The 56,880-nt window shown below is 72.1% G+C and carries 51 protein-coding genes, 1 tRNA gene and 1 rRNA gene (1 of these 53 only partly in view); 26 read left to right on the forward strand and 27 right to left on the reverse strand.

Annotation, left to right across the window (positions count from 1 at the left end; genetic code table 11):
* The 3 genes from AC4MBH_RS04025 to tyrS all read right to left on the reverse strand — a co-directional run.
* Positions 1-1,088 (reverse strand): 16S ribosomal RNA (locus AC4MBH_RS04025); the annotation flags it as partial.
* A 414-nt stretch (positions 1,089-1,502) separates the two neighbouring features.
* Positions 1,503-2,576, reverse strand: a complete 1,074-nt coding sequence (locus AC4MBH_RS04030) for an alpha-hydroxy acid oxidase (protein WP_491793060.1) — start codon at positions 2,574-2,576, stop codon at positions 1,503-1,505.
* Between the two features lie 4 nt (positions 2,577-2,580).
* Positions 2,581-3,852, reverse strand: coding sequence for a tyrosine--tRNA ligase (gene tyrS / locus AC4MBH_RS04035; protein ID WP_491793061.1), 1,272 nt, complete (start codon positions 3,850-3,852; stop codon positions 2,581-2,583).
* Positions 3,853-3,978: 126 nt separating this feature from the next.
* On the opposite strand from tyrS, the gene AC4MBH_RS04040 reads away from it, so the two are divergent.
* Genes AC4MBH_RS04040 through AC4MBH_RS04050 form a run of 3 tightly spaced genes read left to right on the forward strand, consistent with a single transcriptional unit; the run spans position 3,979 to position 6,363 of the window.
* Positions 3,979-5,460, forward strand: coding sequence for a serine/threonine-protein kinase (locus tag AC4MBH_RS04040; RefSeq protein WP_491793062.1), 1,482 nt, complete (start codon positions 3,979-3,981; stop codon positions 5,458-5,460).
* Between the two features lies 1 nt (position 5,461).
* Entirely contained in the window at positions 5,462-5,869 is a 408-nt protein-coding gene (locus AC4MBH_RS04045; RefSeq protein WP_491793063.1) for an Hpt domain-containing protein, read from the forward strand.
* Positions 5,866-6,363 (forward strand): ribonuclease H family protein, encoded by a 498-nt coding sequence (locus tag AC4MBH_RS04050; RefSeq protein WP_491793064.1) that lies wholly within the window; start codon positions 5,866-5,868, stop codon positions 6,361-6,363. The genes AC4MBH_RS04045 and AC4MBH_RS04050 overlap by 4 nt, the downstream gene beginning before the upstream one ends.
* Before the next feature lie 47 nt (positions 6,364-6,410).
* On the opposite strand, the gene AC4MBH_RS04055 is transcribed toward AC4MBH_RS04050, so the two are convergent.
* Positions 6,411-6,791: a PaaI family thioesterase gene (locus AC4MBH_RS04055; RefSeq protein ID WP_491793065.1), complete on the reverse strand. Its 381-nt coding sequence runs from the start codon at positions 6,789-6,791 to the stop codon at positions 6,411-6,413.
* Between the two features lie 169 nt (positions 6,792-6,960).
* On the opposite strand from AC4MBH_RS04055, the gene AC4MBH_RS04060 reads away from it, so the two are divergent.
* Positions 6,961-8,415 (forward strand): sugar porter family MFS transporter, encoded by a 1,455-nt coding sequence (locus AC4MBH_RS04060; RefSeq protein ID WP_491793066.1) that lies wholly within the window; start codon positions 6,961-6,963, stop codon positions 8,413-8,415.
* An 18-nt stretch (positions 8,416-8,433) separates the two neighbouring features.
* Here AC4MBH_RS04060 and AC4MBH_RS04065 read toward each other — a convergent pair whose 3' ends face one another.
* Positions 8,434-9,888 carry a mannitol dehydrogenase family protein gene (locus AC4MBH_RS04065; RefSeq protein ID WP_491793067.1) on the reverse strand — a complete coding sequence of 485 codons (1,455 nt, stop codon included), beginning with the start codon at positions 9,886-9,888 and terminating at the stop codon, positions 8,434-8,436.
* Between the two features lie 68 nt (positions 9,889-9,956).
* Positions 9,957-10,529: a TetR family transcriptional regulator gene (locus tag AC4MBH_RS04070; protein WP_491793068.1), complete on the reverse strand. Its 573-nt coding sequence runs from the start codon at positions 10,527-10,529 to the stop codon at positions 9,957-9,959.
* A gap of 61 nt (positions 10,530-10,590) precedes the next feature.
* On the opposite strand from AC4MBH_RS04070, the gene AC4MBH_RS04075 reads away from it, so the two are divergent.
* Entirely contained in the window at positions 10,591-11,562 is a 972-nt protein-coding gene (locus AC4MBH_RS04075) for a hypothetical protein (RefSeq protein WP_491793069.1), read from the forward strand.
* Between the two features lie 11 nt (positions 11,563-11,573).
* Here AC4MBH_RS04075 and AC4MBH_RS04080 read toward each other — a convergent pair whose 3' ends face one another.
* Positions 11,574-12,296, reverse strand: a complete 723-nt coding sequence (locus AC4MBH_RS04080; RefSeq protein WP_491793070.1) for a GAF and ANTAR domain-containing protein — start codon at positions 12,294-12,296, stop codon at positions 11,574-11,576.
* Between the two features lie 179 nt (positions 12,297-12,475).
* On the opposite strand from AC4MBH_RS04080, the gene AC4MBH_RS04085 reads away from it, so the two are divergent.
* The 3 genes from AC4MBH_RS04085 (at position 12,476) to AC4MBH_RS04095 (ending at position 14,666) form a co-directional block, all read left to right on the forward strand.
* Positions 12,476-13,231, forward strand: coding sequence for a GAF and ANTAR domain-containing protein (locus AC4MBH_RS04085; RefSeq protein WP_491793071.1), 756 nt, complete (start codon positions 12,476-12,478; stop codon positions 13,229-13,231).
* The gene (locus AC4MBH_RS04090; RefSeq protein WP_491793072.1) at positions 13,218-13,976 is read left to right on the forward strand and encodes a GAF and ANTAR domain-containing protein; all 759 of its coding nucleotides are present in this window, start codon (positions 13,218-13,220) and stop codon (positions 13,974-13,976) included. The genes AC4MBH_RS04085 and AC4MBH_RS04090 overlap by 14 nt, the downstream gene beginning before the upstream one ends.
* A gap of 96 nt (positions 13,977-14,072) precedes the next feature.
* Complete coding sequence (locus tag AC4MBH_RS04095) at positions 14,073-14,666, forward strand: GNAT family N-acetyltransferase (RefSeq protein WP_491793073.1); 594 nt, start codon at positions 14,073-14,075, stop codon at positions 14,664-14,666.
* Between the two features lie 480 nt (positions 14,667-15,146).
* On the opposite strand, the gene AC4MBH_RS04100 is transcribed toward AC4MBH_RS04095, so the two are convergent.
* Both AC4MBH_RS04100 and AC4MBH_RS04105 read right to left on the reverse strand, forming a co-directional pair.
* The gene (locus AC4MBH_RS04100; protein WP_491793074.1) at positions 15,147-15,275 is read right to left on the reverse strand and encodes a hypothetical protein; all 129 of its coding nucleotides are present in this window, start codon (positions 15,273-15,275) and stop codon (positions 15,147-15,149) included.
* Between the two features lie 10 nt (positions 15,276-15,285).
* Complete coding sequence (locus tag AC4MBH_RS04105; RefSeq protein ID WP_491793075.1) at positions 15,286-16,317, reverse strand: lysylphosphatidylglycerol synthase domain-containing protein; 1,032 nt, start codon at positions 16,315-16,317, stop codon at positions 15,286-15,288.
* Positions 16,318-16,440: 123 nt separating this feature from the next.
* Here AC4MBH_RS04105 and AC4MBH_RS04110 point away from each other — a divergent pair, with 123 nt between their 5' ends.
* From AC4MBH_RS04110 to AC4MBH_RS04125, 4 genes are all read left to right on the forward strand, one after another.
* Entirely contained in the window at positions 16,441-16,932 is a 492-nt protein-coding gene (locus AC4MBH_RS04110; RefSeq protein ID WP_491793076.1) for a DUF1269 domain-containing protein, read from the forward strand.
* Between the two features lie 45 nt (positions 16,933-16,977).
* Complete coding sequence (locus AC4MBH_RS04115; protein WP_491793077.1) at positions 16,978-17,538, forward strand: DUF1269 domain-containing protein; 561 nt, start codon at positions 16,978-16,980, stop codon at positions 17,536-17,538.
* A gap of 226 nt (positions 17,539-17,764) precedes the next feature.
* Positions 17,765-20,434, forward strand: a complete 2,670-nt coding sequence (locus tag AC4MBH_RS04120) for a helix-turn-helix transcriptional regulator (protein ID WP_491793078.1) — start codon at positions 17,765-17,767, stop codon at positions 20,432-20,434.
* 93 nt (positions 20,435-20,527) lie between these two features.
* Positions 20,528-21,136, forward strand: coding sequence for an HdeD family acid-resistance protein (locus AC4MBH_RS04125; protein ID WP_491793079.1), 609 nt, complete (start codon positions 20,528-20,530; stop codon positions 21,134-21,136).
* A gap of 6 nt (positions 21,137-21,142) precedes the next feature.
* On the opposite strand, the gene AC4MBH_RS04130 is transcribed toward AC4MBH_RS04125, so the two are convergent.
* The 3 genes from AC4MBH_RS04130 to AC4MBH_RS04140 are packed head-to-tail and all read right to left on the reverse strand — an operon-like array spanning position 21,143 to position 24,008.
* Entirely contained in the window at positions 21,143-21,808 is a 666-nt protein-coding gene (locus AC4MBH_RS04130; protein WP_491793080.1) for a DUF4203 domain-containing protein, read from the reverse strand.
* 40 nt (positions 21,809-21,848) lie between these two features.
* A complete protein-coding gene (locus tag AC4MBH_RS04135) occupies positions 21,849-23,510 on the reverse strand; it encodes an alpha/beta hydrolase (protein WP_491793081.1) in 1,662 nt (553 codons plus the stop codon).
* Between the two features lie 3 nt (positions 23,511-23,513).
* Positions 23,514-24,008 (reverse strand): DUF1269 domain-containing protein, encoded by a 495-nt coding sequence (locus AC4MBH_RS04140; protein ID WP_491793082.1) that lies wholly within the window; start codon positions 24,006-24,008, stop codon positions 23,514-23,516.
* Between the two features lie 299 nt (positions 24,009-24,307).
* Here AC4MBH_RS04140 and glsA point away from each other — a divergent pair, with 299 nt between their 5' ends.
* Complete coding sequence (glsA, locus tag AC4MBH_RS04145) at positions 24,308-25,297, forward strand: glutaminase A (RefSeq protein WP_491793084.1); 990 nt, start codon at positions 24,308-24,310, stop codon at positions 25,295-25,297.
* Complete coding sequence (locus AC4MBH_RS04150) at positions 25,297-27,096, forward strand: SLC13 family permease (protein ID WP_491793085.1); 1,800 nt, start codon at positions 25,297-25,299, stop codon at positions 27,094-27,096. The genes glsA and AC4MBH_RS04150 overlap by 1 nt, the downstream gene beginning before the upstream one ends.
* Before the next feature lie 31 nt (positions 27,097-27,127).
* Here the strand turns inward: AC4MBH_RS04150 and AC4MBH_RS04155 are convergent, their stop codons facing one another.
* The 4 genes from AC4MBH_RS04155 to AC4MBH_RS04170 all read right to left on the reverse strand — a co-directional run bounded on the left by AC4MBH_RS04155 (position 27,128) and on the right by AC4MBH_RS04170 (position 31,331).
* Positions 27,128-28,753, reverse strand: a complete 1,626-nt coding sequence (locus AC4MBH_RS04155) for an AbgT family transporter (protein ID WP_491793086.1) — start codon at positions 28,751-28,753, stop codon at positions 27,128-27,130.
* Positions 28,750-30,279, reverse strand: a complete 1,530-nt coding sequence (locus tag AC4MBH_RS04160) for a leucyl aminopeptidase family protein (protein WP_491793087.1) — start codon at positions 30,277-30,279, stop codon at positions 28,750-28,752. The genes AC4MBH_RS04155 and AC4MBH_RS04160 overlap by 4 nt, the downstream gene beginning before the upstream one ends.
* 171 nt (positions 30,280-30,450) lie before the next feature.
* Positions 30,451-30,939: a hypothetical protein gene (locus tag AC4MBH_RS04165; protein ID WP_491793088.1), complete on the reverse strand. Its 489-nt coding sequence runs from the start codon at positions 30,937-30,939 to the stop codon at positions 30,451-30,453.
* 11 nt (positions 30,940-30,950) lie between these two features.
* Positions 30,951-31,331, reverse strand: a complete 381-nt coding sequence (locus AC4MBH_RS04170; protein WP_491793089.1) for a hypothetical protein — start codon at positions 31,329-31,331, stop codon at positions 30,951-30,953.
* 307 nt (positions 31,332-31,638) lie between these two features.
* On the opposite strand from AC4MBH_RS04170, the gene AC4MBH_RS04175 reads away from it, so the two are divergent.
* Together AC4MBH_RS04175 and AC4MBH_RS04180 are read left to right on the forward strand one after the other, a co-directional pair.
* The gene (locus AC4MBH_RS04175) at positions 31,639-32,730 is read left to right on the forward strand and encodes an META domain-containing protein (protein WP_491793090.1); all 1,092 of its coding nucleotides are present in this window, start codon (positions 31,639-31,641) and stop codon (positions 32,728-32,730) included.
* A gap of 411 nt (positions 32,731-33,141) precedes the next feature.
* The gene (locus tag AC4MBH_RS04180; RefSeq protein ID WP_491793091.1) at positions 33,142-38,616 is read left to right on the forward strand and encodes a M1 family aminopeptidase; all 5,475 of its coding nucleotides are present in this window, start codon (positions 33,142-33,144) and stop codon (positions 38,614-38,616) included.
* A 631-nt stretch (positions 38,617-39,247) separates the two neighbouring features.
* Here the strand turns inward: AC4MBH_RS04180 and AC4MBH_RS04185 are convergent.
* The 3 genes from AC4MBH_RS04185 to AC4MBH_RS04195 all read right to left on the reverse strand — a co-directional run bounded on the left by AC4MBH_RS04185 (position 39,248) and on the right by AC4MBH_RS04195 (position 41,096).
* Positions 39,248-39,321, reverse strand: a tRNA-Ile gene (locus tag AC4MBH_RS04185).
* Between the two features lie 79 nt (positions 39,322-39,400).
* On the reverse strand, positions 39,401-40,132 hold the full coding sequence (locus AC4MBH_RS04190) for a DinB family protein (RefSeq protein WP_491793092.1): 732 nt from the start codon (positions 40,130-40,132) through the stop codon (positions 39,401-39,403).
* A gap of 10 nt (positions 40,133-40,142) precedes the next feature.
* Positions 40,143-41,096 carry a DMT family transporter gene (locus AC4MBH_RS04195; protein WP_491793093.1) on the reverse strand — a complete coding sequence of 318 codons (954 nt, stop codon included), beginning with the start codon at positions 41,094-41,096 and terminating at the stop codon, positions 40,143-40,145.
* 328 nt (positions 41,097-41,424) lie between these two features.
* Between AC4MBH_RS04195 and AC4MBH_RS04200 the strand changes: the two genes are divergently transcribed.
* From AC4MBH_RS04200 to AC4MBH_RS04215, 4 genes are all read left to right on the forward strand, one after another.
* Positions 41,425-42,015 carry a carboxymuconolactone decarboxylase family protein gene (locus tag AC4MBH_RS04200; protein ID WP_491793094.1) on the forward strand — a complete coding sequence of 197 codons (591 nt, stop codon included), beginning with the start codon at positions 41,425-41,427 and terminating at the stop codon, positions 42,013-42,015.
* The gene (locus AC4MBH_RS04205) at positions 42,012-42,890 is read left to right on the forward strand and encodes an RNA polymerase sigma-70 factor (RefSeq protein ID WP_491793095.1); all 879 of its coding nucleotides are present in this window, start codon (positions 42,012-42,014) and stop codon (positions 42,888-42,890) included. Before AC4MBH_RS04200 ends, AC4MBH_RS04205 begins: the two co-directional genes overlap by 4 nt.
* Before the next feature lie 67 nt (positions 42,891-42,957).
* Entirely contained in the window at positions 42,958-43,131 is a 174-nt protein-coding gene (locus AC4MBH_RS04210) for a hypothetical protein (RefSeq protein ID WP_491793096.1), read from the forward strand.
* Positions 43,132-43,161: 30 nt separating this feature from the next.
* A complete protein-coding gene (locus tag AC4MBH_RS04215) occupies positions 43,162-44,037 on the forward strand; it encodes a DUF72 domain-containing protein (RefSeq protein ID WP_491793097.1) in 876 nt (291 codons plus the stop codon).
* On the opposite strand, the gene AC4MBH_RS04220 is transcribed toward AC4MBH_RS04215, so the two are convergent.
* Entirely contained in the window at positions 43,983-45,545 is a 1,563-nt protein-coding gene (locus AC4MBH_RS04220; protein ID WP_491793098.1) for an LCP family protein, read from the reverse strand. The two genes, AC4MBH_RS04215 and AC4MBH_RS04220, sit on opposite strands and share 55 nt — an antisense overlap.
* A 155-nt stretch (positions 45,546-45,700) precedes the next feature.
* Between AC4MBH_RS04220 and AC4MBH_RS04225 the strand changes: the two genes are divergently transcribed.
* Together AC4MBH_RS04225 and AC4MBH_RS04230 are read left to right on the forward strand one after the other, a co-directional pair.
* Positions 45,701-46,447 (forward strand): PIG-L deacetylase family protein, encoded by a 747-nt coding sequence (locus AC4MBH_RS04225; RefSeq protein ID WP_491793099.1) that lies wholly within the window; start codon positions 45,701-45,703, stop codon positions 46,445-46,447.
* Positions 46,444-46,887 (forward strand): VOC family protein, encoded by a 444-nt coding sequence (locus AC4MBH_RS04230; RefSeq protein WP_491793100.1) that lies wholly within the window; start codon positions 46,444-46,446, stop codon positions 46,885-46,887. The genes AC4MBH_RS04225 and AC4MBH_RS04230 overlap by 4 nt, the downstream gene beginning before the upstream one ends.
* Here AC4MBH_RS04230 and helR read toward each other — a convergent pair.
* The 4 genes from helR to AC4MBH_RS04250 form a co-directional block, all read right to left on the reverse strand.
* Positions 46,874-49,054, reverse strand: a complete 2,181-nt coding sequence (gene helR / locus AC4MBH_RS04235; protein WP_491793101.1) for an RNA polymerase recycling motor ATPase HelR — start codon at positions 49,052-49,054, stop codon at positions 46,874-46,876. The two genes, AC4MBH_RS04230 and helR, sit on opposite strands and share 14 nt — an antisense overlap.
* A 128-nt stretch (positions 49,055-49,182) precedes the next feature.
* A complete protein-coding gene (locus tag AC4MBH_RS04240; protein ID WP_491793102.1) occupies positions 49,183-50,319 on the reverse strand; it encodes a VanZ family protein in 1,137 nt (378 codons plus the stop codon).
* Between the two features lie 10 nt (positions 50,320-50,329).
* Positions 50,330-51,196 carry a YdcF family protein gene (locus AC4MBH_RS04245; RefSeq protein ID WP_491793103.1) on the reverse strand — a complete coding sequence of 289 codons (867 nt, stop codon included), beginning with the start codon at positions 51,194-51,196 and terminating at the stop codon, positions 50,330-50,332.
* Positions 51,139-53,172, reverse strand: a complete 2,034-nt coding sequence (locus tag AC4MBH_RS04250; protein WP_491793105.1) for a lipase family protein — start codon at positions 53,170-53,172, stop codon at positions 51,139-51,141. Before AC4MBH_RS04250 ends, AC4MBH_RS04245 begins: the two co-directional genes overlap by 58 nt.
* Positions 53,173-53,679: 507 nt before the next feature.
* Here AC4MBH_RS04250 and AC4MBH_RS04255 point away from each other — a divergent pair.
* Positions 53,680-54,204, forward strand: coding sequence for a hypothetical protein (locus tag AC4MBH_RS04255; RefSeq protein WP_491793106.1), 525 nt, complete (start codon positions 53,680-53,682; stop codon positions 54,202-54,204).
* A gap of 182 nt (positions 54,205-54,386) precedes the next feature.
* On the opposite strand, the gene AC4MBH_RS04260 is transcribed toward AC4MBH_RS04255, so the two are convergent.
* Entirely contained in the window at positions 54,387-54,584 is a 198-nt protein-coding gene (locus AC4MBH_RS04260) for a hypothetical protein (protein ID WP_491793107.1), read from the reverse strand.
* Positions 54,585-54,610: 26 nt separating this feature from the next.
* Here AC4MBH_RS04260 and AC4MBH_RS04265 point away from each other — a divergent pair, with 26 nt between their 5' ends.
* The 3 genes from AC4MBH_RS04265 to AC4MBH_RS04275 are packed head-to-tail and all read left to right on the forward strand — an operon-like array spanning position 54,611 to position 55,725.
* Positions 54,611-54,958: a hypothetical protein gene (locus AC4MBH_RS04265; RefSeq protein ID WP_491793108.1), complete on the forward strand. Its 348-nt coding sequence runs from the start codon at positions 54,611-54,613 to the stop codon at positions 54,956-54,958.
* Positions 54,959-54,967: 9 nt separating this feature from the next.
* Complete coding sequence (locus AC4MBH_RS04270; RefSeq protein WP_491793109.1) at positions 54,968-55,237, forward strand: hypothetical protein; 270 nt, start codon at positions 54,968-54,970, stop codon at positions 55,235-55,237.
* A 56-nt stretch (positions 55,238-55,293) separates the two neighbouring features.
* Positions 55,294-55,725: a hypothetical protein gene (locus tag AC4MBH_RS04275; RefSeq protein WP_491793110.1), complete on the forward strand. Its 432-nt coding sequence runs from the start codon at positions 55,294-55,296 to the stop codon at positions 55,723-55,725.
* Here the strand turns inward: AC4MBH_RS04275 and AC4MBH_RS04280 are convergent.
* Positions 55,722-56,258: a hypothetical protein gene (locus AC4MBH_RS04280; protein ID WP_491793111.1), complete on the reverse strand. Its 537-nt coding sequence runs from the start codon at positions 56,256-56,258 to the stop codon at positions 55,722-55,724. The two genes, AC4MBH_RS04275 and AC4MBH_RS04280, sit on opposite strands and share 4 nt — an antisense overlap.
* A gap of 45 nt (positions 56,259-56,303) precedes the next feature.
* Positions 56,304-56,880, reverse strand: the final stretch of a protein-coding gene (locus tag AC4MBH_RS04285; RefSeq protein ID WP_491793113.1) for a hypothetical protein. 3,326 nt of this gene lie beyond the right edge of the window; the window shows 577 of its 3,903 coding nt (coding positions 3,327-3,903); its start codon lies beyond the right edge, outside the window; the stop codon is at positions 56,304-56,306.

Consider the following 56,880-nt stretch of genomic DNA (forward strand, 5'->3'; position numbering starts at 1 on the left):
GCTCGTTGCGGGACTTAACCCAACATCTCACGACACGAGCTGACGACAGCCATGCACCACCTGTACACCCCCAAAAGAAGCCCCATCTCTGGAGCGGCAGGGTGTATGTCAAACCCAGGTAAGGTTCTTCGCGTTGCATCGAATTAATCCGCATGCTCCGCCGCTTGTGCGGGCCCCCGTCAATTCCTTTGAGTTTTAGCCTTGCGGCCGTACTCCCCAGGCGGGGCGCTTAATGCGTTAGCTGCGGCACGGAACCCATGGAATAGGCCCCACACCTAGCGCCCAACGTTTACGGTGTGGACTACCAGGGTATCTAATCCTGTTCGCTCCCCACACTTTCGCTCCTCAGCGTCAGAACATTGCCAGAGAACCGCCTTCGCCACCGGTGTTCCTCCTGATATCTGCGCATTTCACCGCTACACCAGGAATTCCGTTCTCCCCTCAATGCCTCAAGTCTGCCCGTATCGGAAGCAAGCACTCGGTTAAGCCCAGTGTTTTCACTCCCGACGCGACAAACCGCCTACGAGCCCTTTACGCCCAATAATTCCGGACAACGCTCGCACCCTACGTATTACCGCGGCTGCTGGCACGTAGTTGGCCGGTGCTTCTTCTGTACCTACCGTCACCACCCACACGGGCGCTTCGTCGATACTGAAAGAGGTTTACAACCCGAAGGCCGTCATCCCTCACGCGGCGTTGCTGGATCAGGCTTCCGCCCATTGTCCAATATTCCCCACTGCTGCCTCCCGTAGGAGTCTGGGCCGTGTCTCAGTCCCAGTGTGGCCGGTCACCCTCTCAGGCCGGCTACCCGTCGAAGCCTTGGTAGGCCATTACCCCACCAACAAGCTGATAGGCCGCGAGCACATCCCCCACCCACAAAAGTTTCCACACAGAACCCATGCAGGTCTGTGTCGTATCCGGTATTAGACACCCTTTCGAGTGCTTATCCCAGAGTGAAGGGCAGATTACTCACGTGTTACTCACCCGTTCGCCGCTCGTGTACCCCCGAAGAGGCCTTACCGCTCGACTTGCATGTGTTAAGCACGCCGCCAGCGTTCGTCCTGAGCCAGGATCAAACTCTCCGTAGAAAATTCACTCCCGACAATAAACGAAACTAGCTATCGCCAGAATCATTGCCGAAAAAACAATACCCATCCAAAGAAACAGACGAGCAAAACAAACTAATTCGTCGACTATGACACACTGTTGAGTTCTCAAACATCAGACGTCAGTGTCCTCGCCCTGGAAAGGGTCTGGCGCACGGACTGATGCACCTGCCGCGCGCATCTTCCCCGGAATCTGGTCGACCCGCGAGGCGGATCGCCTGCCATCCGGTGGGATGTGCTGGAGGTGGTCACCGCGGGGCCGGAAGCCCGACCGAACCGGCCTTGCTTCCCGCCGCTCCCTGGCGACATCGAGAACATTAGGGGACTTCGAGGCGAACGCCAAATCGGATCGACGTGACCCGGGACACAGAAGCGCTGGAGCGACGTTTGCGCAGGTCAGCGGCCTGTGGCCGGTGTGCGGCCGGCGCCGCGGTCGAGGAGGCCGCGCGTGTCGGCGAGGCGCGGCGCCCCGCAGAGCCGCAGCGTCTCGACCACCTGGCCGCGCAGCTCGGACAGCAGCCGGGCGACGCCGGGCTCCCCGTCGGCGAGGGCGTAGAGCGGCGAGCGGCCCAGGAACACGAGGTCGGCGCCCGACGCCAGTGCCCCCACGACGTCGAGGCCGCTGCGCAGACCGCCGTCGACGTACACCTCGGCGCGGTCAGCCACGGCTGCCGCGACCTCGGGCAGGGCAACGGCCGTCGCGACCGAGCGGTCGAGCTGGCGGCCCCCGTGGTTGGACACCCAGACGGCGGCGGCACCGGCGTCGACGGCCCGGACGGCGTCGTCGGCGCGCAGGACGCCCTTGACGACCACCGGCAGCCCGGTGGTCGAGGCGAGCCACGCGATGTCGTGCGGCCCGAGGTCGAGTGCCTTGCCAGACCCGGCGGCGTCCTCGTAGCCGGGGTCGAAGTTGACCCGCACCGACCCCGGGTCGACGTGGTCCCACACCACCGTGGCGTCGTGCGCCCGTGGGTACTTGGTCCCGACCACCGGCGTGTCCACGGTGAGCACCACCGCGTCTGCGCCCGCCTCGACGGCGCGCCCGAGCAGGGGCTCGGCCAGGGTGCGGTCGGCGGGGAGGTAGCACTGGACCCACCAGCGCACCCCCGTGGCCCCGATGTCGACGAACGGCGTACCGGCGTTGCTCGAGACCACCATCAGCCCGTCGGCGGCGGCGACGGCACGCGCCACCGCCAGCTCGCCCTCGGCATGGATGGCCCGCTGCAGCGTCGTGGGGGCGACCCCGAAGGGCACGCCCGTACGCCGGCCCAGGACGACGGCACCGGGATCGACGCTCGACACGTCCCGCAGCACGTGCGGGCGCAACCGCAGGCGCCGCCACGCCTCGACCGCCTCCGCGGCGGTCTCGCCGTCGCGGGCTCCCTGGGCGACGTAGTCGAACACGGCCGGCGTCAGCCGCTCGCGCGCGTGCTCCTCGAGCCCCGCCACCCAGCGGGCGTCACCGGTCATGGCGTCACCGCACCTCGATGCCTGCGAACTTCTTCTTGCCCCTCCGCAGCACCAGCCAGGAGCCGCCGATCAGGTCGGCCTCCGCCACGAGCGCCTCGGCGTCCTCGACCCGCTGGTTGTTGAGGTAGGCGCCGCCCTCGGTCACGGTGCGGCGCGCCTCCCCCCGGCTCTTGGCCAGGCCCGAGGTGACGAGCAGGTCGGTCACGGTCGGCAGCCCATCGGCCCGGGCGAGGGTGGTCACGCCGGCCTCGCGCAACGCGGCACCCAGCGTCGCGGGGGCGAGCGAGGCGAGGTCACCACCGCCGAAGAGCGCGGCGGCCGCGACCTTGGCCTGCTCGGTCTCCTCCGCGCCGTGGACGAACGTCGTGACCGCGTCGGCCAGGGTCTTCTGGGCCTCACGCAGGAACGGCTTCTCGGCGTGCCGGGCCTCGAGGGCCTCGATCTCGGCGCGCGGGAGGAAGGTGAAGACCCGCAGCAGCTCGCCGACCTTCTCGTCCTCGACGTTAAGCCAGAACTGGTGGAAGGCGTACGGCGAGAGCATCTCCGGGTCGAGCCACAGGGCGCCGCCCTCGGTCTTGCCGTACTTGGTGCCGTCGGCCTTGGTCATCAGCGGCGTCGCGAAGGCGTGCACGGTCCCGCCGGAGGTGCGGCGCACGAGCTCGGCCCCGGCGGTGAGGTTGCCCCACTGGTCGGAACCGCCGAACTGCAGCTCGACCCCGTGCTCGCGGTGCAGGGTGAGGAAGTCGAGCGACTGCAGCAGCACGTAGCTGAACTCGGTGTAGCTGATCCCGGACTCCAGCCGCCGCTTGACCGTGTCGCGGGCCAGCATCCGGTTGACCGGGAAGTGCTTGCCCACGTCCCGCAGGAACTCGATGACCGACAGTCCACTGGTCCAGTCGAGGTTGTTGACCATGGTGGCGGCGTTGTCGCCGGCAAAGGCCAGGAACGGCTCGATCTGGCCGCGAACCCGCTCGGTCCACTCCCGCACCGTGTCGGCGGAGTTCAGGGTGCGCTCCCCGGAGTCGCGCGGGTCCCCGATCATGCCGGTGGCGCCCCCCACCAGCAGGTACGGCGTGTGGCCGGCGTCCTGGAGCCGGCGGGCGGTGGCGACCTGGACCAGGTGGCCCATGTGCAGGCTCGGCGCGGTCGGGTCGAACCCGACGTAGAACCGGACGCTGCGGGTGGCCAGCGCCTCGCGCAGCGCGTCGGGGTCCGTCGTGTGCGCGAGCAGCCCGCGCCACTGCAGGTCGTCGATGAGCGTCGGGTCGACGGGCACGGTCGGGCCTCCGGGGTGGGCAACGGGACGGGTCTGGTGCGGGTCAAGCCTGCCTCACCCGGCATCGTGACGGACCCGTGGTCCGGTCACAGTAGGTTTTGCCCTGGTCCCGCGACGAGCGGGGCCGTGTCGGAGGAGAGCGCAGCGGTGATCAGCGAGAGGTACTCGCTCGACCGGGAGATCGGTCGCGGCGGGATGGGCGCGGTGTGGCTCGGGCGCGACGAGGTGCTCGGGCGGGCCGTCGCGCTCAAGCGCGTCGGCGTCGCGCCCGGCGCCTCGAGCCCCGACCTGATGCGCGCCGAGCGCGAGGCGCGGATCGCCGCCAGCCTGAACCACCCCCACATCGTGGGCGTCTTCGACCTCGTCGACGACGGCGACCACCAGTACCTCGTCATGGAGTACGTCGAGGGCGTCACCCTCGCCCAGCTCGTCCGCGACCGAGGCGCGCTCCCCCGGCAGGAGGCCGCCCGGATCCTCGCGCAGGTGGCGTCCGCGCTGACGGCGGCGCACGCCAACCTGGTCGTCCACCGGGACGTGAAGCCGTCGAACATCCTGGTGCGCGACGACGGCCAGGCGAAGCTGTCGGACTTCGGGATCGCGCGCAGCGAGCGCGACACCTCCCTCACGCAGACCGGCCTGGTGACCGGATCTCCCGCCTACCTCTCCCCCGAGGTCGCCTCCGGCAAGCTCGCCACCCCGGCCAGCGACGTCTGGTCGCTGGGGGCCACGCTCTTCCACGCGCTCGCCGGGCGGCCGCCGTACGACGTGGGCGACAACGTGCTCGGAGCGCTCTACCAGATCGTCAACGAGCCCCCGCCGCGGCTCGACGACGCCGGCGAGATGGAACCGGTGCTGCTCGCGACGATGGCCCACGACCCGCGTCGCCGCTGGTCGATGGACGACGTCGCGCGGGTCCTGGAGATGCTGGCGGCACCGGACGACGAGGTGGGTGGCCCGGCTGAGGCCGGGGGGACGCAGCGGCTCACCGTGCTGCCGCCGGTGCCCTCGACCCCGTCGACTCCCCTCGATGCCGTGACGCCGACGGCCGTTGCGCCACGGCCCCTGGAGCCGACGCCCACGCCGACGACGCTGCAACCGCACCCCGAGGAGCCCCGGCGCCGGATCCCGGTGCTGCCGGTGGTGGTCGGGGTGCTGGTGCTCCTCCTCATCGGCGCGATCGTGGTCGGCCTCGTGCTCGACGACCCCCAGGACGAGACGGCCGGCCCGCGCACCGACGCCACGTCGTCCGAGCCCGCGGCGAGCCCCGAGCCGACGCGCACCCCGCCGTCGACCCCCGCCGCACCCACGGCAGCAGAGCTCGAGGCGTTCGTCGGCGACTACCTCACCACGGCCAGCAACGACCCGGCCGCCGGCTTCCAGCAGCTGACGCCTGAGTTCCAGGAGGCGAGCGGCGGCCTCGAGGGCTACTCCGGCTTCTGGGGCGACGTCAGCAACGCCCGGCTGGTCGAGGTCGACAGCAACCCCGAGGCGATGACGGTCAGCTACACCTACACCTACAACCGGAGCGGCGTGGGCAACCAGACCGACACCGTGAACCTGCAGCTCGTCGCCGACGGCGACCGCCTGCTGATCGGCGGGGAGGCCTGAGATGTCCGACCACCCCGACGACGCCCCGGACGGCCTCCCGTCGACACCCCCGATCGACGGTCTCGACGTCGAGCGCCTCGACTCGCTGCGCGACCTCGACCCGGGCGACACCACCTACCTGGACCGCGCGATCGGCAACTTCCAGGTCAACTCCGTCGCGGCCGTCGACGCCGTGCGGACCGCGATCGAGCAGGACGACGTCGCCACGCTCAAGGCGCGCGCCCACAAGATCTGCGGCAGCGCGCTCAACCTGGGCGTGCCGCGGGCCGGTCACGCGGCCCGTGCCGTCGAGGTCGCGGCCGACTCCGGCTCGGTCGACGACGCCGTCGCGCTGCTGCCCGAGCTCGAGGAGTCGATGGCCGAGGGCCGGAGCCTCCTGCTCGCCTACCAGGCGACGTACACCGGATGAGCGGGCCGAGCCGCCGGCCGCGCGCCAAGCGTCCCACCCCGCCGGCCATGGCGGTGCCCCTCGGGGCGCGGCACGTCTACACCGACGGCGCCTGCCGCGGCAATCCCGGCCCGGGGGGCTGGGCCTGGGCGCTGTCGCACTCCGAGCACGACTCGGGCCACGCCCCCGCCAGCACCAACCAGCGGATGGAGGTGCAGGCGGCGCTCGAGGCCGTGACCCGGTTGTCGGGTCCGCTGCTGGTGGTCAGCGACTCGACGTACGTCGTCAACTGCTTCCGCGACGCCTGGTGGCGCGGGTGGCAGTCCCGCGGCTGGACCAACTCCGCCCGCCAGCCCGTGGCCAACCGCGACCTGTGGGAGCCGCTGGTCGAGGCCGTGACCGGGCGCACCGCCGGCGACGAGGTGGCGTTCGCGTGGGTCAAGGGCCACTCGGGCGACCCGATGAACAACCTGGTCGACAAGCTGGCCGTCGAGGCCAGCCACCGCGCGGGCTGACCCCGGCCCGACCCGCGGTGCTGCCCACGGTGCGGCCGACGGTGCGGCTACCGGTGCAGCAACGCAAAGGTCGCGACGGCGTGCACCAGCGCCTCGCCGTCCTGCTCGACGTCGGCCTCGCAGACGCTGAGCTCGCTGCCCTGCTTGCGGAGCGTGGCGGTGACGACGAGGGGGCCGGGCTTGCCCGGACGCAGGTAGGTGACGGTCAGCTGGCTGGTCGCTGGGACGTCGTCCTCGCCGGTGGCGCTGCGGATCGCCTGACCCATGGCCGCGTCGACCAGCGTGGCCAGCAACCCGCCGTGCACCGTGCCGGCGGCGTTGAGGTGCTGGGCGGCGGCCTCGAGGCGCAGCTCGGCCCGGCCGTCGTCGCCCTCGATGCCCTCCACGCCGATCAGGTCGAGGAAGGTCGTGTCGTCGGTGGTCGCCATCCCCCCGGGTACCCGCACTCCCCTCCGGGCACCGCGGCAGGAATTGCTGCGGTTACCCCGGCGCGATGTGGGTAACGGGGGAAGGCTTCACACCTCTTGAAGGTCTCCCGTCGCAGTCCCGCCGGAGCCGTCCGAGGTGCCGTGCACGCGACGACGAGGAGACCGGACCATGGACGGCACGCAGGGCACGCAGGGCACGGACGCCACGACGGGCGGCGGGACCGACACCACCGACGAGCAACCGCCGGGGGTGACCGGCTCGATGCTGGCGGCGGCGCTGGTCTCCGCGGTCGCGGGACTGCTGTACGGCTACGACACCGGCATCATCTCCGGCGCCCTGCTGCAGATCTCCGAGGAGTTCGAGATCGGCAGCGGCATGGAGCAGGTGATCGCCGCCGCGATCCTCCTCGGCGCCGTGATCGGCGCGCTGTCGTGCAGCTTCCTGTCCGAGCGCCTGGGTCGCAAGGGCACGATCCTCGTCGTCTGCGCCGTCTTCGTGATCGGCTCGATCGCGTGCAGCCTCTCCCCCGACCCGTGGACGCTCGCGGCCAGCCGGGTGGTGCTGGGCTTCGCGGTGGGCGGGGCGACCCAGACCGTCCCGATGTACGTCGCCGAGCTGGCGCCCCCGCTGCTGCGCGGCCGCCTCGTGCTGGCCTTCCAGCTGGCCATCGGCGTCGGCATCGTCATCTCCACCGTCGTCGGCGCGACCGAGGCGGTCGACTGGCGCATCTCGATCGCCGCGGCCGCCGTGCCGCCGGTCATCGTGGGCCTGCTGATGCTGCGGCTGCCCGAGAGCCCCCGCTGGCTGGTCAAGCGCGAGCGGGTCGAGGACGCGCGCGGGGTGCTGGAGCGGGTGCGACCCAGCGGCTACGACGTGACCCCGGAGCTCGACGAGATCCAGGAGGTCGAGGACCGCAAGCAGGCCACGCGCTCGGCCGAGCGCGGGTGGTCGGGCCTGCGCCGACCCTGGGTGCGTCCGGCCCTGCTGGTCGGGTGCGGCGTCGCGATCTTCACCCAGCTCAGCGGCATCGAGATGATCATCTACTACTCCCCCACCATCCTGACCGACAACGGGTTCTCCACCTCGACCGCGCTGCGGGTCAGCATCGGTCTCGGGGTCACCTACCTGGTCATGCAGATCATCGGGCTCACCATCGTCGACCGCGTGGGCCGCCGACGTCTGACCCTGATCATGGTGCCGGGCGCCGCGGTGAGCCTGCTGGTGCTGGGCTGGTTCTTCGTCTCCGGCAACGACGGCAAGGACCAGGTCCCCTTCATCATCGCCACGCTGATCGTGTTCATGGCGTTCAACGCCGGCGGGCTCCAGCTGATGGGCTGGCTGACCGGGTCGGAGATCTACCCGCTGGCCGTGCGCAGCGCCGGCACGAGCGTCCAGTCGGCGTCGCTGTGGAGCACCAACCTGCTGATCACCCTGACGTTGCTGACGATGATCGAGACCATCGGCGTGGGCCAGACGTTCTGGGTCTACGCCGGCTTCAACGTCGCTGCGTTCTTCTTCGTGCTGCGCTTCATGCCCGAGCTGACCGGGCACAGCCTCGAGGACATCGAGAAGCACCTGCAGGAGGAGAAGTTCGCGCCCAGCGACTTCGCCAAGGCCGCCTGACCGGGGCCGACCGCACGCTCAGGTCGCGGCGTCCAGGGCGCGCTCGGCCGTGCGGCGCGCGCCGTGGGTGTGCAGGCTCGAGAGCGCGGCGACGTACGCCGTGACGAACCGGTCGTGCTCGACGAGGTCGCCGAAGACCCCGCGCACCCGCAGGAACGCCGTCGGGTCGTCGCGCTGCCCCGCGGCGGCGGCCATCAGCTCGTCGCGGCGCGGGTCGACGACGTCGATCGGGTGGCCCTCCTCGTCGGTGCCCTCGGCGTACCGCGCCCACGCGGCGACCACGAGCGCACCGAGCCGGACGTCGGCGCCGGAGGCGAGCTGGTCGCGCACCACCGGCAGCACGAACTTCGGCAGCCGGTCGGAGGTCTGGGCGCAGATGCGCGCCAGGCTGTCGCGGATGGCCGGGCTGGCGAACCGCTCCCGGACGGTGCGCGCGTAGTCGTCCAGGTCGGTGCCGTCGGGTGGCTCGAAGGACGGCACGGCCTCGCGCTCGAGGTAGGCGGCGAGCAGCGCGCCGAGCACGGGGTCCTGGGCGGCCTCGTGCACCCAGCGGTGACCACCGAGGTAGCCGAGGAAGGCGAGGGCCTGGTGCCCGCCGTTGAGCAGCCGGAGCTTCATCCGCTCGTAGGGGCGGACGTCGGGCACCACCTGCACGCCGACGTCCTCCCAGGGCGGGCGGCCGGTGCCGTCGTGGTCCTCGAGCACCCACTGCCGGAAGGGCTCGCAGACCACGGGCCACTCGTCGCGCAGGCCGGTGTGCCTGGCGACCTCGTCGCGGTCGTCGTCGGTGGTGGCCGGGGTGATCCGGTCGACCATCGAGCTGGGGAAGCGGACGTGCTCGTCGATCCAGTCGGCCAGCCCGGGGTCGACCGTCCGCGCGTGGCCGGTCAGCGACGCCCGCGTGATGGCCCCGTTGTCCTCGACGTTGTCGCACGACATCACCGTGAACGGCGGTGCCCCGGCGTCGCGCCGGTGACGCAGCGCGTCGGTGAGCAGGCTGAACGCCGTGGGCGGGTCGCCCGCGGCCCACCCGGTGTCGCCGTCGGGGGCGTAGCCGCCCTCGGTGACGGTCAGCGACACCACGCGCGTCGCCGCGTCGGCCATCCGGCGCACCACCGCTGCGGGGTCGTCGGGGGCGAAGAGGTAGTCGGTGATCGAGCCGACCACCCGGGCGGTCAACGAGCCGTCGTGGTGCCGGACCGCGACGGTGTAGAGGTGGTCCTGGGCGCGCAGCACGTCACGCATCCGCTCGTCGGGCGGCAGCAGACCCACCCCGCAGACAGCCCAGTCGGTCGCCTGCCCGCGCTCCATCAGCTCGTCCAGGTACACCGCCTGGTGCGCGCGGTGGAAGCCGCCGACCCCGATGTGGACGATGCCGGTGGTGGTGCGGGTCCGGTCGTAGCCGGGAACGGTGACGCCGCGGCGTACCGAACCGACGGAGGCGGCGTCGAGACGCCGTACGGGCTCGGTCACGGGAGCCAGTATCGCGGGCGGTCCGCACTCTGCGTCGTTGCTCGTCGGCGCGCCGGGCTCTCGAGCACTCAGACCGACACCCACAGCTCGAGGGCGGCCAGCGAGGCGTCGGCGTCCGGACCGAGGACGGCGCTGCGCACGACGTGGCCCTGGCAGAAGGTCAGCATCGCCCGGGCGATGCCCGGCGCCGCGGCCGGGTCACGTCCCTCCGCGGTCAGCCAGCGCCCGACCGCGGTGGCGAACGCGTCCTCGATGCTGGTCCACCTCCGCTCGACGAACACCCGGGTGCCGGGGTCGGAGGCAGCACCACCCCAGATCTGCAGGATCGCGCCGAACGGCACCTCGTCGGCGCCCGCACCGGACAGGAACTGGCGGACGCACTCGACGGGAGAGGGGGGCGGACCGTCCGGCGGGGCCAGCAGCCGGTCGCCACGTCCGCCGATCACGCGCTCCGCGACCAGCTCCATCAGCTCGTCCTTGCCGGCGAAGTGCGAGTACACCGACCCGGCTGAGAGCCCCGACTCCGCGATGACGTCGGCCATCGTCAGCTCGTGCAGGGCGCGGCGGTGCAGCACCCGCAGGGTCGCCTCGACGACCAGGTCGCGGCGGGCCTGGCGGTAGGCGTCGCTGACACGCGGCATGCGCATCTCCTCTCCGTCGTCTATGGTCTAAACAGAATACAGATTCTGTTTAGGAGGTCTCATGTCGTCCCCCAGCACCACTCCGCGAGTCTCGCGGCCCGTCATCGCCGCCGCCACCGGTACCGCCGCCGGCCTCGTCGTCGCCCTCGTCGTCCTCGCCCTGCTGTGGCCCGTCGCCACGTCCGAGCCGCGCGACCTGCCGATCGGCGTCGTGGGCGGCGACCTGCCGGCGGCCGACCTGCCGGTCGAGACGACGACCTACGACTCCCGCGCCGACGCCGTCCGGGCGATCGAGGAGCGCGAGGTGCACGGCGCGCTGGTGCTCCAGCCCAGCGGCGTGGAGGTGCTGGTGGCCCGCGCCGGCGGCACCGCGTCCGCGGCGGTCGTCGAGGGGGTGGGCGCGCGGGTCGCGACCGCGCAGGGTGCCGCCCCCACCACCACCGACGTCGTCCCGCTCTCCCCCGACGACCCGACCGGGGCCGGCCTCACCGCGATGGCGTTCCCGCTCGTGCTCGGCGGGATCGTCGGCGGCGTCCTGGTCTCGCTGCTCGTGGCCGGGGTCACCCGGCGCCTGCTCGCGCTGGCGGCGTACGCCGTCGTGGGCGGCGTGCTGGTCGCCCTCGTCGCCGGGCCCCTGCTGGAGATCGCCACCGGTGGCTTCTGGACCGCCGCGCTCGTGCTCGGCCTGGGGATGCTCGGCACCGCGGCGACGGTGGTGGGCCTCCACACCCTGCTGGGCCCGCCCGGCATCGGCGTCGGCGCAGCTCTCACGATGCTCGTCGCCAACCCGATCTCGGGCGCCGCGCAGCCCTACCAGTTCATCGCCGGGCCCTGGGGCGAGATCGGGCAGTTCTTCGTGCCCGGCGCGGCGACGAACCTCCTCCGGGAGGTCACCTACTTCCCGGACGCCGCCACCCTCCACGAGTGGGTCGTCCTGGCCGCCTGGACCGTCGCGGGGATCCTGCTCGCCCTGCTGGGACACCGCCGCATCGCACGCCTCGACCAGCCCGGGACCGAGACACCGACCGACTGACGCCGCTGGGCTCAGTCGGCGCGGGTGCTCCCGTGCAGGTAGCCGGTCCCGACGAGCTCGGCGGCGACGTCGCGGATCTTCAGCTGCTCGCTGGAGGCGACCCGGCTCAGGATCGCGAACGCGACGTCCGGGCTGACGCCGTAGCGCTCGATGAGCATCCCGGTCGCCTGCCCGATCACCGTGCGGCTGCCCAGCGCGGTGTCGAGGTTCGAGAGCTTCTGCGCGGCGACGATCGCGATCGCGATGTGCGCGGCGATGGCCGTGCCGTCGGCGCGGTCCTCCTCGTCGAAGGCGTCGCGCCGCGACGCGTACAGGTTCAGCGCCCCCAGAGTTCCCCGGTGGCTGAACAGCCGGAACGCGAGCACGCTGTGCATGCCGGTCTCCTCGACCACCCGCGGACCCCAGCTCGGCCACCGCCGGTCGTACGCGAGGCTCGGGCTGTAGACCACCGGTCGTTCCCACATGGCGTCCAGGCACGGCCCCTCCCCCAGCTCGTACTGGAGGTGGTCCCCGATGAGCACGACGTCGTCGGTCGCCCCGCGCGTCTCGACGTCGCGCCCGCGCGCCATCGTCAGCCCGGCCGCGTCGCAGCCGTCCACGTTGGCGACCGCCAGCTCGCAGGCCGAGACGTAGGTCGCCTCCGGGTCCAGCTGGCCGCCCAGGTCGCGCGCCGCCGCCGCCATCCGCTCGGACAGGTCGAGCCGCGACGTGGGGTGGTGCTGCGGTGCGCTCACGTCCGGAGTGTGCCAGCACCGCATGCTGCCGTCACCCCCCGTCGGGCGGCGCCGAGCAACCCGGCTTGGTTGATCGGATCCGCTCGGTGGGCGAGGGCCCTAGGGTGGGCGGACCCGGCGCACCCTGCGCCGGAGCAAGTCCCTCCCGAGGACCGGGCCAGGAGGTCAGGATCGCCGTGGTGACGTCACTGGAGGTCATGCGCACCGAGCTGAAGGCCGCGGTCGCGAGCGCCGCACCCGGAGTGGCAGCAGCCGACCAGCTGTGCCAGGCCTGCGTCGGTGTGCTGGAGGTCGACGGAGCCGCCGTCTCGCTGATCCGTGCGGGGTCGACCCAGGGCACCTTCGGGTCGAGCAACGACCTCGGGCGTCGGCTCGACGAGTACCAGTTCACCTACGGCGAGGGGCCGTGCCTCGACGCCGTGGCCCGGCGCTCGGCCGTCCTGGTGCCCGACCTCGACTCGCCGCACGAGCGACGGTGGCCGGCATTCGCAGAGGCGGTGCTGGGTCACGGCATCCGCGGCGTGTTCGCGATGCCGATCATGGTCGAGTCCGAGTGCGTCGGCGCCCTCGACCTCTTCCGCGGGAGCGCGGGGCCACTGGCGGGCGACCAGCTCGCCGGCGCAGCCCTGGCCGCCAACCTGGCCTCCGGCGCGCTGCTCGACATGCTGGAGGACGACGAGGAGGCCCTGGGCGACCAGGACCAGCTGGACGACAGCCGGCTGAGGATGGACCGGGTCGAGGTCTACCAGGCGACCGGCTTCCTCATCTCGCAGCTCGGCATCAGCGCCGACGACGCACTGGTGCGCCTGCGGGCACACGCGATCGCGACCGGCCAGACCGCCAGCGAGGTGGCCTGGGCGATCCTCGACCGCCGCGTCGTGCTCGAGGGCGACCACCACGACGGAACCGGAGGGACCACCGGTGACAGACACTAGGGAACGCGAGATCATCCGCGCCTTCGTCGACCTGTCCAACGAGCTGGTCGACGACTACGACGTCATCGAGATGCTCGACCGGCTGGCGACCAACTGCGTCAACCTGCTCGACGTCTCCTCCGCCGGGCTGCTGCTCGCCGATCGCCACGGCACCCTGCACCTGGCCGCGTCGTCGTCCGAGCGGACCCACGACCTGGAGATGTTCCAGCTGCAGCGGGACGAAGGCCCCTGCCTGGACTGCTACCGGGACGAGAGCCCCGTCGTCGTGCCCGACCTGCAGGCCGAGCAGGCCCGGTGGCCCCAGTTCTCCGAGGCCGCCCTGGCGGCTGGGCTCGTCTCGGTGCACGCGCTGCCGTTGCGGCTGCGCGACGCCACGATCGGGACGTTCGGGCTGTTCGGGGACCGCACCGGTCGGCTCGACGACGACGACCTGGCCCTGGCCCAGTCGCTCGTGCACGTGGCCGGGGTCGCGATCATCAACGAGAAGTCCGCAGCCGACCGCGAGACCGTCAACGCCCAGCTGCAGACGGCCCTGACCAGCCGGGTGGTCCTCGAGCAGGCCAAGGGCGTGATCGCCCACGCCGGCGGCCTCGACATGCAGGAGGCGTTCGACGCCCTGCGCGCCTACGCCCGCCAGCACCGTCAGCGGCTGACGCTGGTGGCCGCCCGGGTCGTCAGCCGCGACCTCTCCGGCGAGGACGTGGTGGCGCAGGCCCGGTCCCAAACGCGTCCGGTCGACCTGTAGGTCGGACCTGTCGCAGGTCAGAGGCCACTCGAGACGGGCGGTGCTGCCGTCCGCCGAGCAGGCGCGTGGGCGTCCGGCTGGTCCTAGGGTCGCGACATGCCCGAATTCACCTGGTTGCCGGCCAACCGAGTAGCGGCGGAGGACGTCGAGGCGGTCTTCGGCACGGGTGGAGCCCGCAAGTGCCGCTGCCAAGCCCTCAAGGTGCCGGGCTGGATCTGGCGTGACACCACCCAGGAGCAGCGGGACGCCGCACAGCTCGAGCAGACCGCCTGCGGCACCGCCGGCCCGACGTCCGGGTTGGTCGGGTACATCGACGGCGAGCCGGCCGGCTGGGTCGCCGTCGAGCAGCGCGACAACTACCCCAGGCTGTGGAGCCGGAAGCAGACGTGGATGCGGATGGACCCCGACCTGGAGGGCGTCTGGTCGGTGACCTGCTTCGTCGTGCGACCTGGTTGGCGCAGGTCGGGACTGAGCTACGAGCTCGCCGCCGCCACCGTCGCGTATGGCCGGCAGGTCGGCGCCCACGTCCTGGAGGGCTACCCGATCGAGCCGCCACCAGGCCGGTCGGTGACCTGGGACGAGGCGTCGGTCGGACTCGTACAGGTCTTCCTCGAGGCCGGCTACGAGGTGGTGGCCTCCCCCACGCTGCGGCGGCGCGTGGTGCGACGACGGCCGGACGCCCCCTCCTGACCCTCGCCGACCACTCCGGCCGAGCGTGCCGGCCAGCGCGGTATCGCAACCCCAGGCCCCCAAAATCGGCTAGCCGACGACCGAACCCGCCATCAGCAGCGCGATCGGGGGTACGTTCCTGGTCGGCCACCGGCCCGGGCGACCGTGGGGGGAGCCCGGGACGGGCCGGCCAGCCCTCCCTCCAGGCAGCCGAGCTGCTGGGAGGGAGGGCACCCTCCCTGGTGGAGCAGTCCCCTCGTCTCCAGGACGCTGGCCGTCATGCATCCGAGTGCCGCCGACCTGCGCTCCTCGCCCGGGTCCGCCGGGGACCGCCGCTGGGCGCGCGTGCGGCTCCTCGCCGTTGCGCCCCGGCTGTGCTGGCGATCCTGGTAGGGCGGGTGGGGCTCGAACCCACGACCCGGGAACTCAGGTAGCGACCGCCATCGCGAAACAGCTGAAGCATCTCCGAGCATGGTGACGCGGAAGTGGGATCGAGCGCGGTCATCGAACGTCACCGACGGTCAGCGCCAGTGGGGAACAGGTCGGGATGTCGAACATCTCCCCGCCATGGAGCGCACCGGCCATCACGAGATGGCCGAGAAGTACCGCGGAGTGGTTCTGCTCGACCACGCCGCACACCTCACTCGTCCCGGGCGCTGCGGCGCCACCAGACGACAGCGGCCAGACCGAAGATCATGGGCACCAGCAGGGTCGAGACGCGGTAGAGCACCAGGCCCGCGACGAGGTCGGCCTCCAACGCGCCTCCTGCGGTGTCCACGAGCGCCGTCAGGACGACGGCGTCGAGGACGCCGAGCCCGGCGAAGGGGAACAACGTCAGCGGATAGGCGATCAAGAACACCCCGAGCACGGCTGGGATCGACAGGTCGGCATGACCTACTCCGACGCAACGCAGGCAGAACGAGAGCAGCAGACCGTCCACCACCACCATCACCAGGAGCAGGGTGAGTGAGAGGGGCAGTCCCCGGGCTGCACGGCTGACGACGTGAGCGCGGAAGTCGACCGCAGAGGCCACCCAGGCGGCGGGGTCGACGGTGCGCCGGAACCGCACGGCAAACCGTCCGCCGGTGGCCCCGACCCACGCGGCGGTGCTCTCGCGGCGCAGCACGAGACACAGCAGTCCCAGCACGACCAGGCAGGCCGCCCCTCCCAGGGCGGCCGTCCACGTGTAGGCGGCGTGGTACGGCGCGGCCGAGGGCAGGAGCACGAGCACCCCGAGGACCGGCGCCCCGAACCGGGTCGCGTAGAAGGTGAAGATGTTCATCAGCGCGCCGGCCAGCCCCGGCGCCGTCGAGATGCCCCACGACCTCAACATCGACAGTCGCAGCACCATGTCCGCGGGCGGCGGGGCGATCATCGACGTCAAGGTCGCGGCCTGGTCGCTCTGGGTGGCGCGCCGGATCCCGAGGCCGGCGATGAACAGGGCCAGCGGCGACGCGTTGAGGACCTGCCGCACGGCCAACAGCGCCAGCAGCAGCGGCGCCTGCCACAGGGACACCCTGCCGATGGCCTCCACGACCGCCGACCAGTCGACCCGCCCGACCAGACCCACGATGCCCCGCGCGCACACGGCCAGCAGCACGAGGAGCGCGACCGGTCGCAACCAACCCGGCGCACGCCCTGCTCGCTCCGCTGCCGGACTCGACTGCTGCATCCGTCCAGCCTGGGACCACCGGGGTGACCCGAGGTTCACCAGGAACGGGTGAGCCGCACGGTGGCGCGACGGGCCAACCTCGGCAGACACGCGCACCAGCGACCAGGAAGGGAGCTGCTCCTCATGGCGCGAGCGACTCTCGCGGTCTGGACGTTCAAGACCCCGGACGGCGCCGACCAGGCCGTGCACACGTTGCAGGCCCTCACCCGGGACGGCCTGGCACGCCACAGCGTCGCCACCGTCGCGTGGCAGGAGGGCGCCACCAAGCCGAGGACCCGGCTGGTCGAGTCCCCGGCCTCGGCCGAAGCACTCGGCAACAGCTTCTGGGGGCTCCTCCTCGGGATGATCTTCCTCGCACCGCTGGTGGGTGCGGCCGTCGGCGGGGCCAGCGGGGCGATCTCGGGTTCCCTCTCCGACGTCGGCATCAAGGACACCTTCATCAACCAGGTCCGGGACGCGGTGACCCCGGGGACCTCGGCACTGTTCCTGATGGCCTCGGCCGACCTGGTCGACCAGGTCGCCGACGCCTTCGCCGAGCACCAGCCGGCGGAGCTCATCTCCGTCGACTTCGACGAGGACGAGGAAGCCGCGGTCCGCGAGGTCTTCGACCAATGACCGGCGCTGCCAGCCTGAGGCGATCGGGACCCGGCGAGGCGCTCGGTGACGGGTGACGCCGAGCCGACCGAGGGCGGCCGCCACAAGTCCACGTTGTCGGTCTGGCGATACGACACGTTGCTGGGCGCGGAGGCCGGTTCGGTGCGGCTCGCGCGGCTCCAGGAGCGCGGGTCACTGACGGTCCACGACGCCATCACGGTCACCTGGGTCCCCGGCGCCCACCAGCCGCGCATCGGGCACCCGCGCCACGCCACGGGTACCAGTGCCGGCAGGACGTCGGTCCTCGGAGGGCTGGTCGGCCTGCTGGTGCTGGCGCCCGCGGCGGCGGCCGCCAGCGCCGTGGACGTCGCCGTCGTCGCCCAGCGCTTGGCGGGCACCGGTATCGACCTGCACTTCCTCGAGGAGATCACCGAGCACCTGGTCCCAGGGACCTCCGCGCTCCTCGTCCTCTCCGGTGACGCCGACCTGGACGCGGTCAGGCCGGTGGTCGAGCGCGGGATCGCCCGTGGCGACGTGATCCTGCTGCACGCCGAGCTGTCCGCGGGTGCTCCGGCCACGATCCGGACCGTGGTGGACGAGCTCCGCTCGGGCATTCCCGGCGCCTGAGGGGCGGGGACGTCAGCCTCCCCCCGCCGACTCGACCGCCCTGGCTGCGCCAGGAGCCTCGTGCCAAGTGGTGACGGGGGCCGGTTTCCGATCTAGGTTGCTAGACGTACGGGAATGGGGACCCGCTGCAACGAGCGTGATCTCGGGCAGCGACGAACGGTGTCGCTGCGCTCAGCGAGGCGCGTCGGGCCTGCTCGGCTGGACGCGCACTCCAGGAAGGCGTCCCATGCACCGAACGACCGAGGACCAGCACGCGATCCGCTCCGCCACGGCCGCCGTCGTGAGCGGCGGACCCCGCCTGCCGCGCACGTACCTCCCCCGGACCCGTCTCTGGGCCCACCTGCAACGGGCGACCGCCCGGCCGGTGACGCTCCTGGTGGCACCGGCCGGCGCCGGGAAGACGCTGGGCGTCGGTGGCTGGGTACGGCGCCCGACAGCTGCCGGCGGCGTTCCGCGTCCGATCTCCTGGCTCAACGCCGACCGGAGCCTGGATCCGGGTCGTCTCGCAGCCCTGCTGGGCGACGACGTGCCGCCACCCCCCGTCGCGGCGGGCACGCCCGACGAGGCGCCCTCCCGCCTGCTCGTGGTCGACGACGCACACGAGCTGCCCGCCGCCTCGCTCAGGATGCTCGACGAGCGGCTCCACCACTCGCCGGAGAGCCTGCACGTCCTCCTCCTCAGCAGGTGGGACCTCCGCCTGTCACGCCTGCTGCCGGAGCTGCTCGGCAACTACACGGTGCTCCACGGCGACCTGCTACGGCTCAGCGGCGCGGAGACGGCCGCGCTCATCTCGGCGCACCTCGGCTCGAGCGACCCGGAGGTGGTGGACACCATCACCGCACACAGCGGGGGGTGGTGCGCCGCTGTCGTCCTGATGTCCGTCGCGGCGGCGTCCGCCCCCGACCCGGTCGCCGCCGTACGGCGGTACGAGCGGGTCGACAACCCCCTGGCCGATCGCGTCGCCAGCGAGGTCTTCGCCGCACTCCGGCCGCACGAGCGCCACCTGGTCCTGTGCACGGCACACGAGCTGCAGGTGAGCGTCGGCACGGCCCAGCACCTGGCCCACGACTCCCGCGCCGGTGACATCCTCGCCGACCTGGAGACCACCGGCCTCCTCGTCACCAGGCTGGAGGCCGGCCCGGTCGAGGCCGCGGCGGACGCCGTGTATCGCATCCACCCGCTCCTGCGGGAGGTGGGACGCCGGCGGCTGGCTGCCGGCGGGGTCGACGTCGCGCGCGCCCGGGCGACCGTGGTGCGAGCCGTGCGCCTCGACCTGGAGCGCGGCGAGACGGCCCACGCCTTCGGGCGACTCGTGACCATGAACGCGCTCGACGAAGCCGGACGGCTGCTGGCCGCCGAGGGCGTCACCATGGTCCTGCGGGGCCAGGGCCACGCAATCGCAGCATTCGTCCGGGACCACCCCGAGACCGTCGTCGAGCGCAGCCGCACGTGGTTCGCCATCGCGGTGGGGTGCTGGATGCGCAGCGACGTCGACGGTGCCCGGCACTGGATCGAGCGGATCCGCGGCGCCGCACCACCGACGACCCACACCGTGCGCGGCGTCGCGGACCGTCGCGACGCGTGCCTGCGCCTGATGCGCGCCCAGGCCGGACTCGAACCGCTCGAGCCCGCCGTCTCGCACGCCCAGCGCGTCGTCGGCACGGGGTCACACCGCGAGGACGACGACGTCGTGGTGCCCCTTCTCCTGACCGAGCTCGGCGCGGCGCAGAACTGGACGGGTGACCTGGCCCTCGCTGAGAACAACCTGGCGACGGCCGTGGGGTTGTGCCGCAACCGCAACCTGGCGGCGTTGGGCGCTGCCGCAGCGAGCCACCTGGCCGTCAACCAGTACCTCGCCGGACAGGAGCGGCCGTGCGCCGAGGTGGCGACCGCGTCGTTGCAGATGCTGGACGGCGAGCCCCACCGTCCCGACTTCGTCGTGGCTCGGGCCGACCTGGCGCGAGCCCTGGCGGGACTCGTCGATCTCCCGTGGAGCCCCGAGCCCATCGACTCGCGCAAGAAGGTTCCCGTGCACGCAGGCGACCTGTGCGTGCGGTTCTGGCTCCGGATGCTCGAGTCGCGCTCGGCGCTGCACGCTGGCTTCGCCTCACGCGCGGCACGGATCCTGGAGACGCCCCTGGACCTCCCCACGGCGACCGACCACCTGCCGACGCACCTGCAGGTCATCGTGCTCGTCGAGCGGGCCTTCATCGCCAGCCTGTGCTCCGACCGCGAACGCCTCCAGACGTGCGAGGCCGACCTGCTGGGCCTGGGCGCCCTCGGCGAAGCCGCGCTCGTCGGGGGACTGCGCGCCGACCTGGCCGGCGATCGACGCCGGGCGAGCGACCTCCTCCACGTCGCTGCGACCGACGTCGCGTACCCGCAGCCGGCGACCCGCGCCCTGGCGCTGACGTGCGACGCGCAGCTGGTCGACGCCCTGGGTGAGCGCGTGGGCGCGCTGGACAGGCTGCAGGAGGCCGCGACCGTGACCGAGGTACGACGCAACGCCACACCCTTCCTCGGATGGAGCAGGCACGGCACCCCCATCGTGGTCCTGCTGCAGGCACTCGCCCAACGGTCCACCTCACCCTGGGTCCACGAGCTCGCCGCAGCGGCGACGAGGCAGCCCGACATCACCGCGATCTACGCCACGATCACCGCGACACCCCAGGAGATCAACGGCTCGCTCCCCGACCGGGTCCGCCCGGTCCTGAGCGCCCGCGAGCGCGACGTCCTCAACGAGCTCGCGCGTGGCTCGACGTACGCCGACATCGCCACCAACCTCTACGTCTCCCAGAACACCGTCAAGACCCACGTCTCCAGCCTGTACTCCAAGCTGGCCGCGACGCGCCGCAGCGAGGCGCTGGCAGCCGCCCGCACCATGCACCTGCTCTGATCGCGACCGTGCGCCTGGGCGCTCACCCGGAGCGGGTGAGGCCGCGTCAGACCCGAGCCTCCACGATGAGGACGGAATCCCCAGGAGGTCTGCATGTCCGTCGCGCCGACGCCCACCCCGCCCGGACTTGCGCCGGGGTTCCTGGGCCCGCAGCACCGGGCGCTGCTGCTGGCCGGCGGGGTCGTGTCGCTGGTCGTCGGCGGCGTGATCGCCGTCTGGCCGGGTGAGACGCTGCAGGTCGTCGCGGTGCTCGTCAGCATCCAGCTCATCGCCATCGGCGCCCTGCGACTGGTCGGCACCGTGCTGGCGTCGGGGCTGGACGGCCCGGTCCGCGTGCTGTCCGGCATCACCGGCGCGATCGCGGTCGTGGTGGGGCTGCTCCTCCTGCGTGACCCGCTCCAGACGGTGAGCACCATCGGCCTGGTCCTCGGGGTCTGGTGGGTCTTCGAGGGTCTGGTCGACATCCTCGCCGCCGCCTGGTCCGCGGCGTCGCCGTCCCGCACCTGGGACGCCGTCCTCGGGTTGATCATGCTCGCGGCCGGCGTGGTGCTGCTCGTGCGTCCCGGGCTGACCCTGCGGCTGCTGGTCGTCGTCGCCTGCGCCTCGCTGCTGCTCTACGGCGTCGTCGCCATCCTGCTGGCGATCCGCCTCGGCGCTCGCCACCCCGCTCCGGCGAGCACGACGGCCGGCACGCGCAACTGACGCTGCTCAGCGAGCAGCGCGTGCGGTCGGGGCATCCGCGGGCCGCGCGTTCCACTGGGCGTGCGCGGGCGCGCGCCACTGGGCGAGGCGGCCCACCTGGACCACGAGACCCGCCACCAGGAGCACGGCGTACAGCACGTACCACCACCAGTCGTCGTCGAGCCGCTGAGTCGTGAACGGGGCCGTCAGGCTCTCCATCTCGATGACGCCGAGCAGGAGCATCGACCCGGTCACCACGGTGCTGGCACCGGCCGCCGCGCTCAGGACGACCAGGTAGATCATCGGCAGGTTGCCCCTGACCGCGACGGCGCCGAGCAGGAGGCCGAGGCACACCCCCGCGAGCACGATCAACCAGGACCAACGCACGCCGAGCGCCACCATCAGGTCGGTGCCCAGGGTGAAGCCGAAGGCCGCCATGGCGACGAGGATGGCCACCGCGTAGAACGTGTAGGCGACGAGACCGAGGACGATCGCGCACACGCAGGCGACGACCACCGCGACCACGCCGGACAGGAACCGGTCGTCGGTCATCGCTGCCACCGTCGCTGCGCCCAGCGCGAAGCCGACGGTGGCAGCCCACACGGTGATCAGCACCCGGAGGACCAGGGAGCCGCGGAAGCAGAGCAGCAGGCCGACGGCGACCAGGGCGATGCCGATGAGGACAGCGGTCATGAGGAACTCCTGGGGTTGGTCGGAGCGAGGAGGGGCGTCATCACGTCGCCCCGTCCCGGATCAGGGACTTCAAGCGGGACAGGTCGTCCTCGTCCCAGCCGTCGGGTTGGAGCACGGCCGCCCACCCGTCCACGTGCTCGCCCGTGAAGTTGTGCCCGTGCCCGGGTGGCATGGAGAAGGACAGGGCGAGGTCGGCCGAGACCTGCCAGAACGTGACGGCCGGGATCCACCGCATGTCCTCCGCCACGTCTCGACCTCGGGGCTCGGAGAGCCAGTCGGGTCGGTTCCAGAACAGGTCGGGACTCCACCAGGTCACCGGGTCCGAGGCGTGCTGGAGGTAGAGGATGCGGGCGCCGTCCCACGGCGTCGCCGGCACGACCCCGACGGAGGGATGGCCCGAGAAGCGGATGGTACGGCCGGCTCGGAAGACGGGCTCGACCTCCGGGGTGCCGGGGTCGCGATCGTCCACGATCGTCCGGTAGAGCGGGTTGAAGTTGGGCGGTCCGGTGAACAGCGCCCCGTCGAGCCGGTTGCGCATGTCGGCCTCGCCGCTGAACGCGGTCTCGGCTCCGAAGGAGCCCAGGCTCTCGCCGAAGGCGTACAGCCGCGGCCTGTCGGTCGGCGGGAGGACCGACCAGCGCGCGTAGACCGCGTCGAACAGCTCCCGCCCCGCCTCCCGGGCCCTGCTCTGGTCGACGAGGAACGACAGCCACGACGGCAGGTAGGAGTACTGCATCGACACGATGGCGGAGTCGCCGTCCGTCAGGTACTCGAAGCTGCTGGTCGAGCTCGGCTCCACCCACCCCGTGCCGGTCGTGGTCACCACGAGCAGGTTGGCCCGCTCGAAACCTCCCGCACGCTCCAGGTCGTCCACGGCGAGCGCCGCCCGCCGTTCGGCGTCCTCGGCTGCGTCGATGCCGGCGTACGCGCGGATGGGCGGGAGGGCCTGCTCCCCGGTGAAGGCGGAGATGTCCTCCGCGCTCGGCCCACCGCCCGTGAACTTGCGGCCCTCCTGACCGAGGTCCTGCCACGCCACCAGGGACTCGTCACCGCCCGACCGCAACGAGGACTCCGGACGCTCCAGGCCTGCCGGCGTGCCGCCGTCGCGGACCGAGTAGACCCCGTCGGCGAAACCCAGGGCGGCGTCGCGCACGACGCCACTGAGGAGCAGCAGGGTCAGGGAGACGACGAGCACGACGCCCAGGGCACGGGCAGGACGATCGCCCATCGCACGACGGAGGACCGCGATCACCCTCCTGGTCAGGAGCCGGAACAGCCGGGCGAGCCCGACGAGCAGCACGAAGGCGACCACCGCGAGGACCGGGATCGCGATCAGTCTCCAGAGGGGGACCTCGTCCAGACCCACGAGCTCACGCAGGCGCCGCTGCCACCGCTCGCCCCAGACGAGTGCGGGCACCAGGGTGACGACGGCCGCGACCTGCAGCAACCGCCAGGACCGCATGCGCGTGGCCCGGCGAGGGCGGTCCGCCAGCTCGCGGACCACCCAGGCGCCGGCCACGCCGAACCCGTAGCCGATGGCTGCGTTCACCCCGACGAGCAGGCCCTGGTACTCCGGTGGCCGCGGCAGCAGCGAGGGCGTGAAGGTGAGCAGTCCGAGGACGAGCGCGACCCAGAGACCGGGTAGTGCGTAGCGCGGCCGCAGCCTCGCGGCCACCCCGCGACGGGTCGGCTCGTCCGGCACGGATCACGCCGCGTCGTCGGCGAAGAGGTCGCGCAGGACCTTCTCCTGCTCGTCGCTCAGGTTGGTGAAGACCAGCTCCGGGTTCAGGCCGACGAAGTGCTCCCGCACCCGGTCGAGCACCGTGTCCGAGCTCATCACGAACAGCGCCGACGTCCCGGGCGTCACCTCCGCGCGGACCTTCCGGATGAAGTCGTCGTCGATGCCCACGTCGGCGAGCTGGCCCGAGAGTGCCCCCGCCATGGCGCCGACAGCGGCCCCCAGCAGCGGGACCAGGAAGATCAGGCCGAACAGCATCCCCCAGAAGGCACCGCCCAGGGCGGCCGCCCCGGCGATGTTGTTCAGCTGGGTGGTCTTCGGGCGCTTCTTGTCCGGCCGCCACGAGACCGTCGCGGCGTCGTGCACGTTCATGAGGTGCTGCTTCTCGAGCTCTCGCAGCACGTCGACGGCCTGGTCCGCTCCTTCTGGTGTCGCGAACTTCCACACGGTGAGGGTGCCCACGGTCGCGCTCCTTCCGGCCCGAGCCGCCGACCGCTGGTGCGTCCGTCTCCCGGCCGGGTCCGATGCCGCCAGCATCCGGCCCACCCGTGCGGCGCCAGATCACCCACTACGGGTGAGCTGACCCGGTGCACGGATCGGTGGAGTGACGGGGTGAACTGCAACGGACCGGGCCCGGCCGCCGACCCCTGCGCCGGCGCCCGTGCGGCACCGCGGCGGACCGGCCTCATCGCCCCGGAGGTCGCTCGCGATGAGACCCCCCAGCCCGGGGGTGCCCGTCGTCAGGCGCGGCACGCCGCGCGATGACCGGTTCGGGTGACTTCGTCTCGACCGGGGTGCTGCCGACCGGCGACCGGGTGCAGCGGCTGGTCGACGACACGTGGACCCGTTACCGCCCCGAGAGCCGGGGCGCGGTGTCCGCGGTGTACCCCGTGCTCGTCGAGCAGTCGACCGACCTGTTCGGCATCTCGGTGGTGTCGACGTCCGCGGACCGCTGGGAGGCGGGTGACGCCGAGCACGAGTTCCCCGTCATGAGCGTCATCAAGCCGTTCCTCTTCGCGCTGGTGTGCTCGGTCCGTGGAGGGGACGAGTGCCTGCGTCGTGTCGGGGTCGACGCCACCGGCGCAGCGTTCGACTCGGTCGCGACGTTCGAGAGGCACGGCACGGCGACGACCAACCCCATGGTCAACGTCGGCGCCCTGCTCACCACCAGCATGGTCCCGGGCCGCACGACCGAGGAGCGGTGGCACTTCGTCCTCGACGGTCTGTCCGGGTTCGCGGGACGCCCGCTCCGCGAGATGCCAGAAGTGCTCCGCTCGGCGCGCGCGAACAACTACCGCAACCAGGCGATCGCCCGCCTGCTCGACGGGCTGGGCCTCCTCGACGACAGCCCGGACGCGGCGGTCGACCTGTACACGCGGATGTGCTGCCTCGGGGTCACCGCCCGGGACCTGGCGATGATGGGGGCGACGTTGGCGGACGCCGGGGTGCAACCCGTCACCGGCACCCGCGTCGTGTCGCAGCTCGCGGCCCGGCAGACCCTCGCCGTGATGGCCACGGCCGGGCTGTACGAGACGTCCGGCACCTGGTTGTTCACCGTCGGGCTCCCGGCCAAGAGCGGCATCGGCGGCGGCATCGTGACCGCAGCGCCCGGCAAGGGGGGACTCGGCACGTTCTCCCCGCCGCTCGACGCGGCCGGCAACAGCGTGCGAGGACAGCTCGCCGCGGCGATGCTGTCCCGCGGGCTCGGCCTCGACCTCTTCGTCTCGAGCGCGATCACCGAGGACGCCTGATGAGCGACGCAGCCGTCGCTCTCCTCGTGCTTCTCCTCACCGTCGGGCTGTTCATGTGGAACCGGCTGCCCGTCGGGGTCGTCGCCCTCGGCACGGCCCTGGCGCTCTGGATCACGGGGCTGCTGACCTTTCCCGAGGCGATGAGCGGCTTCGGGGATCCTGTCGTGATCTTCATCGCGGCGCTCTTCGTGGTCAGCGAGGGCATCGACTCCGCCGGCGTGACCGCCTGGGCAGGCAACGCCCTCGCCGGTCGCGCCGGCAACGGCGGCTGGCGCCTCGGCGCCGCGACGATGCTCATGTGCGCCCTGCTGACGGCCCTGATGAGCCTGAACGGGGCGGTGGCTGCCCTGCTGCCGATGCTGGTCGTGCTCGCCGTCCGCACCGGGCAACCCCCGTCGCGGTTGCTCATGCCGACGGTCTACGCCGGCAGCGCCGGCTCCCTCCTGCTGCTCACCGGCAGCCCGGTGAACGTCGTGGTGTCCGACGCTGCGGCCGACGCCGGTGCCGGGGCGTTCGGCTTCTTCGAGTTCGCCTGGGTCGGGGTCCCGATCCTCCTGGGCACGATGGTGCTCGCCACCGTCCTGGGGCCGCGCGTGCTCCCGGCACGCCGGTCGGCGACGACGCCGCGTGACCTCAGCCGCCACGCCGAGACCCTGGCCGGGCACTACGCACTGCACGACGGGTTCTACCGCCTGCGGGTCCGGCCGGGCTCCGCGTGGATCGGCCGGCCGGTCGCCGACCTCGACCTCTCCGCCTACCCGGGCACGGTCCTGATCGCCGTCCAGCGGGGCCGGTCGGGCGCGGTCGACCACGGCGCGTCGCTCGAGGTCGACGACCACCTGGTGCTCAGCGGTCCGGCTGAGCACATGAGCGCGCTGGCGGTGGAGAACGTGCTTGCCGTGAGCATGCGGGCGGGCGCCCGCGACGGCCTCATCGACCCGGAGATGGGGGTCGTCGAGGTCGTGGTGCCGCCCCGGTCACCCCTCGTCGGCGAGTCCGTCTTCCCCGGCATGGTGCGTGCCCAGGACCTGGTGATCCTGGCGGTGCAGCGTCGCGGCGAGGACCGGGGCGCGCGGGTCACGGCGCTCGAACCGGGCGACGCCATGGTCCTGTACGGCGGCTGGTCGGTCATCGGCGGCCTCAGCGTCAGTCGGGACGTCCTCGTCGTCGACAGCCCGGACCTCCTCCGGCGTCAGGCCGGCCCCCTGGGCCGTCAGGCCAGGCGCGCTCTGCTCATCCTGACTGCGATGGTGGCGTTGCTCGCCCTCGGCCTGGTGCCGCCCGCGGCGGCGGGACTGCTCGCGGCCGGCGCGATGGTGCTGGGCGGCGTCGTGAGCAGCCCCCAGGCCTACCGTGCCGTCTCGTGGGAGACCGTCGTCCTGGTCGGGGCACTGATCCCGCTCTCGGGTGCGATCAGCTCCAGCGGGGCAGCCGACGTCGTCGCCGAGGTCGTCGTCTCCGCGTTGCGGGGCAGCCCCGGGATCGTCGTGCTGCTCACGCTGTTCGTCCTGACGGCGGTGCTGGGACTCGTCCTCAGCAACACCGCCACCGTGCTCATCATGATCCCGATCGCCCTGGCCATCGCGGCCGACACCGGGTTGGCGCTGGCACCGGTCCTGATGACCGTCGCCGTGGCCGGCTCCGCCGCGCTGCTGACGCCGGTGCAGACACCGGGCAACATGATGATCATGGCGCCGGCCGGCTACCGGTTCGGGGACTACTGGCGTCTCGGCCTGCCCCTGACCCTGTGGTGGCTGCTCGTCACCCTGGTCGTCGTGCCAGTGGTGTGGCCCCTGTAAACCCCGGTGGGCCCCGGCGGCTCGGCAAGGCTCAGAGGTTGGCGGGGTAGCCGGGACCCATCGGGATCCCGAGCAGGAACCAAGCGACGAAGAACAGGGTCCAGGTCACGAGGAGGACCGCCGAGAACGGGATCATCAACGCGATGATCGTCCCGAGGCCGGCGTCCTTCTTGTAGCGCTGGGCCACCACCACGATGAACGGCAGGTAGACCATCAGTGGGGTGATCACGTTCATCGGCGAGTCACCGAGGCGGTAGGCCGCCAGGAGCGTCTGGGGCGCGACGTCGAGTCGCACGAACAGCGGGATGAAGATGGGGGCGAAGATCGCCCACTTGGGCAACAGGCCCGGGATGATGATGTCCAGCAGCGCGATCACCAGGATGAAGCCGATCAGGAGCCACACAGCACCGATGTCCGCCTGCTCCAGGAGGTCCGCCATCGCCACCGAGATGATCGTGGGCATGTTGGAGTAGTTGAAGTAGGCGATGAACTGGGCGATCAGGAACAACATGAAGAGCAGACCGGCGAGTGAGGCCCAGGTCTTGGTGATCGCGCCGATGATCGCCGTGCTCGACGTGATCGTCCTCGCCCCCCGCCCGTAGCCGATGCCGGCCGCCAGGAAGATCAGCGTGATGGTCACGATCAGACTGTCCAGCAGGGGTGCGTCCTCGATGAGCGACCCGGTGTCCTCGTTGCGGAGCGGTGCTCCCGGCGGCAGCGCGAGCAGGAGGGTGATGGCCACGGCACCGAGCACCGCGAAGCCGGCCCAGCGCAGGCCGCGCGACTCCGCCGCGGTGTCGACGACCTCCTCCTCGTCGGCCTTCGCCGCGCCGGGGGACCCTTCGGACGGGTCGTACGCGCCGAGACGCCGTTCGACCAACCGGGACGACACGAGCACGATCACGACGGTCACGAACACGGTGGACGCCAGGTTGAACCAGAGGTTGGCGGTGATGCCGATCGACAGGTCGCTGTCGACCAGCGCGACGGCCTCGTTGGTGACCTCCGTCAGGATCCCGTCGCTGGGTGTGATGAGCACGTTCACCGCGAACCCGGCGCTCACCCCGGCGTACGCCGCGGCGAGGCCCGCCAGCGGGTGTCGGCCGACGCTGAGGAACGCAGCCGCCGCGAGCGGGATCAGGATCAGGTAGCCGGCGTCCGAGGCGACGCTGGAGAGCATGCCGACGAAGACGATGATCCAGGTGATCGCCCACGCGGGCGCCACCTTGACCAGCTTGCGGATCAGCGCCGCCATCAAGCCCGACTCCTCGGCGACGCCGACCCCGAGCATGGCGACGAGGATCACCGAGACGACCCCGAAACCCGCGAAGTTGCTGACGAAGGAGGTGAACAGGAAACGCACGCCGGCCACCGACAACAGGCTCTCGACACTCGTGGTCTCGGTGCGCAGGGAGACCGAGTCCTCGTCCGGCAGGTCGCCGCCATCGGGTTGGGTGCCCCCCTCGACCTCGTCCACGATCCCCTCCGGGCCGTCGGCCACCTCGTAGGTGGCGGAGACGTCGAAGGCGGCCAGAACCGCGGAGAGCACGATGACCAGGATGCAGAGACCCAGGAAGATGATCGCCGGGTGGGGCACCTTGTTGCCGAGGCTCTCCACCCGGTCGAGCCAGGTGCGCCGCACGCGTGCATCGCTCATCGCCGGGCGGGTCCCGGCGTGGTGAAGTGGCACGCGATCTCGATGAGCAGTGGGGTCCCGAAGCCGGTCGCGCCGGCGTTGCGCCAGGTGCGGACGGCGTCCGCCTGGGCGGTGCCCGCGATGTCGAGGTGCAGCCAGGGCAGGTCACCGACGAACTCGGCGAGGAACAGGGCTGCCGTGATCGATCCCGCGTTGGGTCCCCCCATGTTGGAGAAGTCGGCGACGGCCGAGTCGAGCTGCGGCCGGTAGCGCCGGGCGAGGGGCAGCTCCCACAGCGGCTCGTCCGTCGCCGCGGCTGCACGAGCGGCCTGTGCGACCAGGTCCTCGCTGTTGCCCATCATCCCGGCGATCTCGGTGCCGAGCGTCCGGAGGCACTGCCCGGTGAGCGTGGCGATGTCGACGACGGCGTCGACACCTTCCTCGACGGCGAGCACGAGTGCATCAGCCATCACGAGCCGTCCCTCGGCATCGGTGTTCAACACCTCCACGCGGGTCCCCCCGCGCATGGTCAGGACGTCGCCCAACCGCGTGGCGGACCCGGACGGCATGTTGTCGGTGCACATGAGCCAGCCGGTCACGGTGACGGGGCAGTCGAACGCGCGGAGCGCCGTCATGGCGGCGAGGATGCAGCCCGCACCCGTCATGTCGTTCTTCATCTGGGAGTGGCTGACGTCGGCCGGCTTGAGCGCGATGCCGCCGGAGTCGTACATGATCCCCTTGCCCACCAGGCCCAGGTGGCCCGAGGCCGCGCCCTCGGGACGGTAGGTCAGCTTGACCATCATCGGCGGCTCGGTGCTGCCGGCGTTGACCCCCAGCAGCCCACCGCAGCCCAGCGCGCGGAGCTGCGCCTCGTCGAACAGCTCGACCTCGAGACCGGCCGTCGTACCCAGCTCCTCGGCGACCTGGCCGATCCGCTCGGCGGTCAGGTGACCGCCCGGAGCGTTGGCGAGGTCGCGCCCGAGGGAGGTCGCGGCGGCGACCACGCGCCCCAGCTCGGCACCCTGCCGTGCCTCGTCGAGCCGGTCCTCCCCCACGAGCACCGTCACCCGGGACAGCTCGGCCGTGTCGTCGGAACGGCGGATGTGGAAGTGGTACCTCCCCAGCACCAACCCCTCGACGACGGCGCGAGCCGCCGCCACCGTCGCCACCGTCGCGCTGGCCGGGAGGTGGAAGGCGAACGTGACTGCCTCCGGCAGCGCCTGCGCGCCCCGAGCAGCGGCATCTCGCAGCTCGGTGGTGGAGGCGGCGGCGACGTCCCCCACACCGAGGACGATGCCGACGGAGCCGCTCTCCAGCGGCAGCACCGCCACCTGTCCGGACTCGCCCCGGAAGCCCAGGGACGCCAGCGTGGGGCGCTCGACCCCGAGCACCGCAGGCACCGGGCCCGTCGTCCCGACGCAGACGCAGACGGCGTCCGCGACTGCCTCGAGCTCGATGGCGACCTGGACCGCCAGGCCGGCGAGCCGCCCGATCGAGGGGGTGACGTCGACGGCGGGGTCCGCGATGGGCTCGCTGGGGATGCTCACGGCGTCACGCTAGGAACGGCAGAGTGCCCCGCAGTCACCCGCAACGGGTGAGCTGGGCGAGGTGCACCCAGCACGCTGGCAGTCAGCACCTGGTCAGGGGCGTGATCGGGGCACACGGGGAGAGCGCTGACAGGCCGCCGCGTCCCGCCTCGAGGACACCGGGACGAGCCCTCACCGTGCATCGCGGGCGGCTTGTCGTCGACTGCCCTGGGCGCGCGACGAGGCGTCGCGCTTGACGCCGCCAGTGGTCTTGGTCGCGCGACGTCGGGTGCTGGGCGCGCCGGTGCCCAGGTCCTGGGCGTCCGGCGACGTGTCCGGCCCGCTCGACCTACCGGCACGCCCGACCTCGATGCGCTCGGCACGCAGCTGCTCCGACGCGCGCTGGGCCACGGCACCCAGCCGCCGGCTGACGCGTGCCAGGGCGAGCTCGAAGAGCTCGGCCTTGTCCCGGTCACGCTGGTTCTTGGCGTGGACGGATCCACGACCCCCGCCCTGCTGGACCCGTGTCGCGGCATTGCGGCGGTACAGCGTCGTGTACTTGGTGCGCGCACGGCGGATCCGGTTGTGCAGGTCGATCAGCGCGTCCTCGTCCAGCGTCCTCAGCGCGTCCGGATCCGTCTCTCGGACGAGCAACAGCTCCGCCTCGCCGAGTGAGTTCACGAGCGACCTGTTCATGGCCGGCCGACCCCGCCCGCGCCCCCGGCAGCGGTCGTGCCGGGCAACGGGGCGTGCCACGCCTGTCCGCCCGGGTGTCCGACCACCGGTCTCTCCTGCGCGACACGGTCGAGGAAGCCACCGATCCAGTCCAGCAACAAGCTGGCCAGCCACGCGAGGAGGGCGTAGACGAGCATCGCGAAGAGGACAGAGGTGTCGAGCACCGCACCGACCTCCCGGTTGCCGCTGAGTCCGAGATCGATCGGGGTGAAGATGCCGCGGAAGGGCTCCATCGCGCGGTCCATCGACCGGTAGATCCAGGTGACGAACGAGGCATCCGGGTTGGCCCCGAAGAGCAGCAGCACGAAGCCGAGCGCCAGTACCGCCTCGGTGACCACGACGTAGGCGTAGACCATCCACACCACCGCGCGAGCCCCGATTAGCACCATGCGACGTCGGCGACGGACGCGGGGCGGGCTCGCCTGCGGTGGCACGGTGGAGGTGGACACGGGGCCTGCGGACACCTGACCGACCCTGGCGTCAGGACGGAGTGGCCGGGTCACCCGAGACGGGTGACCTTCAGGTACCGCGAGTACGGCGTCCATCCCCAGGAGCCGGTTGAGCTGGGGCCGATGACACGGGGACCAACCGCGCGGACCCTGCAGCGGACCCACCAGGCACGGGTAGCTGGGAGCGAGTCACTCGATGGACACCGTCTCGCGTGCTCGAGACCGAGGCACCGATGATCCCGACGTCTCGATCCGTGTGCAGGTCCGCCGCGCCCGACCGGTCGGTACCTGCCGCGCCAGGAGCACGAACGGTCGCCCGCCCCGTGCCGCTGCCGGCTCTCGTTCGACCGTCTCGCCCCGCGTCTGCCGCGGCACGACGAGCAGGCCCCTCGTCCGTGACCACACCGGCAGCAGCCGCTCACCCAGTTTCGGTGAGCCGCAGCCTCCTTCGCCACCGATAGCGTCCTCACCGGAGAAGCACTTCACGACCTACGGACGATGGGGGCCACCCTTGAACATCCGTACCGCCAGAGGTTGGGCGACCCGGCCAGTCGTGCCCGGTGCCGCGACAGCGGCACTGTTGGGGATGCTCGCTGGGTGCTCCAGCGACGGCGCCGACGACGGCACCGCCGCGACGCAGGGCCGGCCCGCTGGGGTCCAGCTGGAGGGACACTCCTTCACGGCCGACGAGGTGTCCGGTCGGGAGCTCGTCGCTGGAACGACGGTGCGCCTGGCCTTCGATGACGACACGATGTCAGCGTCCGCCGGCTGCAACACCCACGTCGGCGACTACATCAAGAAGGACGACGTCCTGCGCTGGGCGCGTGAGCCCTCGGGCACCCTCATGTCGTGCGAGGAGTCGCTGACGCGGCAGGATTCATGGCTCAGCGAGCTACTCACCGAGGGCGTGACCCTCGAGGAGGGTGACGCGGACCTGACGCTCGTCACCGGGGAGATCCGCATAGAGCTCACCCGGACCGACCCCGAAGACCCCCTGGAGGTCCCTGTCGAGCAGTCTCGACCGGACTTCGCGGCTCGGGTCAACGGGCCGACCACGGCGAAACCCGACGACGTCGTGAAGTTCACCCTCACCAACACCGGTCGCCGCCGAGACACCTACGGCATCACGGTCGTGCCGGCCGAGAATGGCGATGTCGCCCCGCGCCACGTTGCTCTCGGCTCCGGGCGCAGCGCAAAGCTCCGAGTCAGGATCAGCGAGACGCCCCTGATCATCAAGGTGGAGGGTCTCGGCGCCGACGGCTTCGTCGACGCCTTCACGGTCCGGTGAGCCGGGACGGGTGGTTGGCGTCCAGCCGACGCCGGGAGCGGATCCCCGAGCAGCCAGATCCGCACGCGCACACGCCCTGCTCGCGGTCGTGTCGCCGCAGGGCGGCATCGACCCGCTGACCGCGGACGCGTCCAGTCCCGCTGAGGCCGGCCTCTTGCGTGAGTGGCTCACCCGGCTCGGAGGAACCGGTCGTCCCTGATTGCTCGGGTGCGCCGCGGCTGACGAGCTCGGACGACTGGCCCGTTCTGGCCAGGAGAGCTGACCCGAACGGGCCATCTCTGCCCGCATGGCGAGATTGTCCGACAAGTCCCCACGCCCGTGCCTCCGCAGACCTAGCGTCGCAGCATCCCCTGCCCGACCGCGCCTGTGACTCGACGCGCCGAAGGACCGATCCCTGCAGAGAGCTGGCGCATGTCCCACGCACGTCGAACGACCGCACGTCTCGCCTCCCTGGCGCTCGCCGCCGGACTCACGGTGACCCTGCAGGCCACCGCCGCGCCCGCGCAGGCGCGCGTCGACCCGGTTGCCGGCGGTCAGACCGCCAGCCCGGCCGACAGCCTCTTCCCCCACCAGGGCAACAGCGGGTACGACGCCACGCACTACGACATCGACTTCAGGGTCGACGTCACCACGGCGACCGTCAGCGGCGCTGTGGGCACGACCAACCTGCCCGACGCGACGGCGACCATCGACGCGACGACGACCGGCGCCCCGCTGTCGTCGTACTCCTTCGACTTCCAGGGCTCGACGAGCAACCTGGCCGGCGCGACGCTCAACGTCGACTCGGTGACCGTCAACGGCGCCCCGGCGACGTTCACCCGGATCGAGAACACCACGACCACCAACGCCACGACCGACGTGCACAAGCTGATCGTGACCCCCGCGACGCCGGTCGACGGCGCGTTCACCACAGTCGTGAGGTACTCCGGCCGGCCGGTGGCGCACACCGACACCGACGGCTCGTCGGAGGGGTGGAACAACACCAACGACGGCGCGACGTTCCTCAACCAGCCGGTCGGCGCGATGACGCTGTTCCCCAACAACAACACCCCGCGCGACAAGGCGACCTACACCTTCACCATCGACGCGCCGACGATGCTCCGCACGTCGAACTACGCAAACGCCGGCGGCAAGCCCTACCCGGCCGGTGTCGCGAGCAACGGTGAGCTCATCTCGAGGACCCCCAGCGAGGGCGGCACCCGGACCACCTGGGTGTGGGACCAGGCCGAGCAGATGGCCAGCATGCTGTCGATGATCTCGATCGGTCGCTACGACATGTACACCTCGGACATCACCCTCGCGAGCGGCCGCACCGTCCCGGAGTGGACGTTCATCGACCCCGCGATCTCGGTGGCCAACCAGACCACCACCCAGACCTCCCGCGCCCGGCTCAAGCAGGTCATCGACTTCTTCGAGACCAAGTACGGGCCCTACCCGGGCAACAGCGTGGGGTTCGTGACCGACGTCGTCCCGAGTGCGATCAACTACGCCCTGGAGACCCAGGACCGCTCGTTCTTCCCGAACGCAGCCAGCCTGGGCACGACCTACCACGAGGTCATGCACCAGTGGTTCGGCAACGCCGTCGCTCCGTACGACTGGAACGACATCTCGCTCAGCGAGGGCTCGGCGCGGTACTCGGAGTCGCAGATCACCTACGAGGCGCTGGGCTCGTCGCCGACGACGACCGAGACGGCCATCTACAACCTGTGGAACGGCACCCCTGCCAACAACGGCGCCTTCACGGTGGCGCCGGCCGCGATGACGCAGGCCTCCCAGCTGTTCGGCGCCCAGAGCTACAACAAGGGCGCGATGACCCTCGAGGCGCTGCGCACCTCGATCGGTGCCGCCGACTACGAGACCCTGATGCGTCAGTGGCAACGGCTGTACGGCGGCGGCGTCCCCACCACGCGGCGCACGGCGCAGTTCGAGGCACTGGCCGAGAGCATCTCGGGCCGTGACCTGACCGCGTTCTTCCACACCTGGTGGTACACCACCGGCAAGCCGGCCTGGCCGGCGAGGTACAACGTGAACCTCGCCGGGCCCACCGGCCAGGTCAACCCGGACACCATCTACGAGTACACGCTCACCGTGCGCAACACCGGCAAGGTCGCGATGGCGGCCGGCAACGCCGTCGTCACCGTCGACCTGGCCGACGTCATGGACAACGGCGTCATCGGCAACCTGCCGACCGGCGCGACCATGGACGGCACCACCATGACCTGGAACGTCCCGGCGACGGCGCTCGGCGCCACCACCACCGGCACCCTGCCGGTCTACATCTCCTCGGCCACCGCCCCCGGCAGCACGCTGTCGGTGACGGAGAGCATCGTCACGCTGGGTGGCACCTGCCTGACCTGCAGCTCCTCGGTGAGGGTCGGCACCGCCCCCATCTCGCCGGCCCCCGTGCCGACGATCACCGGCGGCACCCCCACTGTCGGAGTCCCGCTGACCGCGGACACCAGCGGCTGGGCGGCCGGCACGTCGTTCGACCACCAGTGGCTCATCGACGGCACCCCCGTGCCCGGCGCCACCGCGCCGACGTACACGCCCACCGGTGACGTCGTCGGGCTGGCCGTGACCGTGCGGGTCACCGGCACCCTCGCCGGCTTCAACGAGACCGCCCAGACCAGCGCCGCCACCGCCGTCGGCGTGCGCGCGACGCCGCCGGTCACCACGCCGACGATCTCCGGCACCCCCAAGATCGGCGTCCCGCTGACGGTCGACCCGGGCACCTGGCCGGCCGGCACGGTCTTCACCTACCAGTGGCGCGCCAACGGCGTCGCCATCACCGGCGCGACCGGCCCGACGTACTCGCCGGCCGTGGCCACGCAGGTGGGTCAGACCCTCACCGTCGACGTCACCGGCACGAAGTTCGGCTACACCACCACCATTCGGACCAGCGCGGCCACGGCCGCCGTGGCAGCGGGTGAGGCGCTCGTCTCGGCGCCCACCCCGGTCGTCTCCGGCACCCCGAAGGTCGGCGTCGCGTACGCGGCCGACTACGGCTCGTGGGACGACGGCGTCACCACGACGTTCCAGTGGCGCGCCAACGGCACCAACATCACCGGCGCCACCGCCGGCTCCTTCGTGCCGACGTCTACCCAGCTCGGCCAGACGCTGGACGTCGTCGTCACCGGCACGAAGCCGGGCATCCCCTCGGTGGCGCGCACGAGCGGCTCGAGCGCGGCAGTCGACCTCGGCACGCAGACCCTGCAGCCGACCCCCACGATCACCGGCACACCGCGCGCCGGCACCGCCAGCACCGGCGTCCCGGGCACCTGGGACACCGGCACCGCACGCACCTACCAGTGGTACGTCGACGGTGTCGAGATCCCGGGAGCCACCGCGCTGACCTACACGCCGACGCCCGACCAGGTCGGCCAGGCGCTGACGTTCGCGGTCACCAGCACCCGCCCCGGCTACGCGACCGTGGTCAGGACGAGTGATGCCAAGACGATCTCCCCGCTCGTGCAGACCCTGACCCCGACGCCGACGATCAGCGGCTCGCCGGCCTACCCGAGCACCCTCACCGGTGAGCCCGGCACGTGGGACGAGGGCACGACGCTGACCTACCAGTGGCTGGCCGACGGCACCGCGATCGACGGGAAGACCGGCCCGACCTACGCCACGACCCTGGCCGACATCGGCAGCGCGATCACGTTCCGGGTCACCAGCACCAAGGCGGCACACGAGACGGCGACCCGCACCAGCGACCCGGTCGTCGTCACGGTCGGCACCCAGACGCTGACGCCCACGCCGACGATCTCCGGCACCGCCAAGGTGGGCGCCGGGCTCACCGGCGACCCGGGCACGTGGGACGACGGCACCTCGCTGACCTACCAGTGGTCGGCCGACGGCACGCCGGTCGACGGCGCCACCGGGCTCGGCTACACGCCGGGCGCCGGCCAGCTCGGGGCGGTCATCACCTTCTCGGTGACGTCGACGAAGCCGGGCTACACGTCGGTCACCACGACCAGCGAGCCGACGTCCACGATCGCCCGCGGCGACCTGACGCAGACCCCGACCCCCACGGTCACCGGAACCCCGCAGGTGGGCGCCGAGCTCACCGGCGTGCCCGGCACCTGGGACGACGGCACGACGCTGACCTACCGGTGGCTCGCCGACGGCACCCCCGTCGAGGGAGCTGTCGGCCCGACCTTCACCCCGGGCCCGGGGCTGGTCGGCGCGGTCCTGCGCTTCGAGGTCACCGGAGCCAAGCCGGGCTACGCGACGGTCGTCCGAGGCAGCACTCCCTCGGACGCCGTCCTGCCGGGCAGGCTCACCCCGACCCCGACGCCGACCATCATCGGCACCCCGCAGGTCGACGTGCAGCTGACCGCCGCGGCCGGCACCTGGGACGACGGCGTCGACCTGACCTACCAGTGGCTCGCCGACGGCACCCCGATCGACGGCGCCACCCAGGCGACGTACACGCCCGGCCCCGGCAAGGTGGGCGCGCTGCTCACCGTCGCTGTCACCGGCACGAAGACCGGCTACACCCCGGCCACGAGGACCAGCGACCCGAGCGAGCCGGTCGCTCTCGGCCACCTCACGCTCACCCCCGCCCCGACGGTCACCGGCACCCCGCAGGTGGGCGTCGCCCTCACCGGCGATCCCGGCACCTGGGACGACGGCGTGGCGCTGAGCCTCCGGTGGCTCGCCGACGGCGTGGCCGTCGAGGGTGCCGACGGGACGTCGTTCACACCCACCCCGAGCGAGCGCGGCAAGACGATCGTCCTCGAGGTCACCGGCATCAAGACCGGCTTCAAGCCGGTGACGACCGCCAGCGGCCCGACCGCAGCCGTCGACCTCGGTACCCAGACGCTGAGCCCGACGCCGACGATCACCGGCACCGCACAGGTCGGCGAGACCCTGACCGTCGAGCCCGGCACCTACGACGCTGGGACGACCCAGACGTTCCAGTGGTTCGTCGACGGTGCGGCCGCGGCGTCCGGGCCGACGTACGTCGTGCCGGCCTCGGCCCTCGGCCAGAGCATCACGGTGCTGGTCACCAGCACCAAGCCGGGCTACAGCACCGTGCTCGGCGCGAGCTCTCCGACCGGCGCCGTCGTCGCGGGCGACCTGGAGCTCACCCCGACGCCGCTCGTCACGGGTCAGCCGACGGTCGGAGCTCCCCTGACCGCGGTCCCCGGCACCTGGGACCCCGGCGTCACCCTCAGCTACGAGTGGTCGGCCGACAGCGCCACCGTCCCGGGCGCCACGGGCTCGACGTACACGCCGGACGGGAACCGGGTGGGAGCGGCCATCACGGTCGCCGTCACCGGCACGAGGACGGGCTACACGGCGGTCACGCGCACCAGCGCCCCGACCGGCCCGGTCGCCCCGGGTGCCCTGTCCAGCACGCCGAGGCCGACGATCAACGGCACCGTGCGCGTCGGCAGGAGGGTCACCGTCGCCCCTGGCGCCTGGGACAGCGGCACGTCGCTGTCGTCCAGGTGGCTGCGCAACGGCTCGCCGATCGCCGGAGCGACGTCCACGTCCTACACCCTCGTGCCGGCCGACGAGGGCAAGACGCTCAGCGTCAGGGTCACCGGCTCCAAGACCGGCTACACGACGGTGACCCAGGACAGCGCCGCCGAGAAGGTCGCCTCGGGTGTGCAGACCAGGACCCCGTCGCCGACCATCACCGGCGTCAAGAGGGTCGGCCGAGTGCTCACCGCGGCGCCCGGCCCGAGAGACGCCGGCTCGACGTTGATCTACAGGTGGTACGTCGGCCGCGCCCTCGACACCTCGACGACGGCCAGGCTGAAGCTGGTCAGGGCCGACCAGGGCAAGCGCGTCCACGTCAAGGTGATCGCCCGCAAGCGCGGCTACGCCGACGCCATCGGCACCAGCAACAAGGTGGGCCCGATCAAGCCGAGGTAGCCGTCCCGACGGGACGGATGAACGCTGGCTCACCCTCGTGCGAGCGCCCCCACAGATGGCTCGCGCGGACAACGATCCATCGTGGGCGCATACCGGACGCCGTGAGTGGAGACGTAAGGAAGCGCTTTACCAAGGAGGGTGGCCCTCCCTCCCCGCAGCCGCGTGCCGCGAGGAGGGAGGGTGTTGGCTCGGCCTCCCGGGCCCCCCACCTCGCCCCGGGCCAGCGGTCGAGCAGATCCGACCGACGTCGGCGCGCGAGCCGCCCCACCTACCAGGGGGGACGGCGGGTGGGGCGGCAGCGCGGGGGGTGACGAAGGACGCCGACGTTACCTCCGAGTAGGCGCGACGTCGAGCCGCCCAGAGGGGTGGCCATCCGACGCCAGGAACCGCCCCAACCGGGCCTCTGGGAGGAGAGCTCGGATGGGGCGGTTCGTGTGGGGGGCCGTGGGGGGCACTGCTCGGGTGCGTACCCCCGGTCGGCCGACGTATGCGGCGCGCATCCAGACCAGCGGACTGTCGACCGCCTACTCTGGCGCCGACGCCTCGCCGTATGCCCATGGGGGGACGCGGCGAGGCGTCACCTCGGGGTTCGCGCTACCTGCCGGTCCGCGGCGAACAGCGGCCTGTCTTGTAGGGCGGGTGGGGCTCGAACCCACGACCCAAGGATTATGAGTCCTCTGCTCTAACCGGCTGAGCTACCGCCCCGAGTTCCCTGGTGACCCTAGCGGTCGCGGGTGGTGACCACGGCGCGACGGACGCCAGGCCGGCAGGCGCGGCGTCTGGCTCACGAGCCCGACGAGGGTCCCCGACGCGACAGCTCGTCCAGGTCGCGTGCGCAGAACCCGTGGTGGGCCCATTCCTCGCCGAGCACGGTGCCGAGGCACTGCCGCACGGTTCGCCCCCTGGCGTACGGGGGCCACCTGTCGTCGTCGGGGACCGGCGCGGTCGTCACGAGCCGACCGGGGGTGACCTCGGCCAGCCACGCCTCGACCTCCGACGCCTGCCGGTGGCGCACCGCGAGCACCTCGTCGAGGCTCGGCCGTGCGGACGGGTCGAGCCCGCTCTCCGCCCGGTCCATGACGACGGCGGGTCCCAGGCCCATCGCCGTGAAGGGCTCGGCGAGCCCCAGCACGCAGCGGCGGAACCACGAGTCGTGGACGAAGACCAGGTGACGCAGGGTCTCGACCATCGACCACTCGCCGTCGACGCGTTCGTGCTCGGCGTTCTCGGGCATCGACCGGACCCGCTCGGTGGTCGTCGTCCAGCCGTGTCGCAGCTGCCGCCAGGCCTCGCGCAGGTCGGCCGGCTCGTCGGAGCGGATCAGCAACCGCACCGGGTGGCGGCGGTCGAGCTCCGCCTCGACGTAGGGCATCACCTCGACCCCGTTGACCACGAGGTTGGTGACCAGGCCGTCGATCACAGCGTCCTGCATGACCACGCCGACCAGCCGCGCCCTGCTCAGGTCGCACTCGCGGAACTCGGCGCCGGTGAGGTCCTCGTCGTCGAAGCGTCGCATGCGAGCCAGGCTAGGTGGCACCGCCCCCACCACGCACGACCCTGCTCCCCCCGGCCCTCTCCTGGCCGAGCCCGGCGACCGCCACGAGGATCAGGACCATCCCCACGACCCCGGCCGGGCCGAGGCGTTCACCCAGGACCAGGGCGGCCGAGACCGCAGCCGTCACCGGCTCCAGGAGGCTCGCGATCACCGCGACGCTGCCGGGGGTCGTGCGGAGTCCGGCGTAGAACAAGCCGTAGGCCAGGGCCATCGTGACGATGCCGAGGTAGAGCAGGCCCGCGAGCGCACCGGGGTCGGTGGTGACGAGCGGACCGTTCGACGGCGCGAGGACCGCCAGCGGCAGCAGGGCGAGAGCACCGATCGCGGTCGTCGCGGTCGTCAGCACCACCGGGTCGGCCTGCTGGGCCAGGGGCCGGCCGAGAGCAGTGGTCGCGGCGTACGTCGCGCCCGACGCGACGGCGAGCAGGGTGCCCAGCCCGGGCCGTGGTCCGGACTCGACCGTGGCGCCACTGACCAGCACCAGGCCGGTGAGAGCGACGACGAGCACGACGAGCCTGGTCGACGGGATGCGCCGTCGTCCGCCGACGGCGTCGCCGACGGTGAGCAGGACGGGGGCGAGCCCGAGGGAGACCACGGTGGCCACCGTGACACCCGCGGCGACGACCGCGCCGAAGTACAGCGCCTGGTAGGCGGCGGTGCCGCAGCCGACGGCGACGACCTGTGCCGGCCGGTCGGCGAGCAGGGTGCGCAGCCGCCGGCCACCGCCGACGGCGAGCACGACGGCGCCCAGGACGACCCCGGCGATCAGCATCCGGTAGGCGCTCAGGGTCAGCGCGGTCATCGGGGTGGTCTCGCGGATGAGCTGGACGGCCAGCCCCCCGGTGCCCCAGAGCGCACCGGCCAGGGAGACCTGGAGGAGACCGGTGCGCGCAGCGAGCGGGTGACGTACATGCGTGTGTGACATGGGATGTGCTCCTGGGGAGTGCCGACGAGGGATCGTCTGGAGCACGGGCGCTCGACCGGCCTGCTGGTCACAGGTCGGCTGCGGGAGTGCTCCGGTCAGTCGACCGGAGGCGGCAGGATGCCGAGGAAGCGCACGTCAGGTGTCACCCCGCCAGTCTGGCAGGGCCGCTCCCCCGGCCGCATCCGCGATTCCGAGTGCAACGACCCGCTCCGCCTCCGCTCGTCCCCAGCGGACCGGGACTCGGTGTCACAGCCGAGGTCCGGCCGGTGTCTCCATGGGCGACGGCCGGACCGCCGTCGTCCAGGGACAGACAGACACAGGAGTGACGATGGACCACACGACCCGCATCGCCCCGGCCGAGATCACCGGCGTCAAGGGGGCCCTGGTGACACGGATGATCCGCAGGAGGCTCGGCAAGGTGCCCACGGCCGTCGGCGTGTACTGGCACCACCCTCAGGTGCTCTTCGCCAGTGCCGGCTTCGGGAGCAAGGTGCAGAAGTGGGACGCCTGCGACGAGGGCCTCAAGTCGTTCGCCCACATGGCCGTGGCCTCCCTGGTCGGGTGCACGTGGTGCCTGGACTTCAACTACTTCGAGGTGTGCAACAAGGGCCTCGACGTGGACAAGGCACGCGAGGTCCCGCGGTGGCGGACCTCGGAGGCGTTCACACCGCTCGAGCGCGACGTCCTCGAGTACGCCGAGGCCATGAGCCAGACGCCGCCGTCGGTGACCGACGACCTGGTCGACCGACTGCTCGCCGAGCTGGGGCCCGCCGCCGTCGTGGAGCTCACCTCGGTGATCGCGTTCGCGAACCTGACCACCCGCGGCAACGTGGCACTCGGCATCGAGTCCGACGGCTTCGCCGCCGCCTGCGGTCTGCAGCCGCTCACCGAGCGGCCCCCCGTAGCCTCCACCTCGTGAGTGAGGACCCCTTCGCCACCCATCGCCGCCTGCTCTTCACCGTCGCCTACGAGATGCTCGGCTCGGCCGCCGACGCCGAGGACGTGGTGCAGGAGACCTGGCTGCGGTGGGCGGCGCTGGTGGCTGCCGAGCGGCGCGACGTCCGCGACCCCCGGGCCTACCTGGTGCGGATCGTGACCCGGCTGAGCCTCAACCGGCTGCGCACCCTCACCCGCCAGCGCGAGCAGTACGTCGGCGAGTGGCTGCCCGAGCCGGTCCTGACCAGCCCGGACGTCGCGGACGACGTCGAGCTGGCCGAGAGCGTCTCGATCGCCGTCCTGGCGGTGCTCGAGACCCTGCTCCCGACCGAGCGCGCGGTCTTCGTGCTCCGCGAGGTCTTCGAGGTGCCGTACGACGAGATCGCCGAGGCGGTGGGCAAGTCGCCGGCCGCCGTGCGCCAGATCGCGACCCGCGCGCGCAAGCACGTGGCCGCCCGCCGGCCGCGGATGTCGGTGAGCCGCGCGGAGCAGCAGGAGGTGGTCGAGCGGTTCCTCGCCGCCCTGACGACCGGCGACATCCCGGGCCTGCTCGAGGTCCTCGCGCCGGACGTGCTCGTGGTCGGGGACGGCGGAGGGCTCGCCCCGACCATCCCGAAGCCGGTCCGTGGCGCGACCAGGCTGGCGCCGGTGCTGGCCCGCTTCGCCCAGGACGCGCCCGGCGCGACGATCCACCTGGTCGACCTCAACGGCGCCGTCGCTGCGCGCATCGACCCGGGCGGCGAGCACGACACCGCGGTGTCGTTCGTCATCGAGGACGGTCGGATCTCCCAGGTGTACGCCATCCGCAACCCCCACAAGCTCGAGCGGCTGGCCACGGTGTCCGAGCTGCGCCGCTGACCTCGACGGCTCGGGCGTCAGCCTCCCGGGTGGACCACGACGCGCTACCGCCGGGCATGGTGGGGACGTGACCAACCGAGAGCCTGGCGACCACTTCGACCACCCCGAGCGCCCGACCGCCGACCAGCCGCTGAACGCCGGGCGGCGGTCGACGCTCAAGCCGCTGGTGCTCACCATCGTCGTCTTCGCGGTGCTGATCGCGCTCTACCTGCTCGGCACCCAGGTCATCGGCCTCGGCTGAGCCACGCGGGGCACGACGGACGGCGACGCCGTGGGGCAGATCCGGGTCGGCATCTCGGGGTGGCGGTATCCGCGGTGGCGCGGGGACTTCTACCCCACCGGCCTGCGCCAGAAGGACGAGCTGACCTACGCCGCCTCGCGGCTCGGCACGATCGAGGTCAACGGCTCCTTCTACTCCCTGCAGCGCCCCACGTCGTACGCCGCGTGGCGCGACGCCGTGCCCGACGGGTTCCCCCTGGCGATCAAGGGCGGTCGCTACGTCACCCACATGAAGAAGCTGCGCGAGGTCGAGACGCCCCTGGCGAACTTCTTCGCCTCCGGGGTGCTGGCCCTCGGTGACAAGCTCGGCCCGGTGCTGTGGCAGCTGCCGGAGGCGCTGCACTTCGACGCCGAGCGGATGAGCGGGTTCTTCGAGCTGCTGCCCCGCACGACCGGTGAGGTCGCCGCGCTCGCGGCCCAGCACGACGACAAGCTCCAGGAGGACCGGGCGCTCGTCACGACCACCGTCGACCGCCCGGTGCAGCACGTGCTGGAGTTCCGCCACCGCAGCTTCTGCGAGCCCGCGTCGATCCAGCTCCTCCGGCAGCACGACATCGGGTGCGTCGTCGCCGACACGGCGGGGCGCTGGCCGGAGGCCGAGGCGGTGACCAGCGACGTGGTCTACGTGCGGCTGCACGGCGACACCGAGCTCTACGCCAGCGGCTACGGCGCCGCCGCCCTCGACCGGTGGGCCGACAAGTGCCGCGCCTGGGCGCAGGAGGCAGACGTCTACGTCTACTTCGACAACGACGCCCGGGGGTTCGCGCCGCACGACGCGGTGGCCCTGCAGGAGCGGCTGGGCGGCCGACCGCGTCAGTCCGACGCCGCGAGCTCGGTGGACTCCTCCGACTCGCCGTCGGGGTCGTAGGCGCACACGTCGACCGGGTCCTCGGCGCGTCGTACCTTGGGCCCGCCCGGTGCCCGCTTGGGCGGGTAGAGGGCGTTCTGCACGGTCTCGCGCACGTAGTCGTAGTCGGGGTCGCCGGAGTTGAACTTGTCCGAGGAGCGGAAGACGACCGAGCGGATCTTGCCGTCCTTGACGCGCAGCAGCAGCTGGACGAAGTCCTTGGCGATCTTGCGCGGCACGTCGGTGTAGACGATCTCCTTGCCGGCCTTGACGATGTCGATGTAGCGGGTGATCAGCGTCATCGGGTCGGCCGCCTCGATGATCGCGCTGATCGCGCAGCGCTGCCGGTCCATGCGCTCGTAGTCGTCGGAGCCGTAGCGCCCGCGCGCGAACCACAGCGCGTCGAAGCCGTCGAGGTGCTGGTCCGGCCCGGGCTCGAGGTAGTCGGTCGGCGGGATCCCGGCGGACTGGTCGCCGTTGATGGCGACGCGCTCGTTGATGTTGACGGTGATGCCACCGAGGGCGTCGACGACGGTCTCGAAGCCCTTGAGGTTGACCAGCAGGTAGTAGTCGACCGGGATGCCGAGGCTGCCCTCGACGGCCATCTTGACGGCGTCGGCACCCTCGTTGTCGCTCTCGCCGAGCACGCCCGGGTGCAGCTGGGGCACCTGTCCGTAGATCGCGTTGAGCATGTCGAAGGCCGGGTCGCCCTGCTCGGTGCGGAACCCGTCGGGGTAGAGGTCGTGGAGCGGGGTGCCCTCGGGGAACTCGGCGTACATCATGTTGCGCGGCAGGCTGAACATGACGGTCTTGCCGGTCTGGGTGTCGATGCTGGCCAGGATCACGCTGTCGGTGCGGACGCCGGTCCGGCCCTCGCCGCCGTCACCGCCGAGCAGCAGCACGTTGACCCGCTCCTGGCCGGCCCAGGGGTCCTCCTCGGTGACGCCCTTCGGGACCGTCGGGCTCGTCGGGTTCTCGGGCAGCACCTCCTCGACGCCGTCGGCGGTGATCATCGCGTACTGCGCGGCACGCACCACCGGGACGGACCCGGCCAGCACCAGCACGACGACGAGCAGGTTGCCGAGCACGGTGTGCGACCGCGGACGCTCGCGCGGCCGCAGCAGGCGGTAGGAGCTGAACACCACGAACGCCCAGACCAGCAGCGCGGCGCCGAGGGCGGCCGCGGCCGTCCGCACCGCCGTGGGGTTGAGGGCGAAGCCGAGGGCCTGGTCGGTCCCGCGGCTGAAGTACCACACTAGCGCGCCGATGCTGACGAGCCAGGCGACCAGCACCGAGGCGCCGAGCCGGCGGCGGCCCGCGACCAGGTAGCCGGAGCCCGGCACCGCGGCGCCGAGCGTGGTGAGACCGACCGTGCCGGCGAGGTTCTTGGCCCGTCGACGCGTACGCATGACGCGCGTGCCGCCGCGGGACCCGCCGAACCGCACCCCCAACGGGAGGCGCGAGGACCGCGCCGCGCGCCGCGCACCCGCGGGGCGGTCGGAAGGGACGTCGATCACCTCGTCGGTCATGGCGGTCCTGGACGTCCTCGGGTCGGGCTGGCGGCGGGCTGGCAGCGGGCTGGTGGGCACGGGCAGGCGACGGTGGGGCGTCCCGGCGCCACAAAATAACACCGCGATCCTGAGAGTCTCCCGTTCCGGGCGTCGCGGGGGTCATCCTGGACGGCATGGAACCCACCCCGCTCGACGTCCTGGACGAGACCTGGGAGCGCGCCCTGTGCGTCGTCGCGCACCCCGACGACATGGAGTTCGGCGCGGCCGCCGCCGTCGCCCGGTGGACCGGGCAGGGCAAGACCGTCGACTACTGCATGGTCACCAGCGGCGAGGCCGGCATCGACGGGCTCGCGCCCGAGGAGTGCCGCCGGGTGCGCGAGGCCGAGCAGGTGGCCTCGGCCGCGGTGGTCGGCGTCGACCACGTCGAGTTCCTCGGGCTGCCTGACGGCGTCCTCGAGTACGGCGTCGCCCTGCGCGCCGCGATCGCGCGCACGGTCCGCGTCCACCGGCCCGAGGTCGTGGTGACCGGCAACTTCCGCGACACCTGGGGCGGGCGCAACCTCAACCAGGCCGACCACATCGCCGTCGGGCGCGCCGTGCTCGACGCCGTCCGCGACGCCGGCAACCGCTGGGTCTTCGCCGACCAGCTCGGCGGCCCCGACGGTCTCGAGCCGTGGGGCGGCGTCCGTGAGGTCTGGGCGTTCGGCTCCCCCGACGCCACCCACGGCGTCGACGTCACCGACACCTTCGACGCCGGCGTCACCTCCCTCGAGGCTCACGGCGCCTACATCGAAGGCCTCGGGTGGGAGCACTTCGACGCCCGTGAGCTGCTGGAGGGGTTCGCCCGCCCCGTCGGCCAGCGGCTGGGCGTCGCGCTCGGGGCGTCGTTCGAGGTGTTCCCGATGGGCTGGGGCGAGTGACGCTCGACCGCGCGGTCCCGGCCCTGCCCGTCGCGTCGGTCACCGCGGCGGCGCAGGCCTACGTCGACCGGTTGGGGTTCGTCGTCGTCCACCTCGACCCGGGCGGTCTCGCGATCGTCGCCCGCGACGACGCCGAGATCACCCTGTGGCAGGCCGCGGACGACGGGTGGCGGCTACGCCCGGTCGACGAGCTCGCCGCCGGACCGGTCTGCACGGGCGCGGAGGACTTCCTCGCCGGCACCGCCAGCTGCCGCATCTCGTGCTCCGACGCCGCCCAGGTCGACGCGTTGCACGCCGAGCTGTCGGCCACCGGTGCCCTGCACCCCGCCGACCCGGGCGCGGCCGTCGACACCGACTGGGGCACCCGCGAGGTCCACGCCCTCGACCTCGACGGCAACCTGCTCACGTTCTTCGCCCGCACCGGCCTCAGGGAGCGCTGAGGACGACGAGGCGCTGGGTGGCCCGCGTCATCGCGACGTAGCGGTCGACGACGCCCGCCGTGCCCGGCGCGAAGGCCTCGGGCTCGAGGAGGACGACGAGGTCGAACTCCAGCCCCTTGCTGAGCTCGGGGGTCAGGGTCCGCACCCGCGGCGACACCGGGACCGAGTCCTCCGCCGGCGCCCGGGACGCGATGACGCAGGCGGTGCCCTCGGCGTGCTCGGCGAGCCAGTCGTCGAGGACCGCCCGCAGGTCGGCGAGCACGCCGTGGGTGACGGGGACGCCGGTGCGGCGTACGGACGTCGGCACGTTGGCGTCCGGGAGCGCGGCACGGATCACCGGCTCCGCGGCCGCCATCACCTCCTCCGGCGTGCGGTAGTTGATGCTCAGCGAGGCCACGTCGACCCGATCTACGCCGACCCGCGCGAGGCGCTCGCGCCACGACTCGGTGAACCCCTGCCGGGCCTGGGCGCGGTCGCCGACCACGGTCAGGCTGCGCGACGGGCAGCGCCGCAGCACCATCTGCCACTCGGCGTCGGTCAGCTCCTGGGCCTCGTCGACGACCACGTGGGCGAACGGCCCGGCGAGCACGTCGGGGTCGGTCGTGCGGCCGGCCTCCTCGACCAGGACGCCCTGCGCGTCCTCGAGCCGCAGCATCGACATCACCTTCATCTCGGTGTCGTCGGTGGCGACCAGGTGGTCGACCACGCGGGCCATCTCCTCGCGCTCGGCCGCGACCTCCGCCTCGCGCCGTCGCCGGCGCCGGGACGCCGCAGGGTCACCGAGCCGCAGCCGCGCAGCGTCGAGCAGCGGCAGGTCCGACGTCGTCCACGCCTGCGGGTCGCTGCGCTGCAGCAGCCGCACCTCGTCCGGCGTCAGCCACGGGGCACACCGACGCAGGTAGGCCGGCACCGACCAGAGGTCGCCGACCAGGTCGAGGGGGTCGACCACCGTCCACGCCCGGTCGAGCGCCGCGACCAGGTCGCCGTGGTGCGCCAGCGCCCGGCGTAGCTGCGCCACCGGCACGTCGTCGTCGACGGCCAGCTTGTCGACCAGGATGGTCACCAGCTCCTCCCACACGTCGTCCCGGGCCTCGTTGTGCGGGGCGGCGGGGTCGGCGGCCCCGAACGCCTCGGCCCAGTCGGCGGTGCCGAGCCACACGTCGCCCCAGGGCGTCTCGACCTCCATGCCCTCGGTGGGCACCTCCTCGTAGAGCCGCACCGCCGGCTCGATCGCCGCCACCAGGTCCGCCGACGCCTTGAGCCGGGCCACCGCCGGGTCGTCCTCGGGCCCGGCCGTCGCGCCCTGCGGCACCAGGTCGCGCAGGGTGCAGGTCTGCACGCCCTCCTCCCCCAGGTTCGGCAGCACGTCGGCGACGTAGGCCAGGTAGGGCCGGTGCGGCCCGACGAGCAGGACGCCGCCGCGGCGGTGGTCGAGCCGCGGGTCGGCGTGGAGGAGGTACGCCGTGCGGTGCAGCGCGACGACCGTCTTGCCGGTGCCGGGGCCGCCGTCGACGACGAGCGCGCCGCGCGACCCGGCGCGGATGACGGCGTCCTGGTCGGCCTGGATGGTGCCGAGGACGTCGCGCATCTGGGCCGACCGTCTGCTGCCCAGGCTGGCGAGGAACGCCGACTGGTCGTCGAGAGCGGCGTGGCTGGCACCGCCGGCGGCACCGTCGAGCGCGTCCTGGGTGAAGACCTCGTCCCAGTAGTCGCTGATCCGTCCTCGGGTCCACCGGTAGCGGCGCCGGCGCGCCAGGCCCATCGGCCGGGCGTGCGTGGCGCCGAAGAACGGCTCGGCCGCGGGCGACCGCCAGTCGACGAGGAGCCGGCGGCCGGTCCGGTCGGTGAGGCCGAGCCGGCCGACGTACACGGTCTCGCCGTCGTCGGCGCCGACCACGTGGCCCAGGCACAGGTCGACGCCGAAGCGCTGCAGGGTGCGCAGGCGGGCGCTGAGGCGGTGCACCTCGAGGTCGCGGTCCATCGCGGCCTGGCCGGTGCCGCCGCTGTCGCGCCGGGCGGCGTCGAGGCGGGCGGTCAGGTCGGCGACCGTCTCCTCGAGGGTCGTCGCGACGAGCGCGAGGTGGCGCTCGTCGGCGGCGACGAGAGCGGGATCCGCCTTGGCGCGGAGGTGGTCGGGAAGGTCGAAGACGTTCGATTCACGGGGCACGGCGGGCGATTCTGCGGCCCTGCGGGGGTCTTGCGGCAAGCCCCCCGCTGCGCTATACGTTGAGTACGGAAGGGAGCACGGCTCCCTTCCGTCCACATTTTTCGACCTTCTCGCCGGCACGGCGTGGGTCAGCAGTGCCGGGTGTCGTCCCGGGCACGTGCGCGGTCGTCCCGGAAGTGGGCGCCACTCAGTGCTGCCGACAGCCCGCGCTGACGGGTGAGGGGCACCGCGACGAAGGCGGCGAGCAGCACGCCGTACGCCAGGACCTGTGCCGCATCTCCCCACACGTGCGGGTGCTGCCACCTGGCGCAGAACAGGACCAGCGCGTAGCTGCCCGGCACGGCGGTGGCGTGGACCAGACGTCGTCTCGTGGAGGGCGGACGGTCCCAGACGGGGGTGAGTCGAACCGCCCGCTGTCCCAAGGTCGCGCCGGTGCCGTGCCAGGCGGGCAACGCGAAGACGCACGCGGCCGGGATCACCGTCGACAGGACTGCCTCGCCCAGCTGCGGGTGCGAGGGCACCTGACCGGAAGTGGCGAGCAGGGTGATCCGGTAGCCGATCGTGAGGGCGAGTCCGAGGACGTTGAACGCGGCGAGGTCCAACGCCATCCCCAACCAGCGCCGCGCGCTCGTGATCGGACGCGGCAGGTCGCGGGTGGAGTCGAAGGACCGCGGACGCGGCATCCACCACAGCACCCAGGGTGCGAGAGCGGCACCGAGCAGCGCTCCGAGGGTGTTGGCCAGGAGGTCGTCGACGTCGCCGACCCGGTAGGCGCACAGGTAGACGCCCCACAACCCGGTCAGCTGACTGGCCTCGACGACGACGGAGACCAAGAGGCCGGTGCCGGCGGCCACAGCCACCGACCGTCCCCAGAACCCCCGGATCATGAGGCCCCAGGGGACGAAGAGGACGACGTTGAAGAGGACCTGGAGCGTGACGCGGCTGCTCAGCACGCCGAACGGGCCTGTTGCGGCCGCGTCGGCGATGTCGGTGATGAAGTGCAGCGGACGCCACTGCGAGCCGGCGGCAGAGGTGGGGCACCAGTCGCCACGAGTGGATGGGAGCGGCAGCATGGTGTAGGCCAGTAGGGCGGTGGCGTACAGGCTGACTGCCGCTGCGCCGAGTGCGCGTCGTGGAGTGAACTGGCCGTAGCGGCGGTACTGGAACGCCAGGATCGGCACCAGCAGGAGGAGGAAGCTCGCGGTCCCGAGGACGACCGCGACGTACGCGGGCCAGGCCCAGGCGTCCACGGAGTCCTCCGTCACTCGTTCTCCCTCACCGCGAGGTCAGCGACAACCACGTCAGCACCGTCATGACGACCACAGCCGCCCCGGACAGGCCGATCAGCACCCGGTGATCCGTCATCACCGCGACGAACTCGCGCAGGTACGCGCTGGGCCAGTAGTACCAGGCCGTCGGCGCGCCGATCGCCTGGGCATCGATGCCGAGCCGGCGAGCGAGCATCGCTGCCCGCGGGGCGTGGTAGTTGTTCGTCACGACGAGGTAGGGAGGCGGGATGTGGCGCAGCTCGAGCAGGCGGACGCTGTAGAGCAGGTTCTCCCGCGTGGTGTGCGCGCCGTCCTCGACGAGGATGTCGTCGTCGGCGACGCCACGCTGACGTAGCCAGTCGTGCATGGCCTGACCCTCCGGGTGTGGTTCGTCTCGTCCTTGGCCGCCGCTGGGCACCAGGACCGGCCCGCCGTCGGGCCCGTGGCGCGCGGCTGCGGCGTCGACGGCGTACCCGAGCCGGGCGGCGAGCAGCGGGGGCACGTCCCCCCTCACCAACCCGCTGCCCAACACGATCACGGCGTTGGCCCGGGCTCGGCGAGCGACCCTGGCGTAGAGGGCGGTGTGGGCGGCGAAGGCCAGGAAACAGACGCTGGCACAGGCTTGGACGGTGAGGAGGGCGACGGCCAGGCTGCCGGTCACCGGGTTCTCGTGGCGCAGCAGCACCACGAGGACGACGGGGAGGAGGAGCAGGGCCACTCCGGCCAGCAGGGCCAGCGCGTTGGCGAGGGACCGTCTCTCCCGGCGCATCATCACGATGCCGTCGGCGACCAGCAGCACGGGAAGCGCCAGGAGACCTAGCGCGACGCCCGTGCCGACCACGAGGACCACCAGGCCCAGGACCGTCTCGAGCACCGTCGACCTGGAGGCGACGTAGACGAGCAGGCCCAGCAGGTAGTGGACGAAGACGATGACCAGGAAGCCGTTGCGCAGCGACCGAGGGTCCCGTCTCGACGACCACAGCAGCAGCCCGCCCCACACGAGGACACCCGTGCCCGCGGCGAGCACCTTCGCGAGCGCTGCACCCCCGTCCACCTCCACCAGCCCACCGACTCCGAGCAACCAGGAGCAGCAGGCACGCCGGCGAACCGTTCGACGGTCCACCGCTCGAGGTCGCCCGACAGCGGCGCGTCGGGCTCGAGCACGCTCATGTGGGTGCCGGCCTGGTACGTCGTGAACCTCAACGCCGCGCCGGTAGCGCAGGCGCGCGGGACCCAGGCCCGGGTCAGTCGCACCGGGATCACCTCGTCGGCCGTTCCATGTGCTACGAACAGCGGCGCCGCCCAGGGCCCGGTCGGCACGTTCTCGGCGAGGCGGCCGGCCAACGGTCCCTGGTCGGGCGGTTCGCGCAGGAGGGGCTGGTCACGAGCGATCGCCAGGCCGGCGAGGATGGTGAACAGGGTGCCGGCCTCACTCGTGCACCGGGAGGCGGCCTCGCGGACGATGGTCCGTGCCGAGGGCCTGACCAGCGTGTCGAGGTCGACGTCGTAGGTGCGGGTGTAGGCCTCGGCCACGAACGCGACACCCAGGCTCGCCCCAGGCACCCCCGGGTTCGCCGTGACTGCCTCGGCCAGGCCCAGGGGGTCGGCCGCGGGCGAGAGCGCGGCCGTTCCCACCACCCGCGCGTCGGGGGCGTAGGACGAGGCGAGCTGACCCGCCCAGAGTGCGGCATGACCACCCTGGGAATGGCCCCAGATGACGGTCTGATCGGCCAGGCGGACCCCGGGCACCTCGCGCGCGGCTCGCACCGAGTCGAGCACGGAGTAGGCCTCGCCGCGCCCGATCAGGTAGGGGAAGTCCCCTTCCGCCCCCATCCCGGTGTAGTCCGTCGCCACCATCGCCCACCCGTGCTCGGCGAAGGCAGTCATGGCCGGCATCCCCTCCGCACTGATCGCGTCCCGGCCCAGGCTCGGGGCGCACGCCCGAGCGACCCCGACGGTGCCGTGGGCCCACGCGACCAGCGGCGCCGGCCCCACGGCTGACTCCCTGGAGGAGCCCTCGGGCACCGCGAGCACCCCGCTCGCCATCGCTGGTGCACCATCGGTCGCGGTCGTGGTGTAGAGGATCCGGTACGCCTTCAAGCCCGCCGGAAGGTCGCCGTCGTACGGCTCGCTGCGCACCAGCCGACCGGCCTCGGCCGGGACGTCCGCCGGGACGTCGTAGAAGTCGTCCAGGACCGGGACGCCGTCGCGGAACTGCTCGCTGACCACGAGCCCGCCGACCGAGACCGCCACGATCAGCACGGCGCCGGCCCAACGGAGACCTCGTGACCACTGCACGGGGGGACGCCACACCTGGCGGTCCCCCTGGGCACCGCGCCACACCAGGGCGACCCCGAACGCCGTGGTGCGGACGCCGAACAAGACCGCGATGACCAGCAACGTCACGTCCGGCCACCACAAGGCCATCGCGCCCCAGAGGACCTCCGAGAGCCCGAACAACGCACGGAGCGCCCCCGCGCTGGTGCGGTTGCCGAGGAGTGCTGCCACCGAGGCACCTCCCGACACGATGAGCAGGACGGCGACGAACGGCACCATCAGCTCGATGCTGCGCCCGATCCAGGCCGCGATGGCGAGACCCGCGACGAGCCAGGCGAATCCCTGCACCAGGACGATCCGATCGCGGGCGCCCCGTCGCCGACCGAGGAGATCGCCGAACCCGGACAGCGCGCAACTGGCTCCGACGTAGTAGCCGATCACCTCGAGTGCGCTGAGCGGTCGTGTCAGCAGGTTCAGGCCCAGCAACGTCACCGCCAGCCCGACGAGGACGAGGACGTGTCCCGGAGCGTCCGCTACCAGTCCCGGGAAAGCGCGCGCACGCCGTGCCCTCATCGGACAGGGACGCGGCGAGTACGGCACGGCGTCATGCTGCCGCGACCTCCAGGGATGCGGTCCACGCCCACAGTCTGGTCGCCCCGTCAACGGCCCCTCCGGGCCGACGTGCGAGGGCCCGACCCCAGGCGATCTCTCGCCCGGGATCGGGCCCTCGTGCTTGCTCCCCCGGTTGGACTCGAACCAACGACATCCTGATTAACAGGAGAGCGCCCTACGTGGCGCCTAGTCCTCGCGCGTGGCAGAACGTGACAGCGGCGCGCACCTGGTCACCGCGACCGGGGGCGTCATGGCACCTGGTCCCGCCTCGTTCCCTCTGGCCCGTGCCCACAAGTGCACCCACGCGCACCCATGCGCGTGAGGTGGTGCCGCTGGCGTAGCTGGCGACCGCGGCGGGACGCGTCCCGCGTCAGCACCAGGTCCTCAGCGGGTTGCACCCCGCTCCGGACGTGAAGAAGCCCCCACGAGTTGCACCTCGTGAGGGCCAGGTCCCCGAAGGGGAAAGCGATGTCTGAGACAGAAGGTACTACCCCTGCGCCCAAGCGCGCAACGATCATCGAGAACGCCACCGAACTGGCGCTGCTGCGGCCGGACTGGATGCCCAGCCCGGCCTGGGACGAGATCCAGGCGAAGCTCATCGACAAGATGGAGGAGCTCGTCGAGAACGCGGGGCCTGACCCCGTGCGTGAAGCCGTCGCGGCTTCACCCGAGCGCGGCTGCAGCGAGCGCGCCTGGTGCACGATGGGGCCCGGTGAGGAGCACCTCGGTTACCACGCCAATAACGGCGTCGAACTCGCCGACTACGACGTCGAGACGGACAGCGGTTGGTCCGTGTCCGTTTCAGAGGACCGGGACGGGCCGGACGCCGGCCGCGAGCTGCTCAGGCTGGAGGGCCGCTTCGGCCCGGGCAGTGACATGTTCACCTACGAGATCCCCGCTGGTGGTGTGCTCTGCCTGCTGGCGGCGGTCCGGACGCCGGAGGCCCGTGCGGCGCTCGACGGGCTGCTCGAGCTGATGGGTCGCCGCCCGTGACCGGGCCGGTGGTGGTGTGCTGTGCCGGGGAGTGCCAAGAGGCCGCGACGACCGCCGTCCGGGCACGTGGGGCGTCCGGGAGACTCCGGGTGGCCCACGCCTGCGACCGGCACGTGCAGCGGGCGGAGGACGCCTGTCGGGTGCTGGGGTTCGAGGTCCTCAGCGTCGACGCGCTCGAACCGTCAGCGACCGGTGGGCATCGGGTTGCCGAGGTCGGGGTTGCCCGAGCAGGTGGGGCAGAGGTCGGCTGTCGACGTGAAGGTCCACCCTTCGGCCTCGAAGCCGCGGACCAGCTCGCCGAGCTTGCCGTCGATGCCGGCCACCTCGACCCGCCGGCCGCACTGGTCGCACGACACGAAGATCTGCTGCGGTTCGATCACGGGACCGACCCTACGGCGGCCTCGCTGTGACGGCGGGCGTTTGGGTCGACGACGTCGAGGGCGTCGAGGGCGTCGATGTCGACACCCCGATCGGCTACCTCCTGACCGGGCCGGGGTGGCTGCAGACCCGCCACGCCGCCACGAGGGAGCCGCAGCGCCGGTCCCTGCCGGCGGCCCCGCTGCTCGCCCTGGTCGACGGCCGCGGTGGTCCGGCCGCTGTCGGTGCGCTCGCGAACTCGGCCGAGCAGCGCGCGCTCGAGCGAGCCCGTCGGGACGGATGGGTGACCGAGCGTGCGGCCGACCAGCTGGCGGTCCGGCTGCTTGGGCTGACGCCGTGGGAGGTTTGGGGACCGTCGTACGCCGTCGACCCGTAGCGTGGCGACATGGCCGGGGCTGACGAGACGCTGATCCTGCGGGACGCATCCCGCGAGGACGAGATCGTCGCTGCCCTGGCGGCCCTGGACCTCGAGCCCGCGCAGTGGTTCGTGGAGCCGGCGGAGGACTACCCCGGCCAGGAGCTGGCGATCGACGTCCACGGCTGGGACGAGGACAACCTCGACGAGGTCGTCAACCAGGTCCGTCAGGCGCTGACCGGCATCGGCATCGATGCGGCGCCGACCGAGCTCGAGTACGAGGACATGACCACCACGTAACCGGGCGGCTGCCTTTGACCCGCCGCAGGAGGAGGTGCCGCTCTAGGATCACCGGCATGCGCTCGCGGATCGTCCCTGCCATCTCGTTGCCGCTGCTTGCGCTGACAGCCGCCTGCAGTGGCGATGACGATCCGGCCACCGCCCCAGACACGCCGGCGTCTTTCACCACGAGCACCACCTCAACCGAGACGCCTGCGGCAGCCGCCCCGGAACTCACGATCGACGAGGTGTGCGCCGAGCTCGACGCGGCGGTCCCGGCGGACTTCCTGGCACCAGACAGGCAGTTCCTAGCCGATTACGCCATCACGCTCGACAACCTCAGGTCCAGAAGCGGCGACGAGGCGCAGAGCCTGATCGAGACGGTCAGCGGCACGACCGAGCGCGCCCAGGTCGCGATCGAGTCCGACAGCATCACGGCTCAGCTCGACGCTTCTCAGGCGTTCGACGAGGGTCTGGTCGCCGTCAACGACGAGTGCGGTTCTGTTTAGCTGGCGGACCTGCGGGCCATCGTGGCCAGGAGCGCCTGGCAGAACTGCTGCGGACGCGGGTCGCGCTGCCTGAGAGTCTTGTCGCCGGTGATCGACAGCACGATGCCATCGGTCAAGACGACCGCCCATTCATCGTCGGAGACGATCCGTTCGCGGTTGTCGACGACGTCCACCTTGAGTCGCACCTCGGCGATCGTCGAGAAGGGGAACCATCGAGCCGAGCAGGTGGCCCCCGGGGGTACCCATCGCGTCGCGGACCGGCTGGTGGCGTCCGGGCTGTCCCAGACCCACACGCCTTCCGCGGCCGCCTCGACGAGCGCCAGGCCGCCGGCGTCGAAGGCTAGGGCCGTCCAGAGGTAGCCGTCACTGTCCCCGTCCTCGGTGGACGGGCGGGTCAGCGTTGCGTAGGCGTCCAGTGGCTCCGGGACGAGCTTGAGGATGGCAGCGACGACGTCGGCCGGCGCGGTGCGGCCTTCGAGGGTCACCTTTCGGACGAGGCCGGCGACGGCCTCGGTGTGCTCGATGCTGGTCATGGGTCCCATTCGACCAGTGACCACGGACAAGCCCGCCCCGACTGCCTACCGCGGTCCCCGTCCTGAGGTGGGCCGCGTGTCCCGGCGGCCCTTCACAGCGGCGCCGTTGACGCCGGTGAGCACGGCCCGGCCGGTGCGGTCTGGGGCCGCCCGGCGCTGGTCGCCGGCCTCCTTGTGGTGCTTCTTCCCGTCGTTGCGCAGCCGCTCGACCTCGCGCCGCAGCAGCTTCAGCTCACGGTTGGCCTCGCGGACCTCAGGGCCGAGCGCGTCGTTCGCGGCGCCCCGTCCGACGGACTGCGTGAGTGACGCCCGCTGCTGGTAGCGGCGCTCGTACAGCGCCAGCTGCTTGGGCGTCATCGCGGCCAGCGCCTCCAGCCCGGCGAGGTTGCCCGACGCCGCGGCGTCCTCGAACGCTCGTCCGTCGAGCCCGGCCTTGCCGGGCTTGTCCAGCTTGTCGAGCAGTCGGTCGTACTTGCGCAGGTCCGCGATGTCGCTGTTCAGCACCGAGACCGGGTCGCCCCCGCCGCCGGCGGCCCACACATCGGACCCGAGGCTGCCGAACACATCGTTGTTGAAGCCGCTGGCGATGCCGGACTTGATGGCCTCCTGGCGAGACACCAGT

The sequence above is a fragment of the Nocardioides sp. WJ219 genome, assembly GCF_058559815.1.

Bases quoted from the DNA above. Each gene is read 5' to 3' on its own strand.
- AC4MBH_RS04030 (WP_491793060.1), bottom strand. From the start codon at position 2,576: ATGACCGGTGACGCCCGCTGGGTGGCGGGGCTCGAGGAGCACGCGCGC.
- AC4MBH_RS04045 (WP_491793063.1), top strand. From the start codon at position 5,462: ATGTCCGACCACCCCGACGACGCCCCGGACGGCCTCCCGTCGACACCC.
- AC4MBH_RS04050 (WP_491793064.1), top strand. From the start codon at position 5,866: ATGAGCGGGCCGAGCCGCCGGCCGCGCGCCAAGCGTCCCACCCCGCCG.
- AC4MBH_RS04055 (WP_491793065.1), bottom strand. From the start codon at position 6,791: ATGGCGACCACCGACGACACGACCTTCCTCGACCTGATCGGCGTGGAG.
- AC4MBH_RS04060 (WP_491793066.1), top strand. From the start codon at position 6,961: ATGGACGGCACGCAGGGCACGCAGGGCACGGACGCCACGACGGGCGGC.
- AC4MBH_RS04070 (WP_491793068.1), bottom strand. From the start codon at position 10,529: ATGCCGCGTGTCAGCGACGCCTACCGCCAGGCCCGCCGCGACCTGGTC.
- AC4MBH_RS04075 (WP_491793069.1), top strand. From the start codon at position 10,591: ATGTCGTCCCCCAGCACCACTCCGCGAGTCTCGCGGCCCGTCATCGCC.
- AC4MBH_RS04095 (WP_491793073.1), top strand. From the start codon at position 14,073: ATGCCCGAATTCACCTGGTTGCCGGCCAACCGAGTAGCGGCGGAGGAC.
- AC4MBH_RS04105 (WP_491793075.1), bottom strand. From the start codon at position 16,317: ATGCAGCAGTCGAGTCCGGCAGCGGAGCGAGCAGGGCGTGCGCCGGGT.
- AC4MBH_RS04110 (WP_491793076.1), top strand. From the start codon at position 16,441: ATGGCGCGAGCGACTCTCGCGGTCTGGACGTTCAAGACCCCGGACGGC.
- AC4MBH_RS04120 (WP_491793078.1), top strand. From the start codon at position 17,765: ATGCACCGAACGACCGAGGACCAGCACGCGATCCGCTCCGCCACGGCC.
- AC4MBH_RS04125 (WP_491793079.1), top strand. From the start codon at position 20,528: ATGTCCGTCGCGCCGACGCCCACCCCGCCCGGACTTGCGCCGGGGTTC.
- AC4MBH_RS04130 (WP_491793080.1), bottom strand. From the start codon at position 21,808: ATGACCGCTGTCCTCATCGGCATCGCCCTGGTCGCCGTCGGCCTGCTG.
- glsA (WP_491793084.1), top strand. From the start codon at position 24,308: ATGACCGGTTCGGGTGACTTCGTCTCGACCGGGGTGCTGCCGACCGGC.
- AC4MBH_RS04150 (WP_491793085.1), top strand. From the start codon at position 25,297: ATGAGCGACGCAGCCGTCGCTCTCCTCGTGCTTCTCCTCACCGTCGGG.
- AC4MBH_RS04155 (WP_491793086.1), bottom strand. From the start codon at position 28,753: ATGAGCGATGCACGCGTGCGGCGCACCTGGCTCGACCGGGTGGAGAGC.
- AC4MBH_RS04175 (WP_491793090.1), top strand. From the start codon at position 31,639: ATGGACACCGTCTCGCGTGCTCGAGACCGAGGCACCGATGATCCCGAC.
- AC4MBH_RS04180 (WP_491793091.1), top strand. From the start codon at position 33,142: ATGTCCCACGCACGTCGAACGACCGCACGTCTCGCCTCCCTGGCGCTC.
- AC4MBH_RS04190 (WP_491793092.1), bottom strand. From the start codon at position 40,132: ATGCGACGCTTCGACGACGAGGACCTCACCGGCGCCGAGTTCCGCGAG.
- AC4MBH_RS04195 (WP_491793093.1), bottom strand. From the start codon at position 41,096: ATGTCACACACGCATGTACGTCACCCGCTCGCTGCGCGCACCGGTCTC.
- AC4MBH_RS04200 (WP_491793094.1), top strand. From the start codon at position 41,425: ATGGACCACACGACCCGCATCGCCCCGGCCGAGATCACCGGCGTCAAG.
- AC4MBH_RS04220 (WP_491793098.1), bottom strand. From the start codon at position 45,545: ATGACCGACGAGGTGATCGACGTCCCTTCCGACCGCCCCGCGGGTGCG.
- AC4MBH_RS04225 (WP_491793099.1), top strand. From the start codon at position 45,701: ATGGAACCCACCCCGCTCGACGTCCTGGACGAGACCTGGGAGCGCGCC.
- AC4MBH_RS04250 (WP_491793105.1), bottom strand. From the start codon at position 53,172: ATGAGGGCACGGCGTGCGCGCGCTTTCCCGGGACTGGTAGCGGACGCT.
- AC4MBH_RS04255 (WP_491793106.1), top strand. From the start codon at position 53,680: ATGTCTGAGACAGAAGGTACTACCCCTGCGCCCAAGCGCGCAACGATC.
- AC4MBH_RS04270 (WP_491793109.1), top strand. From the start codon at position 54,968: ATGGCCGGGGCTGACGAGACGCTGATCCTGCGGGACGCATCCCGCGAG.
- AC4MBH_RS04275 (WP_491793110.1), top strand. From the start codon at position 55,294: ATGCGCTCGCGGATCGTCCCTGCCATCTCGTTGCCGCTGCTTGCGCTG.
- AC4MBH_RS04280 (WP_491793111.1), bottom strand. From the start codon at position 56,258: ATGACCAGCATCGAGCACACCGAGGCCGTCGCCGGCCTCGTCCGAAAG.